The organism is Stenotrophomonas sp. NPDC077420 (genome assembly GCF_044543385.1).
Classification (GTDB): Bacteria; Pseudomonadota; Gammaproteobacteria; order Xanthomonadales; family Xanthomonadaceae; genus Stenotrophomonas.
In genome coordinates, this window is record NZ_JBITVZ010000001.1 from 400160 (window position 1) to 454952 (window position 54793).

General features: G+C 68.4%; 58 protein-coding genes and 1 tRNA gene (2 of these 59 cut by a window edge). 27 read left to right on the forward strand and 32 right to left on the reverse strand.

The window, feature by feature from the left end:
- Both ACIGII_RS01710 and ACIGII_RS01715 read left to right on the forward strand, forming a co-directional pair.
- Nucleotides 1-240: the end of a thymidylate synthase gene (locus ACIGII_RS01710; protein ID WP_399635336.1), read on the forward strand. The gene continues 555 nt to the left of window position 1, outside the view; the window shows 240 of its 795 coding nt (coding positions 556-795); the start codon falls outside the window, past its left edge; its stop codon occupies nt 238-240.
- Nucleotides 237-731: a dihydrofolate reductase gene (locus tag ACIGII_RS01715; protein ID WP_399635335.1), complete on the forward strand. Its 495-nt coding sequence runs from the start codon at nt 237-239 to the stop codon at nt 729-731. The genes ACIGII_RS01710 and ACIGII_RS01715 overlap by 4 nt, the downstream gene beginning before the upstream one ends.
- Before the next feature lie 94 nt (nt 732-825).
- Here ACIGII_RS01715 and ACIGII_RS01720 read toward each other — a convergent pair whose 3' ends face one another.
- The 9 genes from ACIGII_RS01720 to ACIGII_RS01760 all read right to left on the reverse strand — a co-directional run bounded on the left by ACIGII_RS01720 (nt 826) and on the right by ACIGII_RS01760 (nt 10023).
- Entirely contained in the window at nt 826-1815 is a 990-nt protein-coding gene (locus tag ACIGII_RS01720; protein ID WP_399635332.1) for a symmetrical bis(5'-nucleosyl)-tetraphosphatase, read from the reverse strand.
- Nucleotides 1816-1828: 13 nt separating this feature from the next.
- On the reverse strand, nt 1829-2212 hold the full coding sequence (gene apaG / locus ACIGII_RS01725) for a Co2+/Mg2+ efflux protein ApaG (protein WP_399635330.1): 384 nt from the start codon (nt 2210-2212) through the stop codon (nt 1829-1831).
- A gap of 21 nt (nt 2213-2233) precedes the next feature.
- Nucleotides 2234-3049, reverse strand: coding sequence for a 16S rRNA (adenine(1518)-N(6)/adenine(1519)-N(6))-dimethyltransferase RsmA (rsmA, locus tag ACIGII_RS01730; protein WP_399635328.1), 816 nt, complete (start codon nt 3047-3049; stop codon nt 2234-2236).
- Nucleotides 3046-4026, reverse strand: coding sequence for a 4-hydroxythreonine-4-phosphate dehydrogenase PdxA (gene pdxA / locus ACIGII_RS01735; protein ID WP_399635325.1), 981 nt, complete (start codon nt 4024-4026; stop codon nt 3046-3048). Before pdxA ends, rsmA begins: the two co-directional genes overlap by 4 nt.
- Before the next feature lie 10 nt (nt 4027-4036).
- Nucleotides 4037-5386 carry a peptidylprolyl isomerase gene (locus tag ACIGII_RS01740; protein ID WP_399635323.1) on the reverse strand — a complete coding sequence of 450 codons (1350 nt, stop codon included), beginning with the start codon at nt 5384-5386 and terminating at the stop codon, nt 4037-4039.
- A complete protein-coding gene (gene lptD, locus ACIGII_RS01745; protein ID WP_399635321.1) occupies nt 5383-7839 on the reverse strand; it encodes an LPS-assembly protein LptD in 2457 nt (818 codons plus the stop codon). The genes ACIGII_RS01740 and lptD overlap by 4 nt, the downstream gene beginning before the upstream one ends.
- A gap of 91 nt (nt 7840-7930) precedes the next feature.
- Nucleotides 7931-8848 (reverse strand): histone deacetylase family protein, encoded by a 918-nt coding sequence (locus ACIGII_RS01750; RefSeq protein ID WP_399635318.1) that lies wholly within the window; start codon nt 8846-8848, stop codon nt 7931-7933.
- A 27-nt stretch (nt 8849-8875) separates the two neighbouring features.
- Nucleotides 8876-9430, reverse strand: coding sequence for a cob(I)yrinic acid a,c-diamide adenosyltransferase (locus tag ACIGII_RS01755; protein WP_399635316.1), 555 nt, complete (start codon nt 9428-9430; stop codon nt 8876-8878).
- Between the two features lie 11 nt (nt 9431-9441).
- Nucleotides 9442-10023: a hypothetical protein gene (locus tag ACIGII_RS01760; RefSeq protein WP_399635314.1), complete on the reverse strand. Its 582-nt coding sequence runs from the start codon at nt 10021-10023 to the stop codon at nt 9442-9444.
- An 85-nt stretch (nt 10024-10108) separates the two neighbouring features.
- Between ACIGII_RS01760 and ubiH the strand changes: the two genes are divergently transcribed.
- The 4 genes from ubiH to ACIGII_RS01780 all read left to right on the forward strand — a co-directional run bounded on the left by ubiH (nt 10109) and on the right by ACIGII_RS01780 (nt 13633).
- Entirely contained in the window at nt 10109-11314 is a 1206-nt protein-coding gene (ubiH, locus tag ACIGII_RS01765; RefSeq protein WP_399635312.1) for a 2-octaprenyl-6-methoxyphenyl hydroxylase, read from the forward strand.
- Nucleotides 11311-12486, forward strand: coding sequence for a UbiH/UbiF family hydroxylase (locus tag ACIGII_RS01770; protein WP_399635309.1), 1176 nt, complete (start codon nt 11311-11313; stop codon nt 12484-12486). The genes ubiH and ACIGII_RS01770 overlap by 4 nt, the downstream gene beginning before the upstream one ends.
- 120 nt (nt 12487-12606) lie before the next feature.
- Nucleotides 12607-12993 (forward strand): hypothetical protein, encoded by a 387-nt coding sequence (locus ACIGII_RS01775; RefSeq protein ID WP_399635306.1) that lies wholly within the window; start codon nt 12607-12609, stop codon nt 12991-12993.
- A 178-nt stretch (nt 12994-13171) separates the two neighbouring features.
- Entirely contained in the window at nt 13172-13633 is a 462-nt protein-coding gene (locus ACIGII_RS01780; RefSeq protein WP_399635303.1) for a hypothetical protein, read from the forward strand.
- A gap of 18 nt (nt 13634-13651) precedes the next feature.
- On the opposite strand, the gene rlmM is transcribed toward ACIGII_RS01780, so the two are convergent.
- From rlmM to ACIGII_RS01795, 3 genes are read right to left on the reverse strand one after another with little or no spacing between them, the layout of a single operon-like run.
- On the reverse strand, nt 13652-14689 hold the full coding sequence (gene rlmM / locus ACIGII_RS01785; RefSeq protein ID WP_399635302.1) for a 23S rRNA (cytidine(2498)-2'-O)-methyltransferase RlmM: 1038 nt from the start codon (nt 14687-14689) through the stop codon (nt 13652-13654).
- 24 nt (nt 14690-14713) lie between these two features.
- Nucleotides 14714-15274 carry a nucleoside deaminase gene (locus ACIGII_RS01790; protein WP_399635299.1) on the reverse strand — a complete coding sequence of 187 codons (561 nt, stop codon included), beginning with the start codon at nt 15272-15274 and terminating at the stop codon, nt 14714-14716.
- A 29-nt stretch (nt 15275-15303) separates the two neighbouring features.
- Nucleotides 15304-17052: a glutamine--tRNA ligase/YqeY domain fusion protein gene (locus ACIGII_RS01795; protein WP_399635297.1), complete on the reverse strand. Its 1749-nt coding sequence runs from the start codon at nt 17050-17052 to the stop codon at nt 15304-15306.
- A 137-nt stretch (nt 17053-17189) separates the two neighbouring features.
- Between ACIGII_RS01795 and ACIGII_RS01800 the strand changes: the two genes are divergently transcribed.
- Both ACIGII_RS01800 and msrA read left to right on the forward strand, forming a co-directional pair.
- Nucleotides 17190-17456: a DUF2007 domain-containing protein gene (locus tag ACIGII_RS01800; RefSeq protein WP_399635294.1), complete on the forward strand. Its 267-nt coding sequence runs from the start codon at nt 17190-17192 to the stop codon at nt 17454-17456.
- A 30-nt stretch (nt 17457-17486) separates the two neighbouring features.
- Nucleotides 17487-18137 (forward strand): peptide-methionine (S)-S-oxide reductase MsrA, encoded by a 651-nt coding sequence (msrA, locus tag ACIGII_RS01805; protein ID WP_399635764.1) that lies wholly within the window; start codon nt 17487-17489, stop codon nt 18135-18137.
- 261 nt (nt 18138-18398) lie between these two features.
- Here the strand turns inward: msrA and ACIGII_RS01810 are convergent, their stop codons facing one another.
- The 5 genes from ACIGII_RS01810 to ahpC all read right to left on the reverse strand — a co-directional run bounded on the left by ACIGII_RS01810 (nt 18399) and on the right by ahpC (nt 23315).
- The gene (locus ACIGII_RS01810) at nt 18399-19361 is read right to left on the reverse strand and encodes a transaldolase (RefSeq protein ID WP_399635292.1); all 963 of its coding nucleotides are present in this window, start codon (nt 19359-19361) and stop codon (nt 18399-18401) included.
- A gap of 51 nt (nt 19362-19412) precedes the next feature.
- On the reverse strand, nt 19413-19820 hold the full coding sequence (gene rnk, locus ACIGII_RS01815; RefSeq protein ID WP_399635290.1) for a nucleoside diphosphate kinase regulator: 408 nt from the start codon (nt 19818-19820) through the stop codon (nt 19413-19415).
- A gap of 114 nt (nt 19821-19934) precedes the next feature.
- Nucleotides 19935-20903, reverse strand: coding sequence for a DNA-binding transcriptional regulator OxyR (oxyR, locus tag ACIGII_RS01820; RefSeq protein WP_399635289.1), 969 nt, complete (start codon nt 20901-20903; stop codon nt 19935-19937).
- A gap of 91 nt (nt 20904-20994) precedes the next feature.
- On the reverse strand, nt 20995-22587 hold the full coding sequence (gene ahpF / locus ACIGII_RS01825) for an alkyl hydroperoxide reductase subunit F (RefSeq protein ID WP_399635286.1): 1593 nt from the start codon (nt 22585-22587) through the stop codon (nt 20995-20997).
- A 164-nt stretch (nt 22588-22751) separates the two neighbouring features.
- Nucleotides 22752-23315, reverse strand: coding sequence for an alkyl hydroperoxide reductase subunit C (ahpC, locus tag ACIGII_RS01830; protein WP_068849365.1), 564 nt, complete (start codon nt 23313-23315; stop codon nt 22752-22754).
- A gap of 342 nt (nt 23316-23657) precedes the next feature.
- Here ahpC and prmC point away from each other — a divergent pair, with 342 nt between their 5' ends.
- Both prmC and pip read left to right on the forward strand, forming a co-directional pair.
- Complete coding sequence (gene prmC / locus ACIGII_RS01835) at nt 23658-24515, forward strand: peptide chain release factor N(5)-glutamine methyltransferase (protein ID WP_399635284.1); 858 nt, start codon at nt 23658-23660, stop codon at nt 24513-24515.
- A 55-nt stretch (nt 24516-24570) separates the two neighbouring features.
- Entirely contained in the window at nt 24571-25515 is a 945-nt protein-coding gene (pip, locus tag ACIGII_RS01840; RefSeq protein ID WP_399635281.1) for a prolyl aminopeptidase, read from the forward strand.
- A gap of 28 nt (nt 25516-25543) precedes the next feature.
- Here pip and ACIGII_RS01845 read toward each other — a convergent pair whose 3' ends face one another.
- The 4 genes from ACIGII_RS01845 to ACIGII_RS01860 are packed head-to-tail and all read right to left on the reverse strand — an operon-like array spanning nt 25544 to nt 28396.
- Nucleotides 25544-26350 (reverse strand): N-formylglutamate amidohydrolase, encoded by an 807-nt coding sequence (locus ACIGII_RS01845; RefSeq protein ID WP_399635278.1) that lies wholly within the window; start codon nt 26348-26350, stop codon nt 25544-25546.
- Entirely contained in the window at nt 26331-26882 is a 552-nt protein-coding gene (locus ACIGII_RS01850) for an NUDIX hydrolase (protein ID WP_399635275.1), read from the reverse strand. Before ACIGII_RS01850 ends, ACIGII_RS01845 begins: the two co-directional genes overlap by 20 nt.
- Nucleotides 26879-27820 carry a 5'-3' exonuclease H3TH domain-containing protein gene (locus tag ACIGII_RS01855; RefSeq protein WP_399635273.1) on the reverse strand — a complete coding sequence of 314 codons (942 nt, stop codon included), beginning with the start codon at nt 27818-27820 and terminating at the stop codon, nt 26879-26881. Before ACIGII_RS01855 ends, ACIGII_RS01850 begins: the two co-directional genes overlap by 4 nt.
- The gene (locus ACIGII_RS01860; RefSeq protein WP_399635271.1) at nt 27821-28396 is read right to left on the reverse strand and encodes a nitroreductase; all 576 of its coding nucleotides are present in this window, start codon (nt 28394-28396) and stop codon (nt 27821-27823) included.
- Nucleotides 28397-28725: 329 nt separating this feature from the next.
- On the opposite strand from ACIGII_RS01860, the gene ACIGII_RS01865 reads away from it, so the two are divergent.
- Both ACIGII_RS01865 and ACIGII_RS01870 read left to right on the forward strand, forming a co-directional pair.
- Complete coding sequence (locus tag ACIGII_RS01865) at nt 28726-31035, forward strand: DUF1631 domain-containing protein (RefSeq protein WP_399635270.1); 2310 nt, start codon at nt 28726-28728, stop codon at nt 31033-31035.
- Between the two features lie 230 nt (nt 31036-31265).
- Entirely contained in the window at nt 31266-32348 is a 1083-nt protein-coding gene (locus ACIGII_RS01870; protein WP_399635268.1) for an NAD(P) transhydrogenase subunit alpha, read from the forward strand.
- 52 nt (nt 32349-32400) lie between these two features.
- Here ACIGII_RS01870 and ACIGII_RS01875 read toward each other — a convergent pair whose 3' ends face one another.
- Genes ACIGII_RS01875 through ACIGII_RS01885 form a run of 3 tightly spaced genes read right to left on the reverse strand, consistent with a single transcriptional unit; the run spans nt 32401 to nt 33718 of the window.
- Nucleotides 32401-32829, reverse strand: coding sequence for a DUF3106 domain-containing protein (locus tag ACIGII_RS01875; RefSeq protein ID WP_399635266.1), 429 nt, complete (start codon nt 32827-32829; stop codon nt 32401-32403).
- A 2-nt stretch (nt 32830-32831) separates the two neighbouring features.
- Nucleotides 32832-33158 (reverse strand): hypothetical protein, encoded by a 327-nt coding sequence (locus ACIGII_RS01880; RefSeq protein ID WP_399635263.1) that lies wholly within the window; start codon nt 33156-33158, stop codon nt 32832-32834.
- Nucleotides 33155-33718, reverse strand: a complete 564-nt coding sequence (locus tag ACIGII_RS01885) for an RNA polymerase sigma factor (protein WP_399635762.1) — start codon at nt 33716-33718, stop codon at nt 33155-33157. Before ACIGII_RS01885 ends, ACIGII_RS01880 begins: the two co-directional genes overlap by 4 nt.
- A 130-nt stretch (nt 33719-33848) precedes the next feature.
- Between ACIGII_RS01885 and ACIGII_RS01890 the strand changes: the two genes are divergently transcribed.
- Both ACIGII_RS01890 and ACIGII_RS01895 read left to right on the forward strand, forming a co-directional pair.
- Nucleotides 33849-34157, forward strand: a complete 309-nt coding sequence (locus ACIGII_RS01890) for an NAD(P) transhydrogenase subunit alpha (RefSeq protein ID WP_399635261.1) — start codon at nt 33849-33851, stop codon at nt 34155-34157.
- Complete coding sequence (locus ACIGII_RS01895; RefSeq protein WP_399635258.1) at nt 34154-35608, forward strand: NAD(P)(+) transhydrogenase (Re/Si-specific) subunit beta; 1455 nt, start codon at nt 34154-34156, stop codon at nt 35606-35608. The genes ACIGII_RS01890 and ACIGII_RS01895 overlap by 4 nt, the downstream gene beginning before the upstream one ends.
- A 241-nt stretch (nt 35609-35849) precedes the next feature.
- Here the strand turns inward: ACIGII_RS01895 and ACIGII_RS01900 are convergent, their stop codons facing one another.
- On the reverse strand, nt 35850-36269 hold the full coding sequence (locus tag ACIGII_RS01900) for a hypothetical protein (RefSeq protein WP_399635255.1): 420 nt from the start codon (nt 36267-36269) through the stop codon (nt 35850-35852).
- Between the two features lie 117 nt (nt 36270-36386).
- Here ACIGII_RS01900 and sufT point away from each other — a divergent pair, with 117 nt between their 5' ends.
- From sufT to ACIGII_RS01915, 3 genes are all read left to right on the forward strand, one after another.
- The gene (gene sufT / locus ACIGII_RS01905) at nt 36387-36938 is read left to right on the forward strand and encodes a putative Fe-S cluster assembly protein SufT (RefSeq protein WP_399635252.1); all 552 of its coding nucleotides are present in this window, start codon (nt 36387-36389) and stop codon (nt 36936-36938) included.
- A gap of 37 nt (nt 36939-36975) precedes the next feature.
- Entirely contained in the window at nt 36976-38073 is a 1098-nt protein-coding gene (locus ACIGII_RS01910; protein ID WP_399635248.1) for a branched-chain amino acid aminotransferase, read from the forward strand.
- A 451-nt stretch (nt 38074-38524) separates the two neighbouring features.
- On the forward strand, nt 38525-40264 hold the full coding sequence (locus ACIGII_RS01915) for a S8 family peptidase (protein ID WP_399635247.1): 1740 nt from the start codon (nt 38525-38527) through the stop codon (nt 40262-40264).
- A gap of 91 nt (nt 40265-40355) precedes the next feature.
- Here the strand turns inward: ACIGII_RS01915 and ACIGII_RS01920 are convergent, their stop codons facing one another.
- From ACIGII_RS01920 to wrbA, 3 genes are all read right to left on the reverse strand, one after another.
- Complete coding sequence (locus ACIGII_RS01920; protein ID WP_399635245.1) at nt 40356-40841, reverse strand: asparaginase domain-containing protein; 486 nt, start codon at nt 40839-40841, stop codon at nt 40356-40358.
- 131 nt (nt 40842-40972) lie between these two features.
- Nucleotides 40973-41311 carry a DUF2069 domain-containing protein gene (locus ACIGII_RS01925; RefSeq protein ID WP_399635244.1) on the reverse strand — a complete coding sequence of 113 codons (339 nt, stop codon included), beginning with the start codon at nt 41309-41311 and terminating at the stop codon, nt 40973-40975.
- Nucleotides 41308-41898 (reverse strand): NAD(P)H:quinone oxidoreductase, encoded by a 591-nt coding sequence (gene wrbA, locus ACIGII_RS01930; RefSeq protein ID WP_399635241.1) that lies wholly within the window; start codon nt 41896-41898, stop codon nt 41308-41310. Before wrbA ends, ACIGII_RS01925 begins: the two co-directional genes overlap by 4 nt.
- A 73-nt stretch (nt 41899-41971) precedes the next feature.
- Between wrbA and ACIGII_RS01935 the strand changes: the two genes are divergently transcribed.
- Together ACIGII_RS01935 and ACIGII_RS01940 are read left to right on the forward strand one after the other, a co-directional pair.
- A complete protein-coding gene (locus ACIGII_RS01935; RefSeq protein WP_399635239.1) occupies nt 41972-43246 on the forward strand; it encodes a YihY family inner membrane protein in 1275 nt (424 codons plus the stop codon).
- Nucleotides 43243-43806 (forward strand): TlpA family protein disulfide reductase, encoded by a 564-nt coding sequence (locus ACIGII_RS01940; RefSeq protein ID WP_399635236.1) that lies wholly within the window; start codon nt 43243-43245, stop codon nt 43804-43806. Before ACIGII_RS01935 ends, ACIGII_RS01940 begins: the two co-directional genes overlap by 4 nt.
- A 50-nt stretch (nt 43807-43856) precedes the next feature.
- Here ACIGII_RS01940 and ppk2 read toward each other — a convergent pair whose 3' ends face one another.
- The 4 genes from ppk2 to hemA are packed head-to-tail and all read right to left on the reverse strand — an operon-like array spanning nt 43857 to nt 48688.
- Nucleotides 43857-44624, reverse strand: coding sequence for a polyphosphate kinase 2 (ppk2, locus tag ACIGII_RS01945; protein WP_399635234.1), 768 nt, complete (start codon nt 44622-44624; stop codon nt 43857-43859).
- Nucleotides 44625-44644: 20 nt separating this feature from the next.
- On the reverse strand, nt 44645-46339 hold the full coding sequence (locus tag ACIGII_RS01950; protein WP_399635231.1) for a tetratricopeptide repeat protein: 1695 nt from the start codon (nt 46337-46339) through the stop codon (nt 44645-44647).
- 2 nt (nt 46340-46341) lie between these two features.
- Nucleotides 46342-47427: a peptide chain release factor 1 gene (gene prfA, locus ACIGII_RS01955; protein ID WP_399635229.1), complete on the reverse strand. Its 1086-nt coding sequence runs from the start codon at nt 47425-47427 to the stop codon at nt 46342-46344.
- Entirely contained in the window at nt 47405-48688 is a 1284-nt protein-coding gene (hemA, locus tag ACIGII_RS01960; protein WP_399635226.1) for a glutamyl-tRNA reductase, read from the reverse strand. Before hemA ends, prfA begins: the two co-directional genes overlap by 23 nt.
- A 64-nt stretch (nt 48689-48752) precedes the next feature.
- On the opposite strand from hemA, the gene ACIGII_RS01965 reads away from it, so the two are divergent.
- The 8 genes from ACIGII_RS01965 to ychF form a co-directional block, all read left to right on the forward strand.
- Nucleotides 48753-50438, forward strand: coding sequence for a tetratricopeptide repeat protein (locus ACIGII_RS01965; protein ID WP_399635224.1), 1686 nt, complete (start codon nt 48753-48755; stop codon nt 50436-50438).
- A 5-nt stretch (nt 50439-50443) separates the two neighbouring features.
- Nucleotides 50444-51097, forward strand: coding sequence for a lipoprotein insertase outer membrane protein LolB (gene lolB, locus ACIGII_RS01970; RefSeq protein ID WP_399635759.1), 654 nt, complete (start codon nt 50444-50446; stop codon nt 51095-51097).
- Entirely contained in the window at nt 51094-51963 is an 870-nt protein-coding gene (gene ispE / locus ACIGII_RS01975; protein ID WP_399635222.1) for a 4-(cytidine 5'-diphospho)-2-C-methyl-D-erythritol kinase, read from the forward strand. Before lolB ends, ispE begins: the two co-directional genes overlap by 4 nt.
- A gap of 9 nt (nt 51964-51972) precedes the next feature.
- Nucleotides 51973-52049: transfer RNA gene (locus ACIGII_RS01980), tRNA-Gln, on the forward strand.
- Nucleotides 52050-52183: 134 nt separating this feature from the next.
- Entirely contained in the window at nt 52184-53143 is a 960-nt protein-coding gene (locus ACIGII_RS01985; protein ID WP_026070235.1) for a ribose-phosphate diphosphokinase, read from the forward strand.
- Nucleotides 53144-53249: 106 nt separating this feature from the next.
- Nucleotides 53250-53867, forward strand: coding sequence for a 50S ribosomal protein L25/general stress protein Ctc (locus tag ACIGII_RS01990; RefSeq protein WP_399635219.1), 618 nt, complete (start codon nt 53250-53252; stop codon nt 53865-53867).
- Nucleotides 53868-53947: 80 nt separating this feature from the next.
- Complete coding sequence (gene pth, locus ACIGII_RS01995) at nt 53948-54526, forward strand: aminoacyl-tRNA hydrolase (RefSeq protein WP_399635216.1); 579 nt, start codon at nt 53948-53950, stop codon at nt 54524-54526.
- 156 nt (nt 54527-54682) lie between these two features.
- A protein-coding gene (gene ychF, locus ACIGII_RS02000) for a redox-regulated ATPase YchF (RefSeq protein WP_399635213.1) crosses the window boundary here: on the forward strand, nt 54683-54793 show its 5' end (the start). It continues 981 nt past the right edge of the window; the window shows 111 of its 1092 coding nt (coding positions 1-111); it begins with the start codon at nt 54683-54685; its stop codon lies off the right edge, out of view.

Consider the following 54793-nt stretch of genomic DNA (forward strand, 5'->3'; position numbering starts at 1 on the left):
CACATGGTGGCGCAGGCCACCGGGCTGGGCGTGGGCGATTTCGTGCACACGCTGGGCGACGCGCACCTGTATTCCAATCATTACGAACAGGCCCGCGAGCAACTCGCGCGCGAACCGCGCGCGCTGCCCACGCTGTGGCTGAATCCGGACGTGACCGATCTGTTCGGCTTCCAGTTCGAGGACATCCGTATAGACGGCTATGACCCGCACCCTGCCATCAAGGCGCCGGTAGCGGTATGAAGCTTTCCCTGATCGTCGCCCTCGACCGCGACCACGGTATCGGCCAGAACAACCAGCTGCCCTGGCAGCTGCCGGATGACCTGAAGCGCTTCAAGGCGCTGACACTGGGCAAGCCGATCCTGATGGGGCGCAAGACCGCGCAGTCGCTCGGCCGCGCGCTGCCGGGGCGACCCAACCTGGTGTTGACCCGTTCGGGCCAGGTGCCGTTTGACGGCATGCAGGCCGTGGCGTCAATCGAAGAAGCAAAGCAGTTCGCGGAGGCCGCCGGCGCCGAAGAGCTGTGCGTGATCGGCGGCGGCGAGATTTTTCGCCTGGTGATGGCGCAGGCCACCGACATGCACCTGACCTGGGTGGATGCGCAGGTAAACGCGGATACCCATTTCCCGGCGTTCGATTCAGCGAAGTGGGTGGAAGTCGCGCGCGAGCATCACCCGGCCGATGCGAAACACGCGTATGCGTTCGACTTCGTGGATTACGTGCCTGACAGGTAGTTCCGCGCGCTGACGGAACAGACATGCATGGCGTGTCACTACGCGTCACCCAGCGTCCAGAAGATGCGGTCGCTTATTCACACCGATATGCGCGTCAGGCCGTGGTCGGTGTGCCGTTGCCTTCGTTGCCGCTTGGTTCGACCGTGCGGCGTGGCTGTTGTTGGCGGGGGCCGCGGTTGTTATTGCGCGGGCCACGCGGCGGGCGGCCGTTGCCTTCGCCTTCGTTGCGGCGCGCTGGCGGGCGCGGCGGGGTGACCGGCTTGGGCACGTCGCGGCCCGGCACCTGCACCACGCGCAGTTCTTCGGTGTCCAGCTGCAGTGCCGTGAGCTTGCCGCCCCACACGGCGCCGGTATCGATGGCATGCACGCCCTGGGTGATGGTCAGGCCCAGCGCCGACCAGTGGCCGCACACGATCTTCAGATCGCGCTCGACCCGCCCCGGTACCTCGAACCAGGGGTACAGCCCCTGTTCCTGCGTGCCGGGCGTGCCCTTGTCCTCGATCCCGATCCGCCCGCGCGGCGTGCAGTAGCGCATGCGCGTGAGCAGGTTGATGATCGCGCGCGAACGGTCATACCCCGACAACCCCGGCGACCACACCGGCTTGTCGCCGTACATGTTGCGGAACAGCTTGCGGTAGCCGCTGCCATGCAGCTGCTGCTCGACCTCACGCGCATGCTTCTCGGCCAGCTGCGTGGTCCACTTCGGGGCCAGCCCGGCGTGCACCATCATCCAGCCCAGCTCGCGGTCCACGTGCACCAGCTTCTGCATGCGCAGCCAGTCCAGCAGCGTGTCGCGGTCCTCGGCCTGCACGATCCGCAGCAGGTCCGGATTGACCTTGCGCTGCTCCTCTTCCGAACGCGCGCCGACGGCCAGCAACGACAGATCGTGGTTACCCAGCACCACCACGCTGGACGCGCGCAGCGAATGCACCAGCCGCAGCGTCTCCAGCGACTGTCCGCCGCGGTTGACCAGATCGCCACAGAACCACAGCGTATCCACCGCCGGGTCGAAGCGGATCTTCTCCAGCAGGCGCTGGGTCACTTCGTAACAGCCCTGCAGGTCGCCGATGGCCCAGACACTCATGCGTGCGCCTCCATCAGTGCAGCGTGCGCGGAACGGTCAACACGAACGGTGCGATCGGGGCGGCGAACTCGGTGCCATCATCGGCCACCATGTCGTAATGCCCCTGCATCGTGCCGTGTTCGGTTTCCAGCATGACACCGGAGGTGTAACGGAAGTCTTCACCCGGGCGCAGGCGCGGCTGTTCGCCGATCACCCCATCGCCGTCCACATGCTCGACCCGTCCATTGCCGTCGGTGATCCGCCAGTGCCGCGCCACCAGCCGGGCGGCCACGCGTCCGGCATTGTGGATGCGGATCGTATAGGCGAACGCATAGCGGCCGTCCTCCGGCATGGACTGGTCATCCAGGAAACGCGGGGCGACCTCGACCGAGATCGCATAGTGTGCAGCGTCGTTCATGCAGACAGTTTAGAGGGAGTTTCAATCTTCCGCGCGCGGCACGTTGGCCAACGCGATGAACTGGGCCACTTCCAGCTGCTCGGCGCGCGCATCGCTGCGCACGCCGGCCGCGTCGAACTGGTCCGGCGTGACCACCCCGTTCAGCGCATTGCGCAACGTCTTGCGGCGCTGGCCGAAGGCAGCCCGGACCACTTCGGCAAAACGCCTGCGATCGAGGATGCCGACCGTGGCCGGATCCCGTGGTACCAGGCGGACCACCGCCGAATCCACCTTCGGCGGCGGCCGGAACGCGCCCGGCGGCACCACGAACAGCGACGTCACCCTGCACCAGGCCTGCAGCATCACGCTCAGGCGGCCATAGACCTTGCTGCCCGGCTCGGCGGCCATGCGGTCCACCACTTCCTTCTGCAGCATGAAGTGCATGTCGCGGATCACCGCCGCATGCTCCATGGCATGGAACAGGATCGGCGAGGAAATGTTGTAGGGCAGGTTGCCGACCAGGCGGATCTGGCCGTCACCGGCCAGTTCGGTGAAGTCCACCTGCAGCACGTCGCGGTGCACGATGGTCAGCTCGCCCAGCGGCGCGGCGGCGGCGGTCAGCGGTGCGATCAGGTCGCGGTCGAACTCGATCACGGTCAGGCGCGGGTGGCGGCGCAGCAGCGGCAGGGTGATCGCACCCTGGCCCGGGCCGATCTCGACCAGGCGGTCGTCGTCCTTCGGGTTGACCGCCAGCACGATCTTGTCGATGTAGCTGCGGTCGGCCAGGAAATGCTGGCCCAGCTGCTTCTTGGCCGGGGCGGTGAAGCCGGGCGCGGAGGGGGAATGCGAAGAGGTCATGCGCTCATTTTACGTTGCCGCGCCAGCCGGGCGCACAAGGCGGTGGCGGCGAGCAGGCTGGAGGGATCGGCAATGCCGCGACCGGCCAGCTCCAGCGCCGTGCCGTGGTCCACCGCCACGCGCGGGTAGGGCAGGCCGAGGGTGATGTTCACCGCCTGCTCGAAGCCGCTGTATTTCAGGACCGGCAGGCCCTGGTCGTGGTACATGGCCAGCACCGTATCGAACCCGGCCAGCTTCTGCGGCAGGAACGCGGTATCGGCCGGCAACGGCCCGACCAGGTCCATGCCGTCGGCGCGCAGCCGCTCCAGCAGGGGGATCACCACGTCCAGTTCTTCACGGCCCAGGTGACCGTCTTCGCCGGCGTGGGGATTCAGGCCCAGCACCGCGATCCGCGGCGCGGCGATGCCGAACTGGTCGCGCAGGGCGCCGTGCACGGTGTGCAGGGTGGCCGCCAGGCCGTCGGCGGTGATCGCGTCGGCCACCGCGCGCAGCGGCAGGTGGGTGGTGGCCAGGGCCACCCGGACGATGTCGTTGGCCAGCATCATCACCACCTGCACGCCGGCCTGGTCGGCCAGCAGTTCGGTGGTGCCGCTGTAGGCGATCCCGCCCTGGTTGATCACCGCCTTGTGCACCGGGCCGGTCACCACGCCGTCCACGCGCCCGTCCAGGCAGGCCTGGCCGGCCTGGAGCAGCGCGCCGATCACCGCGCCGGCGTTGGCCGGGTCGGTCTGGCCAAAGCGCGACGGCCGCGCATTGGGGACGTCGCACAACGGCAGATCGCCCGGCTGGCGGGCGATGGCATCCTCAGGCAGGAGGGTCAGGGGCAGCGACAGCGCCGTGGCCGCCGCGCGCAGCGTATCGGGGTCGGCGAACGCCAGCAGCCGGCAATCGGTGCGCGGCTGCTGGATCAGGCGAAGGCAGAGTTCCGGGCCGATCCCGGCGGGCTCGCCCGGTACCAGAGCGAGCTGCGGGAGCATCGGCGCCGGCTCAGGGCTTGGCCGGCGCGGGTGCCGGGGTGGCCTGGGCGCGGTCGCCCGTGCGCAGGTCCACGTAGGCTTCGCCACGCAGTTCCTGCAGGTAGCGGTTGTATTCTTCTTCCAGCTTGCGGCGGCCGATGGTCTCGCGGATCTGGGCACGCTTGTTGTCGGTGCCGGCATCGGTCTGGCGGCTGCCCACGCGTTCGACGATGTGCCAGCCCGCGTCGGTGCGGAACGGCTGGCTGACGCCGGCGTCGCTCAGCGCGGTGACCTGCTTGCCGAAGTCCGGGCCGAACGCGTCGGCCGGGAACCAGCCCAGGTCGCCGCCCTGGCCCTTGCTGTTGCTGTCTTCCGACGATTCGCGGGCCACCGCCTGGAAATCCGCGCCGCCGGCGATGCGCGCACGCAGGGTGTCGATCTTGGCCTTGGCGGTGGCGTTGTCCTGCTGGTCGTTGACCCGCACCAGGATGTGCCGGGCATGGTATTCGGTGATGGTCTGGCCACTGGCGGTGGCGCTGGCATCACGCACTTCCACCAGCTTGAGCAGCTGGAAACCGCTGGGGCCGCGCAGCGGGCCGACCACGTCGCCGGCCTTCATGCCGTTCATCATCTGGGCGAAGGCGCCCGGAATCTCATCCAGCGAACGCCAGCCCAGGTCGCCGCCTTCCAGCGCGTTGGGGCTGTCGGAGTAGCGCACGGCCGCCGCGTTGAAGTCCAGCTCGCCCTTGTCCAGCAGGGCCTTCACGCCGTCGACCTTCTTCTGGCCGGTGGCGATCTGCTCGGCGGTCGCCCCTTCCGGCAGCGCGATCAGGATGTGCGCCAGGTGGTACTGGGTACCGGCGGTGGCTTCCTGCTTGAGCGCGGCGTCCACTTCGCCCTCGCTGACGCTGATGCGGCTCTGCGCGAAGCTCTGGCGCAGCCGCTGCACGGTGATTTCGTCGCGGACCGAGTTGCGGAAGTCGTTGAAGTCCAGGCCGTCGGCGGCCAGGCGCTGGCGCAGGGCGTCCAGGTTGGAGCCGTTCTGCTGGGCGATCGAATTCAGCGCCTGGTTGAGTTCCTGGTCGCTCACCTTGATGCCGCTGCCCTGGGCCCGGGCCACCTGCAGCTTGACCAGCACCAGGCGCTCCAGCACCTGCCGGTTCAGCACGTCGTCGGGCGGCAGCTGGCCTTCACGACCGGCGTACTGGGCCTTGATGTTCTGCACGGCGCGGTCCAGCTCGCTCTGCAGCACGACATCCTCGTCGACGATCGCGGCGATGCGGTCCAGCGACTGGGTCTGCTGGGCCAGCACCTGCAGCGGCGCGGAAACGGTGGTGACGGCGAGGACGGAGGCGAGAAGGACGGGAAGGGTCTTGGTCATGGGATCAGGTTCGGATCGTAGTCATCGCGCGTGGGCGCACCGGTAGTGCTGGGCGGCACGAGATAGAGGTCGTCCCGGTAATAGCCGAGAATAGCACGGCGCAAAGTGCGGTCCGTGTTCTGGCCGATCGAGCTCAGGCCCTTGAGCACGAATTCGATCTGGAACGAATTGTTCAGCTCGCCCTCGCGGTTGCGCACGTAGCGGCGGGCCAGCGCCCGGACGGCCAGGCAGCAGCTGTCCCACTGCACGCCGCCGATGATTTCCAGCGGTGCCTTGTCTTCGATCGAGTAGTAATAGCGGCCGACCACGCTCCAGGTGGCATTGATCGGGTACAGGAAGGACAGGTCGACCTGTTCCAGCAGGGTCCGCTCTTCCTTGGTCGCCGTTGCCGGGGCGCCCGAATTGAGGCGGTGGCGGTAGGTCAGGTTGACGATGCCGTCGTTGGACATCAGGTAGCGCGCGCGCACGCTGGCCAGGTCCTCACGCTTGTACTTGGGGTCCCACTGGTAGGTGGCGCCCAGGTTCCAGCGGTCGTTGATGGCGTAGTTGGCGTCGGCGATCCAGGCCGACTTGCCCTGTTCGATCTGGGCCTGCTGGCCCGGCAGGGTGACCCGCGAATCGTCGAAGTACAGGATCTGGCCGATGCTGCCGGAGAACCGCTCGCGCCCGGTGGTCTGGTCGATGAAGCGGGTGCTCAGCGCCATGGTCAGCTGGTTGGCGTCGTTCTGGCGGTCGGCGCCGGTGTAGCGCGAATCGCGGAACAGCTGGCCCCAGCTGAAGGTGAAGTCGCGGGTATCGAAGATCGGCAGGTCGCTCTGGTCGCGATACGGCGTGCGCAGGTAGAACAGGCGCGGTTCCAGCGTGTGCAGGTAGCCCTTGCCGTTGATCGTGGTTTCGCGGTCGAAGAACATGCCCGCGTCCAGGCTGGCGATCGGCACGCCGCGGTGCGGCGAGGTGTTGCCGCGCAGCTGGTCCGGGGTCGCCGTGGCCGGATCGATACCGGCGTCGCGCAGCGCCTGCGCCCGGGTCTGGTCAGCCAGCCCGCGGTCCAGCTCGTAGCCGGTGTAGCGGTAGGCCACGGCCGGGGTGACGTACCAGGACGCACCGGCGAACGGCAGCGACACGTACGGCTTCACGTCCAGGCGCGAGCCGTTGTAATACGGGGTCACGATGCCATTGCGCTCGTAATCGCCATCGGCGCCGAACTTCTGGTTGACGTCGTCATGGGTAAACCGCACCGCTTCGGCGTACACGCCCACTTCAAGCCACGGCAGCAGCGGCTTGTCCCAGGTACCGAACAGGCGCGGCTGGCGCGAATAGGGCAGCGAGGCCTCGGTGAGGGTGTAGTCGGTCAACTGCCAGTAGTCGGCCATCAGGCCGCCACTCCAGTTCTCGCCGGTGCCGTAGATGCCGATCTGGCTCTGCAGGCTGGAGGTGGTCACCCCCAGCAGCTTGCTGGAAAAGTCTTCGGTGTAACGCTCGTCGCTGACCCAGGCAATGTTGGCGCGTGCCTGCCAGGTCGAATTGACGTTGTGGTAGCCCTCGAACTCGACCTGGCCGCGATCCTTGTCGCGCAGCTTGTCGTTGGGCAGGTACGCGGTCTGCAGCTCGCCGCGGCCGCCGTCGTACAGATAGCGGAACTCGTTGTCGAGCATCAGGCCGCGCTTGCTCATGTAGCGCGGGGTCAGGGTGTCGTCGTAGTTCGGCGCCAGGTTGAAGTAGATCGGCTGGGCGTAATCGAAGCCGTTGCGCCCGGACATGCCCAGCTGCGGGTACAGCAGGCCGGTCTGGCGGCGGTCGTCGATCGGGAACTTGAAGTACGGTGCCCACAGCACCGGCACCTTGCCGATCCGGAGCACGGCGTTGCGGGCGGTGCCGAAGCCTTCGTCGTTGTCCACTTCGATCTGCGGGGCGGACAGTTTCCACACCGGCTGCGAGGGATCGCAGGTGGTGTAGGTGGAGCGGTGCATCTGGCCGACCGAACCCTGCAGGTCGATCGAGTCGGCGCCGCCATGGCCACGGCGCGACACCAGCTGGTACTGGATGTCGCTGATCTTGTGGGTGTCCGCTTCCTGGTTGCCTTCGGCCCGCTTGGCGGTCATCCGGATCGACGCGTCCTGGTAACGGACGTTGCCTTCGGCAACATAGTTGCCGCTCTCGGTATCGAAGCTCAGGTGGTCGGTGCCCAGGAACTGGTCGCCGCGCTTGAGCGCTACGTTGCCCTGGTATTGCGGCACGGTGCTGGTGCCGAACAGGGTGTCGCCTTCGATGTCGGTGGGCTGCTGGTCGCGGGTTTCGGCTGCGGCCTTGTCCGCCACCGGGGCGTCCTGGAAGGCGGGCAGCACGTCTGCGACCGGGCACAGGCCCCAGTTCACCGGTTTCTCGTCGGCCATGGCCGGCAGGCAGATGGCGATGCTCAGGGGGAGGGGCAGCAGGCGGAGGGCTCGGCGCACGCGGGATTCGGATTCAGGCGAAAACGGATCGTAGCTTGCCCCATCCCTTGCATAGGGGCAATGAAGGTGTCCGGCGCGGAGGGGGCCGGGTTCATGGTTCCAGCAGGGCACCCGCGTGCGCAACGCTGCACTCGGCCAGCGCCTGCAGGTCGTAACCGCCCTCCAGCATGGAGACCAGGCGTCCGGCCGCATGGCGCCGGGCCAGCGTGCGCAGCTCGGTGGTGATCCAGGCGAAATCGTCGGTCTCCAGCATCAGGTCGGCCTGTGGATCGCGCAGGTGGGCGTCGAACCCGGCCGAGACCAGCACCAGCTGCGGCCGGAAGTCGTCGATTGCCGGCAGCATTTCATCGGCCCATGTGTTGCGGAAGCGGAAGCTGCCGCTGCCGGGCGGCAACAGGATGTTGAGCAGGTTGCCGGCGCCCCGGTCGCGGCGCAGCCCCGAGTTCGGGAACAGGCCGGCCTGGTGGGTGCTGTAGTACGCCACCCGCGGATCGGCGGCAAAGATGTCCTGGGTGCCGTTGCCATGGTGCACGTCGAAATCGACGATGGCGATGCGCTCAAGCCCATACCGGTCGCGCGCATAGGCGGCGGCGATGGCGATGTTGTTGAACAGGCAGAAGCCCATCGCGGTACCGGCGGTGGCATGGTGGCCCGGGGGACGCACCGCGCAGAACGCCAGCGGGTCGTCGCCCAGCATCACCGCATCGACGGCCGCGACGCCGGCGCCGGCGGCATGCAGCGCGGCACTGGCCGAGCCCGGCGAGGTCATCGTGTCCATGTCGATCAGGCGCAGGGGCTCGGTCTGCGGGGCCAGCACCTGGTCGATCAGGGCACTGTCGTGGACCCGCGCCAGCTCGCCGAACTTGGCCGGCGGTGCCTGGCGCCAGTCCAGCGTGCCCGGGTAGGCCGCGTGCAGCGCATCGAGCACGACCTGCAGGCGCCGCGGGCATTCGGGGTGGCCCGGGCCGGGATCGTGGTGCAGACAGGCGGGATGGGTGAAAACCAGCATGCGGGCAGGGTTCCGGGCGGGGGCGGCTCAGCCGTGGCGGCGCGAGTGCTGCCAGAGCACCTCGCCATGGCCATCGGCGCGGGCCAGCACCCGCGCCAGCACGAACAGCAGGTCGGACAGCCGGTTGAGGTAATGCAGCGCTTCGGACCGGACCGCCTCCAGGCGTGCCAGCGTCACCGTCTCGCGCTCGGCACGGCGGACGATGGTGCGCGCCAGATGGCAGCGCGCGGCCGCTTCGCCACCGCCGGGCAGGATGAATTCCTTCAGCGCCGGCAGCGTGGCGTTGTAGTGGTCCAGCTGCTGTTCCAGCGCGGCCACATCGGTGGCCTGGATGGCGGCATGGCCGGGGATGCACAGTTCGCCGCCGAGGTCGAACAACTGGTGCTGCACCGTCGTCAGCAGTGCGCGCACGTCATCGGGCAGGGCCACGGCCAGCAGCACGCCCAGCGCCGAGTTGGCCTCGTCCACGCTGCCGAAGGCGTTGACCCGGGCCGCGTCCTTGGCCACGCGGCTGCCGTCGCCCAGGCCGGTGCTGCCGTCGTCGCCGGTGCGGGTGTAGATGCGCGAGAGTCGGTTGCCCATGTGCGCCGTTCTCAGCGCAGCAGGTCGCGGCGGGCCTGGTTCAGCTTGATCACCTGTTCGGTGGCCAGCTGCAGTGCGGCGGCCAGGCCGACGTAGATCGCGGCCGTGCGCAGGTAGGGCAGGAACCAGTCCGCGTAGTTCTTCGCCCAGCCGCCCAGGGTGGGCGCTGCGACCACATCGCTGGTCCAGTAGAAGCCGCTCTGCGCAAACAGGTGGCAGACCGCCACGGCGGCCACCAGCAGGACGGCGGCCTTGGCCAGCGCGGTCCAGTCGGCGCTGACATAGCCCTGGCGCAGCAGGGCCCCGCCAGCCCACATCGCGAAGTAGGCCGGCACCAGCAGGGCCGTGCCCGGCGATACGCAATAGTGCTGCCAGTAGCCGATGCCACTGGCGCGGATCACCAGCACGTCGATCACGATCGCCAGCACCATCAGCAGCGGGAAGGCCCAGCGTGTCCAGCGGCGCAGCTGGAAGCCGCCGATGAAGAACACGGCCCACGAGGCATCGGGAATCGCGGCGAAATGATTGACCCGGGTCGCGGCCATCAGCAGCACGAGCACGAACAGGATGAAGGCGCGTTGGGCAGTGGTCATGGGCAGGGGCGTTGGAGGTCCGGCGTTCATTCTAGCGCCTGCCACCGCAGGGCGTAGCGGGGCCGCACGCACTATCATGGGCGGCATGAGTGAACGTCATGACGTAGTGATCGTGGGCGGCGGGCTGGTCGGCGCCAGCCTGGCCATCGCGCTGGACCGGGCCGGCCGCAACGTCGGCCTGGTGGACGCCGCTGCGGCCGGTACGCTGCCGCCGGTGTTCGACCAGCGCAACCTCAGCTTCGCCGCAGCCACGGTCAATGCATTGACTGCGCTGGGGGTGATGCAGCTGCTGGGCTCGGCACCCGGCCCGATCACCCGTATCCAGGTCAGCCGCGCCGGCGATTTCGGCCGCGTGCAGATGGACGCCGCGCAGTACCAGCGGCCGTTCTTCGGGCAGGTGGTGGTCGCCCGCGATTTCGGCCAGGCGTTGGAAACGCGCCTGCTGGGCCTGCAGCACCTGACCCGCTACCGCCCGGCACGCTTCCTCCGCCTGGGCGACACGGTGGACGGCCATCGCCAGGTTTTCATCGCCGATGACACGGGCGAGCGCTGCCTGCTCGCGCGGCTGGTGGTGGGCACCGACGGCACCCGCAGCGGCGTGCGCGACGCCCTGGGCATCGGGGTGGACGAGCACGACTTCCAGCAGACCCTGTTCGTCGCGCGGGTGCGCGCGGCGCGCGCGCCCGACGGGACCGCCTATGAGCGCTTCACCGATTCCGGCCCGACCGCGCTGCTGCCGCGCGGCGACCGTCACTACGGCGCGGTCCACGGCGTGCCCCGCGACCAGGCCGATGCGGTGCTGGCGCTGGACGATGCCGCCTGGCTGGAACGGCTGCAGCAGGCCATCGGCTGGCGCGCCGGGCGCCTGCTGGACAGTGGGCCACGCAGTGCCTATCCGCTGGTCCAGGTCCTGGCCCGGGCAACGGCAGGCGAACGCGCCGTGCTGCTGGGCAATGCCGCACAGACCCTGCATCCGCTTGGCGCGCAGGGGTTCAACCTGGGGTTGCGCGACGCGTTGACCCTGGCCGAGCTGCTGGAAACGGCGTCCGACCCGGGCAGCGATGCCCTGCTGCAGGCGCACGTGGCGCGCCGCGAGGACGACCGCGCGCAGACCATCGCCTTCTCCGGCGGGCTGGCGCGCGTGACCAGCAACCCGGCGCCGCTGCTGCGCCCGCTGCGCAGCCTGGGCCTGCTGGCGGCACAGGCGACGTCGATGCAGTCGCTGCTGGTCGGCGGTGCCATGGGCTTCCGTGGCGATGTGCCGGCGTTGTGCCGGGGAGCGGGCGCATGAGCCGCCGCGCACGCGATGTGATCGTGGTCGGCGGTGGCGTGGTCGGGGCGGCGTGCGCGCTGGCCCTGGCCGATGCCGGGCTGGAAGTGACCCTGGTGGAAGGCCGTGAGCCGACCGCCTGGCAACCGCAGCAGCCGGACCTGCGCGTGTATGCCTTCGCCCCGGACAATGCGCAGCTGCTGGGCACGCTGGGCGTATGGCCGTCGATCGTGGCCGCGCGCGCATGTGCCTACCGGCGCATGCGGGTCTGGGATGCCGCCGGTGGCGACGAACTGCAGTTCGATGCCGATCGGCTTGGCCGCGAACAGCTGGGCTGGATCGTCGAGAACGACCTGCTGGTCGACCGGCTCTGGGCCGCCCTGCCGGGCGCCGGCGTGCAGCTGTGCTGCCCGGCGCGGGTCGAGGCGCTGGAGCAGGACGGCGACGGCGTTCGCCTGCGGCTGGACGATGGGCGCAGGCTGGAGGCGACGCTGGCGATTGCCGCCGACGGCGCCGATTCGACCCTGCGCCGCCTGGCCGGGCTACAGGTCAGCCGCCAGGAGTACGGGCAGCGCGGCGTGGTGGCCTACATCGACACCGAACAGGACAACCAGGCCACCGCCTGGCAACGCTTCCTGCCGAGCGGCCCGCTGGCGGTGCTGCCGGCCGGGGCGCGCCGCAGTTCGATCGTCTGGACCCTGCCCGATGCCGAGGCCGAGCGCGTGCTGGCCCTGGACGAGGCGGCATTCAATGCCGCGCTGACCCGTGCTTTCGGCGGGCGGCTGGGGGCGATGTCCCTGGCCTCGCGCCGCGTCGCCTTCCCGCTGCGACGCCAGCTCGCCAGCGCCTACGTGGCAGGTCGCGTGCTGACCCTGGGCGATGCGGCCCATGTCGTGCACCCGTTGGCCGGGCAGGGGGTGAACCTGGGCCTGCGCGACGTGGCCGCGCTGCATGCGCTGGTGCAGCGCGCGCACCAGCGGCGCCAGGACTGGGCGTCGACGGAGCGGCTGCAGCGCTGGGCCCGCGAACGACGCAGCGACAACACGGTGTCCGCGTACGGATTTGACGCAATCAACACTGTTTTCTCCAATGACGAGATGCACCTGACCTTGGCACGGGGCCGCGTACTGGGCTGCGCTGGCAAGCTGCCGCCGCTGGTGTCGGCCTTGTGGAAGCGTGCGGCCGGGCTGTAATGCGACGTTGATCGAAATCTGGAAGCGCCTCGCCGTGGCGTTGTGGAGAATGCCGCGCGGCTGGCGCTGTCCGGGGAGTCCCGCAGCATGCCGCGTCGTCCTTTTTCCGGAAACGCTGCCATGACCTTCTCTACCATCGTCCGCCACCTGCTGCCCCCGTCCACGTCCAGCCGGATGTCCGCCAAGCCGGACAAGGCGATGGAAGGATTCAGCGCACTGCTCACTTCCATGCGCAATGTGCCGCGCAGTGCCAGTGCGGTGGGCAACGCGGGCTACCGGGCCGAAACCCGGCTGCGCAGTTTCGTCGCCCAGGCGCGGGACCAGCCGCCGACGAAGGCGGATTTCAAGCAGGCGCTTCCCGATGTCGACACGCTCATCAAGGAACTGGATGCGCAGCAGCGGCAGCTTTGTCTTGACCAGGGCAAGCCGGGCAGCAAAAGCCATGGCGATTACATGAACGCCTTGTTGGCCAGGGAAAAGTGCATCTCGGTGAAGCACTTCCGCTGAGCGCCGCGCGGCGCGATAGGAGTGCATTCAATCGGGCGTGGTCGTGTCGCTCCGCACGCGAAGTGATCGATATCTGCAAGTGATGCGGCCGGATACCCGGGCAGACTGAACGGGCGTGGCCATGGTGGACGGGCGGTAGGGCGACGCGTACCTGTTTCCCCGGACCCTTCGGAGCTTCATGGCCTCCCCCATTCCTCCCATTCCGCCCATCAGTGCCCTGTGGCGAAAACTGCGGCCACAGGAAGAGCGGGCCCGCACCGCCGAAGCCATCGCCAAGGCGCCGGACGCGGCCAAGGCGCAGGTGCGCGACCTGCTCATCCAGATCAACAACGTGGGGCATCCGCATGGGATGGGGCACGCAAGCGAACCGGCCGTGGACGCCGGGGCCCGTCTGCAGGAGCTGCTGGACCGGGACCTGCCGCTGTCCCTGGAATACTGCCGCAGTGCGCCAGGCGATACGCGGCAGCCTCCGGTGACCGGACCGGGTGTCGACGGACTCATCGAAGACCTGTGGGTCATTGAAAAGGACCTGCGTCGCCAACTCGGCGCAACCACCGATGACAGCCGACGCAGGGAACTGCAGGAAACGCTCACCCGGGTCGTCCGCCTGCAGCGGTTCCGCGGTCCGGCCACGGAATGACCGTGGCGGACGGGCGGCTCACCACGCCAGTACGGTGATCTCTTCGCGGTCGTGGTACAGCTGCTTGGCGCGCACGTTCAACGGGCGCCCGGCCTGGTCCTGGAACAGGTCCAGGCACAGCCGGGTTTCGTCCCAGCGCTTCTTCATCGGCAGCTTGAGGTTGAAGATCGCATGCCGGCACCAGCCTTCGCGGAACCAGGTGGCCATGCGCTCGGCCACGCGCCGTGGCTGTTCGACCATGTCGCAGACCATCCAGTCCAGCGGCGCTTCGGGTTGCCAGTGGAAGCCGTCGGCACGCAGGTGTTCGACCAGGCCGGTGTCCAGGACATGCTCGCGCAGCGGGCCGTTGTCCACGCTGATCACCTGCATGTGCTGGCGGGTCAGCACCCAGGTCCAACCGCCGGGCGCGGCGCCCAGGTCGGCCGCGCGCATGCCAGGCCGGACCAGCTGTTCGCGTTCTTCCGGGCTCATCAGGGTCAGCAGCGCCTCGTCCAGCTTCAAGGCCGAGCGCGACGGCGCTTCCGGCAGCAGCTTCAGGCGCGGAATGCCCAGCGCCCAGGGCGCACTGTCGCGGGTGTCGGCCACGCAGACGAAGGCGTGGCGTCCGTCGACGAATACCACGTGCAGGCGCGGCAGGGCGGTGTTGGGTTTGTCGGTGAGCAGGCCGGCCTTGCGCAGCGCCGGGCGCAGCGCGTTGCCGAAGGCGCGGGCCAGCCCGGCCAGCGGCTTGCCTTCATCCGAATCGGGATGTTCCACCCACATGTCGCCGAAACGCTGCTGGCCGGCAAGCGCGGCCAGGATCGGGGTGATCCGGTCGCTGGGATCCAACTCGCGCAGTTCGGCCAGCACCACCAGCTTCTGCCGGGCGAAGATCAGCGACCGCCAGGGCAGGGCCCTGGACAGCGCCGCGCCATCGTCGGTGGCGAACAGCACATAACCGTCATTGCGCTGCGTGCGCGCATAGCCGGCGATGTTGGCGTAGGCGGCGCGCTCGGAGAGCTCACCGGCCAGTTCCGGCTCGAAGCCCTGCCGGCACAGGCACAGCAGGCCGCTCATCGACGCGCGCCGGTGGCGCGGGAGTCAGTAATGCGCACCGTTGGTTTCCCCGTACTGACGCAGGACCGCGCGGGCGGCGTCGCGTTCGATGTCGCGCACCACCTCGATGCCGCGCGTGTTGAGTTCACCGATCCAGTCGGCCGGCAGCGGGCCTTCGTCGAACGGCGTGAGTTCTTCGACATCCTGCGCGCTCGCACCGATCAGCAGACGGTCGATGCCGGCCCAGATGGTGGCGCCATAGCACTGGCAGCACGGCTGCGAGGAGGTGGCCAGGGTGATCGGCGCCAGCACGTCACTCAGCCGCGGCGTCTGCAGGCGCTGCTGGGCCAGCATGTAGGCCATGTTTTCGGCGTGGGCCAGCGAGGTGCTGTGCGGCACCACGCGGTTCACGCCGGCGGCGATGATGCGGTCGTCCGGGCCGAACACCACCGCGCCGAACGGGCCGCCGGTCTGCGCCTCGACGTTCAGCCGCGACAGTTCGATCGCCAGGGCGACCTTGGCGGCATCGCCGGGATAGGCGCGGCCGAGGTCGATCTGGTCGTGGATCCAGGCGGGCAGGGTGAGGTGGACTTGCGCGTACAGCATGTGAACAGGCCTTTCGAATTCGGTGGGGCTTACGCCGACCAGGTGTCGCGCAGGGTCACGCTGCGGTTGAACACCGGTGCGGTGGGGGCATGGTCGCGGCGGTCGGCGACGAAGTAGCCGGTACGCTCGAACTGGAACGACTGCTCGGGCGCCGCAGCGGCTGCGGCCGGTTCGACATAGCCGGTGACGGTGCGCCGCGACTCCGGGTTGAGGTAGTCGCGGTAGGTCCTGCCGTCGGACTCGTCGTCGGGGTTGGGCACCGAGAACAGGCGGTCGTACAGGCGGATCTCGGCCGGCACGCCGTGCACGGCGCTCACCCAGTGGATGGTGCCCTTGACCTTGCGGTTGGCGCCTTCCATGCCCGGGCGCGATTCCGGGTCGAGCCAGCCGCGCAGTTCGGTGATGGTGCCGTCGGCGTCCTTGACCACCTCGTCGCAGCGGATGATGCCGGCACCGCGCAGGCGGACTTCGCCGCCGGGCACCAGGCGCTTCCAGCCCTTGGGCGGGACCTCGGCGAAGTCGTCGCGTTCGATCCACAGTTCGCGGGCGAACGGCACCTCGCGGCTGCCGAACGCCTCGTCCTTGGGGTGGTTGGCGAAGGTCAGGGTTTCGACATGGCCGTCGGGCAGGTTGGTCAGGACCAGCTTGAGCGGGTCGATCACGGCCATGCGGCGTGCGGCGGCGGCGTCGAGGTCTTCACGCAGGGCGCCTTCCAGCACGCTGAAGTCGATCAGCGAATTCTGCTTGCTGATGCCCACCCGTTCGGCGAACAGGCGCATGGCCGCCGGCGTATAGCCACGGCGGCGCAGGCCCTGCAGGGTCGGCATGCGCGGATCTTCCCAGCCGTCCACCAGCTGCTCGGTGACCAGCGCCATCAGCTTGCGCTTGCTCATCACGGTGTAGTTGATGTTCAGGCGTGAAAATTCGATCTGGCGGGGCTTGGCGGCTTCGCGCGGCAGGCCGCGTTCGACCAGCGGGGCGGTCAGCGCGTCGTCGTGGGCGAAGTCCACGTTGTCCACGCACCAGTCGTACAGCGGGCGGTGGTCTTCGAATTCCAGGGTGCACAGCGAGTGGGTGATGCCTTCGATCGAATCGCCCAAGGCATGGGCGAAGTCGTACATCGGGTAGATCGGCCAGGCATTGCCGGTGTTCTGGTGCTCGACGTGCTTGATTCGGTACAGCGCGGGGTCGCGCAGGTTGATGTTGCCGCTGGCCATGTCGATCTTCGCGCGCACGGTGCGGGCGCCGTCCGGGAACTCGCCGGCGCGCATGCGCCGGAACAGGTCCAGGTTCTCGTCGACGCTGCGGTCGCGCCAGGGCGAGGGTCGGCCGGGTTCGGTCAGGGTGCCGCGGTAGGCGCGCACTTCCTCGGCCGAGAGATCGCAGACATAGGCCTTGCCGTCGCGGATCAGCTTCTCGGCAGCCAGGTAGTAGGCGTCGAAGTAGTCCGAGGCATGCCGCAGTTCGTTCCATTCAAAGCCCAGCCAGCGCACGTCGTCCTGGATGGCGGCCACGTATTCGGGGTCTTCCTTCGCCGGGTTGGTATCGTCGAAGCGCAGGTTGCACACGCCGGCGAACTCACCGGCGATGCCGAAGTTCAGGCAGATCGACTTGGCGTGGCCGATATGCAGGTAGCCGTTGGGCTCGGGCGGGAAGCGGGTCTTGATGGCCTGGTGCTTGCCGGCGGCCAGGTCCTCGCGCACGATCTGACGGATGAAATCCCGCTTTTCAGGGGCTTCCGGAAGGGCGTCGGTGGGGGCGGCAGTAGGCTCGGACATGATGCGCAGGAAGAAGGCAGAAAGATCGTCAGTCTAACGCGTCCCCCCGGGACGCGTCAGACGGTAGGTGCCGACCGTTGGTCGGCACTCATTCGAGCGCCAGCGTATGCTGCCCCAGAACCCCACGGGAGCCTCCCATGCATGTGATCTACCAGGCCGACAACCTGTTCGACGCCCATCTGGTCAAGCACGCGCTGGAGGCGGCCGGGATTCCCGCATTCGTGTTCGGCGAGCAGCTGCTGGGCGGGATGGGCGAGCTGCCGCTGTTCGGGGTGCTGCGGGTCTGCGTTCCGGACCTGGCCCGCCCGGAGGCGGAACAGATCGTGGCCCGGCTGGACTTGGGCGGGGCGCCGGACGACCCCATATTCGACGGTGACGAAAGCGCCGGCCTCTCGCCGGCCTAGGAGACCGCCATGTTGGGAATTGCCAAAGGCCTGTTGGGCATTGGAGCATTCAAGCAGCGCCTGCCGCGCGCCGACGAGGCGCTGCCGGGCCGTGAGCACCCGCTGCCGCTGCACAACCAGCACTACGTGAACAGCCACCCACTCAAGGACGGCTTCGCCGGGCTGGAGCGCATCCGCTTCGCGATGGGCTGCTTCTGGGGTGCCGAGCGCATGTTCTGGACGCTGCCGGGGGTGTATTCGACCTCGGTGGGCTATGCGGGCGGGGTCACTCCCAACCCGACGTACGAAGAAGTCTGCTCGGGCCTGACCGGGCACACGGAGATCGTGGAGGTGGTGTACGACCCGGCGATCATCAGCGTGGAGCAGCTGCTGCAGGTGTTCTGGGAGAACCACGACCCCACCCAGGGCATGCGCCAGGGCAACGACACCGGCACCCAGTACCGGTCGGCGATCCATGCCACGACCCCGGCGCAGCACGCGGCAGCCCTGGCCAGCCGCGATGCCTACCAGCAGCGTCTGTCCGACAAGGGCTACGGTCCGATCACCACCGAAATCGACTTCCCGGCGCCGGCGTACTACTACGCCGAGGACTACCACCAGCAGTACCTGGCCAAAAACCCGAATGGTTATTGCGGGATTGGTGGGACTGGGGTGAGTTGTCCGATCGGGGTTGGGGCGTAACAGCTCCTGGTTGCATTTGATGCTGGGGGTGCCGGGCTTTGCCCGGCACCTTCATGCGTTTTGGCGAACAGCCGGTAGCCTGCGCATGGCCTGAGCTGGGCCGGCGGGTGCGGGTTTACGGCGTGTCCCGGAGCGGGGCTGGCCGACGGCCGCCCTGCTCGGATGAACTGAAACGCCAGCCGTTCGCGGAAATCTCAAATGAAAACGGGACGAATGCAATCGCAGCATCCGTCCCGCTTTTACATCGGTAACAACTACGGCTTACAGCCGTTCGCGAATCGTCTGCCGCAGCGCTTCCAGATCCTTGGCGAATGCGTCGATGCCGGCGGCCAGCTTCTCGGTGGCCATCGGGTCGGCGGCCAGGTCGGCGGCAAACGTCGCGGCGTCGATCGGCGTCACCTCCACCGATTCGGCGGCACCCGCCACCAGCTTGCGCGGCAGCTCGCCGTGGTCGGCGTCCAGCTTCTCCAGCAGGTCCGGCGAAATGGTCAGGCGGTCGCAACCGGCCAGCGCTTCGATCTGCGCGGTGGAGCGGAACGACGCCCCCATCACCACCGTCGGCGAACCACGGCGCTTGAACTCGGCGTACACCCCGCGTACGAACACCACGCCCGGGTCGGCGTCGATGCTGGCCGGCGCCTGCCCGTTGGCGACGTACCAGTCCAGGATCCGGCCCACGAACGGGGAGATCAGGAATGCGCCGGCCTCACTGCAGGCCAGGGCCTGGGTCGGGTTGAAGATCAGGGTCAGGTTGCAGTCGATGCCCTCGGCCTGCAGCTGGCGCGCGGCCTCGATGCCTTCCCAGGTCGCCGCGATCTTGATCAGCACCTTGCTGCGCGGCACGCCGGCCGCTTCGTACATCGCGATGAACTGGCGCGCCTTGGTCACCGTGGCGGCCGTGTCGTGCGCCAGGTCGGCATCGACCTCGGTCGACACGCGGCCCGGCACCAGCGTGCTCAGCAGCGTGCCCACGCCCACGGTCAGGCGGTCGGCCACGGCGTGCACGATGGTTTCGCGGTCGCCCGCCTGGGTGCGGCCCCAGGCCAGTTCGCGCTCGATGAGCTCCGCATAGACCGGCAGGTCCAGGGCCTTCTTCACCAGCGTGGGGTTGGTGGTGCAGTCGACCGGCTTCAGGCGCTTGATCGCCTCGTAATCGCCGGTGTCGGCGACCACCACGGACAGATCGCGCAGCTGCGACAGTTTGGACGGGGTTGCGGTACTCATTGCGGCTCCTGGAGTGTTACCTGGGCCCTGCGCGGCGCGCGGCAGGGACGATCAATTCTTCTGAGGGTTGTGCACGGCGGTCACCCGCAGGCGCAGCTTGCGGCCGCCGGGCGCGTCCCAGTCCATGCTCTGGCCGACGGCCAGGCCGAGCAGGGCAGTGCCCACCGGCGCAAGGATCGACACCTTGCCCTGGTCCACGTCCGCCTCGCGCGGATAGACCAGGGTCAGCTCATGCCGGTCGCCGTGCAGCTCATCTTCGCATTCCACCCGCGAATGCATCATGACGACGCCGTCGGGCATGTCGTCCCCGTCGACCACCGTCGCGCGGTTCAGCTCGCGCGCCAGGGCCTGGCCGGCCGGGGTGTGTTCTACAGCGGGTGAATCAAGCAGTGCGTCCAGCCGGTCCATGTCGGCGCTGGAAACAGTGATGGAGGGCGGCAGGCCGCTGGCGGTGGACATCTGATACTCCTGTGGATGATGGATGACCCATGCAAAAGGCGGTGCCTGCTGGCACCGCCCTCTCGTATTGTGCTGCGTATCCGCGGCGGATGCGACCGTACCGCCGTTGCCGGTTCAGCGGGGCGCCTGCACCCGGGGCTGGAGCGCCCGCGGCGGGGTCCGGTCGCTGTCGCCGATGTCCAGCTCGAACAGCTTCTCGGGCAGGCGCTTGAACTGTTCGGCCAGCTGCTCCAGGAAGCCGGTCATCGCTGAACTGCGGCGCCAGACCATGGCGATGCGGCGGCTTGGCCGGTCCTCGCCTTCGAAGTCGAGCAGGCGGATGTTGTCCGAACGCGGCACCGGCGGTTTCACCGACAGCGTGGGCAACAGGGTGATGCCCACGTCGGCCGCGACCATCTGCCGCAACGTTTCCAGGCTGGTGGCGCGGAACTCGGATTTTTCATTGGCGCCGAACAACCGGCACACCGCCAGCGCCTGGTCGCGCAGGCAGTGCCCGTCTTCCAGCAGCAGCAGTTTCTGCGAGGACAGTTCCTGCACATCCAGGTGATGGCGACGCGCCAGCGGATGCTGCCCCGACACGGCCAGCAGGAACGGCTCCTCGAACAGGAATTCGGCATGCAGCTGGTCGTCGTCCAGCGGCAGTGCAAGCAGCGCTGCGTCCAGCCGTCCATCGCGCAGGCGATGCAGCAGTTCGTCGCTCTTCTCCTCCACCAGCAGCAGCTCCAGCTGCGGGAAGCGTCCGCGGATGTTGGGAATCACGTGCGGCAGCAGGTACGGGCCCAGCGTGGGAAAAATGCCCAGCCGCACCGCGCCGGCTTCCGGGTCGCGGCTGCGCCGTGCGGCCTCCTTCATCTGTTCGATCTCGGCCACGATGACGCGCGCACGCGCGGCCGCCTCCACCCCGGCCGGGGTCAACATGACTTTGCGGGGGGCGCGCTCCACCAGCGGCAGGCCCAGCTCATCCTCGAGCTTCTTGATCTGGGTCGACAACGTCGGCTGGCTGACGAAGCAGGACGCCGCCGCGCGACCAAAGTGGCGATGGTCGGCCAGCGCCACCAGATATTTCAGATCACGTAGGTTCATTTCCTTGTACCTCTAAACGGTAATGGACCGGGTGATGGCGTGGTTTACCCAGCAGGCAAAAGGGTCCCCGGCGAACCGGGGACCCGACGTTTCAGGCAGCTTCGGCGACAGCGCCGCTGCTCTTGGGAACGGTAGTACGTATCAGGTGATCGAAGGCGCCCAGCGCCGCGGTCGAGCCGGCACCCATGGCGATGATGATCTGCTTGTAGGGCACGGTTGTGCAATCACCTGCGGCGAATACGCCCGCAACACTGGTCTGTCCACGGTCGTCAATGACCACTTCTCCGCGCGGCGACAGCGCCACGCTGTCTTTCAGCCACTCGGTGTTGGGCAGCAGGCCGATCTGCACGAAGATGCCTTCCAGCGCCACCCGGTGCGCGTCGCCGCCCACGCGGTCCAGGTAGACCAGGCCGGTGACCTTCTGGCCATCGCCCAGCACTTCCTGGGTGAGCGCGCTGGTGATGATGGTCACGTTGCCGAGGCTGCGCAGTTTCTTCTGCAGCACTTCGTCGGCGCGGAGCGTGTTGTCGAACTCCAGCAGGGTCACATGCGTCACGATCCCGGCCAGGTCGATCGCCGCTTCAACCCCGGAATTGCCGCCGCCGATCACCGCCACGCGCTTGCCCTTGAACAGCGGACCGTCGCAATGCGGGCAGTAGGCCACGCCCTTGTTGCGGTACTGGTCTTCGCCCGGCACGTTCATCTGGCGCCAGCGCGCCCCGGTGGACAGGATCACCGAACGCGACTTCAGCGACGCGCCGTTTTCCAGCTTGATCTCGACCAGGCCATCGTCGCCAGCGGGCACCAGCGCGCTCGCGCGCTGCAGATTCATGATGTCCACGTCGTATTCGCGCACATGCTGTTCCAGCGCCGTCGCCAGCTTCGGGCCTTCGGTTTCCTTCACCGACACGAAGTTCTCGATGGCCATGGTGTCCAGCACCTGGCCACCGAAGCGCTCGGCCGCCACGCCGGTACGGATGCCCTTGCGCGCGGCATAGATCGCCGCGGCAGCGCCGGCCGGACCGCCGCCGATCACCAGCACATCGTACGGCGCCTTGGCCGCGATCTTCGCCGCGTCGCGCTTGGCCGACCCGGTGTCCAGCTTGGCCACGATCTGTTCCAGGCTCATCCGGCCCTGGTCGAACACGTCACCGTTGAGGTAGACGGTGGGTACCGACATGATCTGGCGCGCCTCGACCTCGGCGGGGAACAACCCGCCGTCGATCGCCACGTGCTGGATGCGCGGGTTCAGCACCGCCGCCAGGTTCAACGCCTGGACCACGTCCGGGCAGTTCTGGCAGGACAGCGAAAAATAGGTCTCGAACCGGTACTCGCCTTCCAGCGACTGCACCTGCTCGATCACCTCGGCGGTGGCCTTGGACGGGTGCCCACCGACCTGCAGCAGCGCCAGCACCAGCGAGGTGAACTCGTGGCCCATCGGCAACCCGGCGAAGGCCAGGTGGATGTCCTGGCCCGGGGTGGTCAGCGCGAACGAGGGGGTGCGCTCGGCGCCGTCGCGGCGCACGTCCAGCGTGATCTGGTTGGACAGCCCCACCAGGGTTTCAAGCAGCTCCAGCATTTCCTGCGACTTGGCGCCGTCGTCGGCATGCGCGGTGATCTGGATCGGCCGGGTGACGCGTTCCAGGTAGGTCTTCAGCTGGGACTGGAGGTTGGCATCCAACATCGAAAAACTCCTTGATTCAGGCAAAGGAACTGCGTCGACGTACCGCTACGGTACATCTGGGCGGCATGGGGGTGAACCCAAGCCGGCGCGGGTGGCAGCGGCTTGGGTTCACCCCCACTCCCGTCGCAACGGGAATGGGGATGGGACCTGCGTGGAACGGGGGCTTAGATCTTGCCGACCAGGTCCAGCGACGGGGTCAGGGTCTTTTCGCCTTCCTTCCACTTGGCCGGGCACACCTGGTTCGGGTTGGCGGCGGTGAACTGGGCAGCCTTCAGCTTGCGCAGGGTTTCGGAGACGTCACGGGCGATCTCGTTGGAATGGATCTCCAGGGTCTTGATCACGCCTTCCGGGTTGATGATGAAGGTGCCGCGCAGGGCCAGGCCCTCTTCAGCGATATGCACGCCGAAGGCGTTGGTCAGCTGGTGGGTCGGGTCGCCGACCAGCGGGAACTGGGCCTTGCCGACGGCCGGCGAGGTTTCGTGCCACACCTTGTGCGAGAAGTGGGTGTCGGTGGTGACGATGTACACCTCGGCACCGGCCTTCTGGAACTCGGCGTAATGGTCGGCGGCGTCTTCGATTTCGGTCGGGCAGTTGAAGGTGAAGGCGGCCGGCATGAAGATCAGGACCGACCACTGGCCCTTCAGTGTGCTGTCGGAGACCTTGATGAATTCGCCATTCTGGTAGGCGTTGGCTTCAAACGGCTTGATCTGGGTATTGATGAGCGACATCGAATTTCCTCGTGGTGAAGGGGGATGGGTGAAGCGACCAACACAGGTTAGCGGCTTGGTTCCGATAAGGACAATGCATTGATTCCATCTATGCAATAGACACAGTCTATCGAAATGGGCTGATCGTCCAGTGAATGATCGGCCGCTTTCATCACAGAACCGTTGCTGCACAAGGGATTCAGCCAGAAGCGCGGCCGTGGCTGTGATAGCCGTTGCTTATCCGGGTGACGGCCAGGCTGAACAGACGTCCGGCAACGAGCGGAGCCCTCACCCTCGTGGCGCGGTGACCGGCCCATGCCGTGATTGACCTACACTGCGCCCCCACCTCGCCCAGGCCCCGCCATGACCGCTGCTCCGCAGGAGATCCGAACGCTGCTTGCCGCCGCCGCGCGCGTGCTGCCCGGGCCGGACGGGCGGCATGAAGCCGAGCTGTTGTTGCTGCATGTGCTGGGGCGGGACCGCAGCTGGCTGTTCGCGCATGCCACCGACCCGGTCGACCCCGTCAGCGGCCAGGCCTTCGCGGACCTGCTGCAGCGTCGGCTGGCCGGTGAGCCGGTGGCCTATCTGCTCGGTCGGCGGGGTTTCTGGACCCTGGACCTGGCTGTCACCCCGGACACCCTGATCCCGCGCCCGGAAACCGAGCGGCTGGTGGAGCTGGCACTGGAACGCCTGCCCGAGGGCATTCCCCTGCAGGTCGCCGACCTCGGCACCGGCACCGGCGCGATCGCACTGGCGCTGGCCAGCGAGCGCCCCCGGGCCCGGGTCGTGGCCACCGACATGAGTCCGGGCGCGCTGGCGGTGGCGCTGGGCAATGCCCGCCACCATGGCCTGGACAACGTCCAGTTCCGCCACGGCAGCTGGCATGCGCCGCTGGCGGGGGAACGCTTCGACCTGATCGCCAGCAACCCGCCGTACATCGCCAGCAGCGACCCGCACCTGGCGCGGGGCGACCTGCGGTTCGAACCGGCCACGGCGCTGGCCTCGGGCCGCGATGGCCTGGACGACATCCGCCAGATCATCGCGGGGGCGGCAGCGCATCTGGTGCCCGGCGGCTGGCTGCTGCTCGAGCACGGCTGGGACCAGGGCGCCGCGATCCGCGCGCTGCTGGCAACCGCCGGCTTCGACCAGGTCGATACCGCGGTGGACCTGGAGCAGCGCGATCGGGTCAGCCTGGGACGACGGCCGGCAACGCTAGAATGAAGGACCGCTGCGGCCGAGCGCCGGGCGGGCTGTCATTCCACCTGGAGCTTCGCCCATGCGTACGCTGTACCCCGCCATTACCCCCTACGACGTTGGCACCCTGAAGGTCGACGACCGCCACACGTTGTATTTCGAGCAGTGCGGCAACCCGCAGGGCAAGCCGGTGGTGATGCTGCACGGCGGTCCCGGCGGCGGCTGCAGCGACAAGATGCGCCAGTTCCACGACCCGGCAAAGTACCGGATCATCCTGTTCGACCAGCGCGGTGCCGGCCGTTCCACGCCGCATGCGGACCTGGTAGACAACACCACCTGGGACCTGGTGGCCGACATCGAGACGCTGCGCGAGCACCTCAAGGTGGAGCGCTGGCAGGTGTTTGGTGGCAGCTGGGGTTCGACCCTGGCGCTGGCCTACGCCCAGTCCCATCCGCAGCGGGTCACCGAGCTGGTGCTGCGCGGCATCTTCATGCTGCGCCGCTGGGAACTGGAGTGGTTCTACCAGGAAGGCGCCAACCGCCTGTTCCCGGACGCGTGGGAACACTATCTGGCACCGATTCCGGAGGTGGAGCGGCATGACCTGATCTCCGCGTTCCACCGCCGCCTGACCAGCGACGATGAAGCCACCCGGCTGGCTGCGGCCAAGGCATGGAGCGTGTGGGAAGGGGCGACCAGCTTCCTGCATGTGGATGCGGACTTCGTCAACAGCCATGAAGACCCGCGTTTCGCGCTGGCCTTCGCGCGCATCGAGAACCACTACTTCGTCAACGGCGGCTTCTTCGAGGTCGAGGAGCAGCTGCTGCGCGACGCGCACAGGATCGCCGACATCCCCGGCGTGATCGTGCACGGTCGCTACGATGTGGTGTGCCCGCTGCAGAACGCGTGGGAACTGCACAAGGCGTGGCCGAAGTCCACGCTGGAAATCTGCCCGGCCTCGGGCCATTCGGCGTTCGAGGCGGAAAACATCGACGCGCTGGTGCGCGCGACGGATCGGTTTGCCGGTTGATCGCGTGCAGCCCGGGCCAAGCCCGGCGCTACGTGGGCTGCAGCTGCGCCTGGAGGGTCGCGAAGATCCGCGCCAGGCGCTCTGCCCAGGCCTGCTGGCCGGCGGTATCGGCGATCAGGTCCTGCCGGATCTCCAGTTCCACATGCACCAGTCCACGGCCTTCGCCGTGCACCGGTACCGCGTAATCGCTGGTGCTGCTGACCGAATAGGGTTCGTTGTCGCCGACCACCAGGTCGCCTTCGTCGCGCAACGCCTGCAGCAGCGCGTTCGCGAAGCGCGTGTCGCGGTGGTACAGCACGCCGGCGTGCCACGGGCGCGCCACGCCGTTCATGGTCGGGGTGAAGCTGTGCATCATCACCAGCAGTGTCGGGCGCGCCGCGTTCACGCGTGCATCCAGCTCTGCCGCGATGCGCGCGTGGTAGGGCGCATGGATGGCATCGATACGCTGCTGTCGCTGCGCGTCGGTCAGCCCCGCATTGCCCGGCACTACAGTACCGTCGCTCACCGCGGGGATCAGCGTCGGCGACGCCAGCGGCCGGTTGCAGTCGATCAGCAGGCGCGAATAGGTCTGTTCGATCGCCCAGGCATCCAGTCGCCCGGCCAGGGCCCGGGTGACCCCGGCGATGCCGATGTCCCAGCCGATATGCCGGTCCAGCTCGCCCTGCGGCAGGCCCAGGCCCTGCAGCGCACGCGGCACCTGCTGACCGGCATGGTCGGCCAGCAGCACGTACGGCGAGGCACCGTGTGCCCGGTGTATGGAGTAGATGGCCGGATCATCGCCGCCGAGCAGCGGCGCCGGCGCCGTCGTGCCTGCATCAGCCACGCGGGGTGCCATCCAGATGGTGTTCGATCATCCACAGCCCGGCCCACAGTTTGGCGTCCAGCTGGTAGCCCTGGCCCATCTTCTCCACCAGCCAGGCCGCCGCGCCGGCGCGCGGCACCGCATGCACGGTGATGTCCTCGCTGCTGTCGCCGCCGCCCTCACCGACGCGGCGCAGTCCAGTGGCCCGTACGAACGCGATCTTTTCGCTGCTGGCACCGGACGAGGTGGGGCCGATCATCAGCACCTCGGCGTGGTCGGCGGTCCAGCCGGTCTCTTCTTCCAGTTCGCGCACCGCCGAGGCTTCGATCGACTCACCCGCGTCGATGTCGCCGACCAGGCCGGCGGGCATTTCGATGGTCCTGGCCTGCAGCGGTACCCGGAACTGTTCGACGAACAGGACGTGGTCGTCGGGGGTGACCGCGATGATGATCGCCGCCAGCCCACCGGCGTGGGTGCGCTCGCTGTATTCCCAGCTGCCGCGGACCACCATGCGCTGGTACTTGCCTTCGTAGACGACTTTCGGGGCTTGCGTGTCGGGGCTCATGCGAACTCGCTGGCAGGTGAGGAATGGTCGGACAGGCCGGCGGCGTTGAACAGGCGGCGCCGGGTCAGCGGGCCGAACCGCAGCGCGTCGCACAGGCCCTGCAGCATCTGTGCATCGGCGCTGGAACGGCTGAAATCGGCCTGCGCCGCATCCAGCGGGGCATCCAGCGCGATGGTGGTCAGCTGCCGCCACAGCAGCGCGTGCTCGCGCTGTTCGCGCAGGCGCACCGCCATCTGTGCGGCGCCACGCAGGCGCAGGAACGGCACTTCGTCCAGGCGTTCGTACAGGCTGTCCAGGCTGCCGAAATGGGCCAGCAGGACCGCCGCCGACTTGGCGCCGACCCCGGTCACGCCGGGGATGTTGTCGACCGCATCGCCGCACAGGGCAAGATAGTCGGCAATCTGGTGGGCATGCACGCCGTGGCGCGCCTTGACCCCGGCCATGCCCCAGCGCTGGTTGCGTGCGTAGTCCCACTGTTCGTCATGCTCGAACAGCAGCTGCGACAGGTCCTTGTCGGCCGAGACGATGACCCCGCGCATGCCGGCCGGGCGGCGCGCATGCAGGGCGCTGCCGATCAGGTCGTCTGCCTCGTAGTCGTGGTGGGCCAGCACGGTCAGGCCCAGCGCCACGCACAGGGCCTTGCAGTGGGCGAACTGGCGGCGCAGGGCGTCGGGCGCCGGCTCGCGGTTGGCCTTGTAGGCGGTGTACAGACCGTGCCGGAAGCAGCTGTCCAGCGCTTCGTCGAAGGCGATGGCAATGTGGCGGGGGCGTTCGCGCTCGAGCAGGTCGAGCAGGAACCGGGCGAAGCCGTGCACCGCATTGGTCGGCCAGCCCTGCTGGTCCTGGAATTCGTCCGGCATCGAATGCCAGGCGCGGAACACGTACAGGCTGGCATCGACCAGGTACAGCGGGGCGCGCACGGGAGCGGGGTCGGACACTCAGCCCACCCAGTCCTGCAGCAGCGCGGCCGGATCCGGACGTTCGCGTTCGGGGGCCTCGACCTTCGGCGTACCGATATGGATGAAGCCGGCGATGCGTTCATGCGCGGCCAGGCCCAGGCGGGCGTGCACCGCCGGGTCGAAGGCCATCCACGCGGTCAGCCACTGCGCGCCGAAGCCCAGCGCCTGCGCCGCCTGCAACAGGGCGAAACAGACGCAGCCGGCGGTCATCAGCTGTTCCTGCTCGGGCACTTTCGGGCTCGGCGTGGGGCTGGCGATGACGGTGATGATCAGCGGGGCATGGGCGAAACGCTGGCGATCCTTCTCCACCTGCGCCTCGGACGCGGTGGGGTCGCGCTCGCGGCTGCGCTGTGCCAGGAACTCGCCCAGCTGCAGGCGGGCATCGCCGGCAATGCGCAGGAACCGGTAGGGCACCTTCTTGCCGTGGTCGGGCACGCGCACCGCCGAGGCCAGCATCCGCAGCAGGGTGGCCGGGTCCGGCCCGGGAGCCCCGAGTTGCAGGGCGGGGACCGAACGGCGGGCGTCCAGGGCTTGCAGCGCGGGGGTGTCGAGCATGGGGTCTCAATCAGGCATTTCGGTGCCTTGATTATAGTCGCGGCGGTTTGTGACACGGGATCCGGTCATCTCCAGGCCGTTTGCGACAAAGCGTGATGAACCTCACTTAATTAATGGCATTCCTTCACGTCGCTGTACTCGCTTCCCACCCGCGCTGGCCTTACGATACAAGGCCTGCCGTCCCCGGCCATGAGGTTGAAAGTGAGGACTGATTCACTGTCCCGGACCGGCGGGCCGTCCTACCATTCGTGTGCTGGCGTCTTGGGGACGCCCGCGTCCGTCGTATCCATGCTGCATCCTGTACCAGCGAGGGTGGGGAGCCTTTTCGCATGATCGCCACGCCCACCATTCCGGGGCAACCGGGTCGCGACCCGGCGCTGTTGAAGCTCGCGCGCGAGGCGGCCCTTCCGGGCCTGGCCGAGTCGTTCGCGACCGTGCTGGCACGCTTCGACGACGTGCTGTTCGACCGCGCCGGCACCGCCGGCGCGTCGCAGCTGCTGTTCCTGGACGGCATGCGTGAACTGCGGCGCCGTCGCGAGGACATCGTGGGCGGCTTCCGCGGCCACCTGGCGCAGGCCTGGGACGCGCTGGAGCGCGGCACGCCGCTGTCGGCCGAAGCGACCCTTGCCGGGCAGGTGGAGGAAGGGTTGAGCCTGGTCCCCGAGCATGTGCTGGAGTCGCGGCTGGCGGTGCGCAACTTCGCCACCGTGCTGCTGCGCGACTGGAAGCCGGTGCTGGGTCGGCTCGACCGCCGCTTGGGCTGGATCGCCGGCGGGCTGGAGCTGGACGCGGACAGCAATCCGATCAGCCCCGAACACATCGGCGTGGCCATCCATGAGGCGTTCGCGGGCTGCGAGTTGGCCCCGGAGGTCCGCTTGGTGCTGATCAAGCTGTGCGAGCGCGACCTGCATGCGCCGATCGGCAAGCGCTACGAGAAACTGGACGAACAACTGGCGGCCGCCGGGGTCATGCCGCAGATGGCCGCGCCGCGTCGCACCGCGCCGCGCCCGCCGTCGCCGCGGCAGGAGCTGGACGAGCTGGTCGAGGCGCTGGAAAGCGAACAGGGCGGGGCCGACGATGGCGCGGCGCCGGCCTGGGCACGACGCTTCGCCGACCGCTGGGCGGCCAGCCGGGGCCGCATGCAGTCCGCGCAGGCCGCGCAGGACCGCGCCGGTGACGGCGCCGATGGCATGAGCGGCAACCAGGGCATGCTGCTGGATGCGCTGCACGAACTGCTGCAGCAGACCCGGCATGTGCGCGAAGACGCGACCTCCGCTGCCAGTGTGGCGGTGGGCCAGCAGCGGCCGCTCAGCCAGCGCGAGATGATGTCGGTGCTGTCGTTGCTGCAGGCCACGCCCAGCGCGACGCTGCGCGCGGCGATCGGCGAGGACGGGGAATCGTTGGCGCAGCGGTTGAAGAGTGAGGTGTTGTCGGGGGCGACCCGTCTGGGCGTGGACCCGTCGCAGGCGCGGCTGGACCCACAGGACGAGGACGCCATCGACCTGGTCGGCATGCTGTTCGATGTGATGCTGGACGAGCGGGACCTGGAAGGGCGTTCGCGCGAGTTGATCGGCCGCCTGGTGGTGCCGTTCGTGAAGGTGGCGATGCTGGACCGCCGCATGTTCGTGCAGAAGACCCATCCGGCGCGCAAGCTGCTCAATTCGCTGGCCGAAGCCTGCGAAGGCAACACCGGCGAGAGCCAGGCCGAGCGGGTGCTGATGGGCAAGGTCGAGGAGATCATTGAGCGGCTGGTCGCCGAATTCAACGAGAACCTGGCGATCTTCCTGACCCTGGAGGAAGAATTCCGCGATTTCCTGACCCAGCACCGGCGGCGTATCGAGATTGCCGAGCGCCGCGCGGCCGAAACCCAGCGCGGGCAGGAAAAACTGGAGGTGGCGCGCAGCCGTGCGGCCTCCGAACTGGATTGGCGCATTGCCGATACGACCCTGCCGCAGGCGATCGGCGAGTTCCTGCGCCAGCCCTGGCAGCACCACCTGACCCTGGCGGTGCTGCGCGAAGGCGATGATGGCGCGTCGGTGAGCGAGGCCCTGGCGTTGGCCGACGGGGTGCTGGAGGAAGTTTCCGAAGCGCGCCGGCACGTGGTCGGCAAGCCGTGGCTGCAGGCGTGGCACCCGGTGCTGCGCAAGGTGTTTGCCAGCGTGGGCGTGCATGCCGATGGCGCCGCCGCGGCGATCGATTCGCTGCACGACACGCTGCAGTCGATCGCCGAGTCGCGGCCGGAGCTGGAGCGCGCGCTGCCGGAGCTGCCGCAGGTGGTGCTGCCCGCACCGCCCGCCTCGGAGAGCGCGGCGGTGGAGCTGGGCGGCAAGGTCGACGTGACCGATTTCGACAATGCCGATGCGGACCGCTTCCGCGGTCTGGAGATCGGCAGCTGGCTGGACTTCGTGGACAAGGACGGCAAGGTGCAGGCCGGCAAGCTGTCCTGGGTCAGTCCGATTTCGCAGCGCCTGCTGTTCGTGAACCGCCGCGGCGTGCGCTTCTGCGTGGCCTCGCCGGAAGAGCTGGCGGTGATGGTGCGGCTGGGCCGCCTGCGCGCGCATATCGACGACGGCGCGTTCGACAGCGCCATGCAGGGCGTGATCGACCGCCTGGACACCAAGGGCGCCACGGTTCACTGAGCCGGTTCAATGTGCCAGCAGAGAGCAGCGCCTCCCTGCTGCGTGCCGGGGCGGCCGCCGGGCAGCCCCGCTCCGGGACACGCCGCAAGTACGTCCTTGTAGGCTGCTAGAAAACATCCATGTTTTCTAGCGTCCCTCCGGGGGCTACCCGGCGGCCGCCCCCCATGCATGGTCGAGCTGCGGCTGGATCGGGTTACGATCACCCCACCTACCGCTGCTCGGGGACATGCATGGCTGTCGAGGTGTTGGTACTGAGGGAACGTGCGCCGGGCGAACGGCGCGTGGCGATGACCCCGGAAACGGCGCGCAAGCTGATCGCGCTCGGCGCGACGGCCTGGTTCGAACCCGGCGCCGGACGCCTTGCCGGTTTCCCCGATGCGGCCTATCTGGAGGTCGGCGCGCAGCTGGCCGACGATGCGCGTTTGGCGCTGGCCGATATCGTGCTGTGCGTGCAGGCGCCGGAAGCGGCGCGGCTGGGCCAGCTCAGGAATGGCGCCGTGCTGGTCGGCATGCTGCACCCGCAGGCCGACGCCGAGCGCGCGGGGATGATCCAGTCACGCGGGCTGCAGGCGTTTCCGCTGGAACGGCTGCCGCGCACCACGCGCGCGCAGTCGATGGATGTGCTGAGTTCGCAGGCCGGGATGGCCGGCTACAAGGCGACGCTGATCGCCGCGCAGCGTGCGCCGCGGTTCTTCCCGATGCTGACCACCGCCGCCGGCACGATCCGTCCGTCGCGGGTGCTGGTGGTGGGGGCCGGTGTGGCGGGACTGCAGGCGATTGCCACCGCGCGCCGGTTGGGCGCGCAGGTGGAGGGCTTCGATGTGCGTCCGGAAACGCGCGAGCAGATCGAGTCGCTGGGCGGCAAATTCCTCGATCTGGGGGTCAGTGCGGTGGGCGACGGCGGCTATGCACGGCCGTTGACCGATGACGAGCGGGCCGAGCAGCAGCGCCGGCTGGGTGAGCACCTGCGGCTGGTCGATGTGGTGATCTGTACGGCGGCGGTGCCGGGGCGGCCGGCGCCGAAGATCGTCAGCAGCGCGATGGTGGAGGGCATGCGCCCGGGCAGCGTGATCGTGGACCTGGCTGCGGAAACGGGGGGCAACTGCGAGGCCACCCGGCCCGGTGAAACGGTCGACGTGGGGGGCGTGACCGTGGACGGCCCGCTCGACCTGGCCAGCCAGGGCGCGGTGCACGCCAGCGAGATGTATGCGCGCAACCTGTACAACTTCGTGGCGCTGTTCCTGAAGGACGGCGCGCTGGCGTTCGACTGGGACGACGAGCTGCTGGCGAAGACGCGTTGGGTGGCGGGCTGATCTACCGTCGTTACCGCACCCCGTCGTAGCGCCACGCCCTGCGTGGCAACGATCAACGCCCGGGCGCGGGCGGCAGGTCCTTCACCGGATTGGCCTTCAACCATTCCTGGCGCTGTGCGGGGCTCATCTTTTCCCAGCGCTCGCGCAATGCGTCGCGCTGGGCCGGGGTCATCTGGCGCATCTGCGCGAACAGCACGCGGGCCTGCTCACGCTGTTCCGGGGTCATGTTCTCGAAACGGTGTCGACCGCGCCGGGCCAGTTCGCGCTGTTCCGGGGTCATGCCCTGCCAGCGCTGGCCATGCTGCAGCATCCGTTCCCGCTGCGGCGGCGGCGCGTCGTTCCAGCGGTCGCGCACCGGCGCGACCAGCGCCTCGCGTTGCTGCGGGGTGAGCTTGTCCCATTCCGGCAGTGCCGATGTCTGCGCGCCGCTGGCCGCGCTCAGCGACAGCAGCACCAGGGCCAGGATCAGTCGCGGTTTCATGTTCACTCCATTGCCAGGTCGGTGGCGCCCAGCCACAGGTACAGGTCCGGATTCTCGTCGAGCAGCTCGCTGCTGTCATCCGGGGCGAGGGCCGCCATCTGTGCCGGCGGGGCGGCCGGCGGACGGGCGGTAAAGCTGATGCCCACACCCAGCGCCACCAGCAGCGAACAGGCGGTGGCCAGCCACCAGCCGTGCGCGCGTGCGCGCTGCGGAGCCTGCCGCGCAGCGCGCAGCCGGGCCAGCGTGGCCGGGGAAAGCTGGTCCACCGCGTGCGCATGCAGCTGCTGCAGGACGGCGTCAGCGGGAAGTGGGGTGTCGGGGCGGCTCACAATGCGATCTCCAGGTGCTGCTGCAGCGCCTGCCGGGCGCGCGATAGATGGGTTTTGACCGCGCCTTCGCTGCAGCCCATGGCCGCGGCGGTGGTGGCGCCGTCGAGCTGCTGCAGCACGCGCAGGGTGAAGGCCTCGCGCTGGCGTGCCGGCAACGCACGCAATGCCTTGACCAGCGCCGCGTACTGATCGCGCTGCTCGTGCGCCTGGGCCGGGCCCGGCCCGGGGTCGGCCCAGTCGATGTCATGGTCGCCGGCCAGGTCGTCGCTGCTGCGCCAGAAGCGCAGGCGGAAGCCGCGGCGGCGCTGCAGGTCGACCACGCGGCGACGCAGGATGCTCCAGAACAGCGGCGACCACTCCGCGGCCGGCTTGTCGCGGTAGGCCAGCATGCGCAGCATGGCGTCCTGCACCGCATCCAGCGCGTCGTCGCGCTGGCGCAGGCCGGCTTCGGCGAAGCGGAACGCGCGCGGGCCGATCCCGGCCAGGAACGCATCCAGCGACACCGGCAGGGCGGCCTCCAGTTCGTCGGGCAGGGTCGGCAGGGAAGGGCTCACCAGCACAGGGTAGCGCTCGCGCAGGGGGGACACAGTGACAACGCCCGGGCGCGGCGGCGGTTGACCGCTCCTGCAGAACGGTTCAGCGCATGGTTATGATGCAGGGACGGGAAGACCGCCTGGGAGAGAGACTGCAATGAGCGACGGGTTCGTGGCGTTGTACATCTTCATGCTGGCCGCGATCGCCGGCCACGTGATCATTTCGCGGGTGCCGGTGATCCTGCACACCCCCCTGATGTCCGGATCCAATTTCATCCACGGCATCGTGCTGATCGGGGCCATGGTGGTGCTGGGCCACGCGCAGACCCCGCTGGAGAAGATCATCGGCTTCATCGCGGTGGTGCTGGGCGCGGGCAATGCGGCCGGCGGCTACGTGGTGACCGAACGCATGCTGGACATGTTCAAGCCCAGCCAGAAGCGCGATGGCGGGGAGAAGGCGCCTTGAACGTGACCACCGCGCAACTGCTGCAGTGGCTGGTGCAGGTGAGCTACCTGGTCGCCGCCACGCTGTTCCTGCTCGGCCTGCAGCGCATGGCCTCGCCGATGACCGCACGCAGCGGCATCCGCTGGGCCGGTCTGGGCATGCTGATCGCCACCGTGGCAACCTTCTTCCTTCCCGACCTGCATAACGTGCCGCTGATCCTGGCGGCGGTGGCCATCGGTACCGGCGTGGCCTGGGGGTCGGCCAGGCGCGTGGCGATCACCGACATGCCGCAGATGGTGGCGCTGTACAACGGCATGGGCGGCGGCTCGGCGGCCGCGATCGGTGCGGTCGAACTGCTGCGCTTCTCGTTCCTGGTCAACCGCGATACCACCCACTGGAGCGGGCAGGCCATCGCCGAACTGGCCGCCCGGCAGCCGTCGACCACGGTGCTGGCGCTGGCCATCATCGGCTCGGCGATCGGTGCGGTGTCGCTGTCCGGTTCGATCATTGCCTGGGCCAAGCTCGACGGCCGCCTGGACCGGCGCGTCACCTTCCCGGGCCAGCAGGCCTTCAACCTGCTGGTGGCGGTGGCGATGGTCGTGCTGGGGATCTGGGCAGCGGTGAGCCTGAGCCCGGTGGCGATCATCAGCTTCTTCGTGGTCGCGCTGGCGCTGGGCGTGCTGATGACCCTGCCGATCGGTGGCGCGGACATGCCGGTGGTGATTTCGCTGTACAACGCGTTCACCGGCCTGGCGGTGGCCTTCGAAGGCTATGTGCTGGGCAACGAGGCGCTGATCATCGCCGGCATGATGGTCGGTGCGGCCGGCATCCTGCTGACCCGGTTGATGGCCAAGGCGATGAACCGGCCGATCAGCGGCGTGCTGTTCTCCAACTTCGGCGGCGGAGGCGCCGCGCAGGAAATCACCGGTGCGCAGAAGCCGATCGAGGCCAGCGACGTGGCCGCGCTGATGGCGTTCGCCGAGCGCGTGGTGATCGTGCCCGGCTATGGCATGGCGGTGGCCCAGGCCCAGCACAAGGTATGGGAACTGGCGCAGCGTCTGATCGAGCGTGGGATCAAGGTCAAGTTCGCGATCCACCCGGTGGCCGGGCGCATGCCGGGCCACATGAACGTGCTGCTGGCCGAAGCGGGTGTGCCTTACGACCTGATCGCCGACATGGACGACATCAACCCCGAGTTCCCCAACACCGACGTGGCCCTGGTGATCGGCGCCAACGACGTGGTCAATCCGGTGGCGCGCACCGACCCGGCCAGCCCGATTTACGGCATGCCGATCCTGGACGTGGTCAACGCGCGCAACGTGGTGGTGATCAAGCGCGGCAAGGGCACCGGATTTGCCGGCATCGAAAACGCGCTGTTCTACGCCGACAACGCGCGGATGCTCTACGGCGACGGAGCCGGGGCGGCGAGCGCGTTGGTCAGTGAATTGAAAGCCCTGGACGGCGGGCATTGAGTTTCCAGGTCACGACCAACGGTCGTGACCTACCCGGGCACACCGACCTGCCGGTAGGTCACGACCGTTGGTCGTGACGCACCCGGGATTGCACACCGACCTGCCGGTAGGTCACGACCGTTGGTCGTGACGCACCCGGGATTGCACACCGACCTGCCGGTAGGTCACGACCGTTGGTCGTGACGCACCCGGGATTGCACACCGACCTGCCGGTAGGTCACGACCGTTGGTCGTGACGCTCTCACCGCGCGATCCACCACCCAACCACCAGGCCCACCCCCAACCACAACCACTCGGCAACCCCGTTGGCCAGCTGAATCAAGGTGGCCGCCATGAACGGCCCCATGCGCAACGCTGAATTCCACGGGTCCAGCCCCAGCGACCCGCCCAGGTAGGCCGAGGCAATGGCCCAGTTGGCCGCCAGCGCCACCAGCACGGTGAAGCCCACGGTCAATCCCACCCGAAGCGGCCCGGCCTGCAGCTTCCCCAGCCGCAGCATGAAACCCAGCTCCAGTGCGGCCAGTACGGCCATCCAGCCCGCCTGGCGACCGCTCAGCAGTGCAATGACCAACCAGGCCAGCGTGGCCGTGACGACACCAAGCAGAAACAGCGGGGGCCAGAGCCAGGCGTAGGACCGGGCGGGCGCAGAGGTGGGCGGCATGCATTCTTCCTTTGGACGCCCACAGGATACCGGCTTGCGGGGTGACCGGCGCGTGGGCGGCCACTGGGCTAAAATGACCACCTTGCGGGAATTGGCCGCGACCCCATATCGATCCACATGTACTCCCGTAGCAGCGAACCCGTCCACTTCGAACGCGACTGCGAGGCCGTCATGGTCCCGCAGGGCGAAACGGTCACCTTGCCGGCCGGCAGCTATGGGTACATCACCCAGGCGCTGGGCGGCAGCTATACCGTGTTCGTCGAAGGCAATCTGTTCCGCATCGCCGGCAAGAACGGCGATGCCATTGGCAAGGACCCGGTGCCTGCGCTGGAACTGCCCGCCGATGCGTCCGACGAGGAGGTCGAAAAGCTGGTCTGGCAGCAGCTGCGCACCTGCTTCGACCCGGAAATACCGTTCAACATCGTCGACCTCGGCCTGGTCTACGAAGTGGAACTCAAGCACCTGGACGATGGCCAGCGCGAGGTCGACGTCAAGATGACCCTCACCGCGCCCGGCTGTGGCATGGGCGACATCCTGGTCGATGACGTCCGCAGCAAGCTGGAAATGATCCCGACCGTGGCCGAGGCCGATGTCGAGCTGGTGTTCGACCCGCCGTGGAACCAGCAGATGATGTCCGAGGCCGCCCGGCTCGAAACCGGCATGCTGTAATCCATGCGTACCCCGTAACCAGAACAGGAATCATCCGGTGTCCCAGACTTCCGTGAGCTTCACCACCACCCGTTCCGCCCAGCCGCGCAGCAGCGAGGAGCGTGATCGCATCCTGGCCGCCCCGGGGTTTGGTCTGCATTTCACCGACCACATGGTGGAAGTACGCTGGGACAAGGACACCGGCTGGCACAGCGCCAACGTGCGCCCGTATGGCCCGCTGCAGCTGGATCCGGCCGCTGCCGTGCTGCACTACGGCCAGGAAATCTTCGAAGGCATCAAGGCTTACCGCCACGCCGATGGCTCGATCTGGACCTTCCGCCCGGATGCCAATGGCCGCCGCCTGCAGCGCTCGGCGCAGCGCCTGGCGCTGCCGGAGCTGCCGGTGGAGATTTTCGTCGAATCGCTGAAGCAGCTGATCGCCGTGGATGCCAGCTGGGTGCCGTCGGCCGACGAATCCAGCCTGTATTTCCGTCCGTTCATGATCGGCGATGAGGCCTTCCTTGGCGTGCGTGGCGCGCAGAAGGCCGGCTACTACGTGATCGCCAGCCCGGCCGGTCCGTACTTCGCCAAGGGCGTGGCCCCGGTGGCGATCTGGCTGTCCACCGAATACGCGCGTGCGGCCAAGGGCGGCACCGGTGCGGCCAAGTGCGGTGGCAACTACGCCGCCTCGCTGCTGCCGCAGCAGAAGGCGCAGGCCCAGGGCTGCTCGCAGGTCCTGTTCCTGGATCCGGTGGAAGGCAAGTACCTGGAAGAACTGGGTGGCATGAACGTGTTCCTGGTCTACAGGGACGGCACGTTGGTGACGCCCGAGCTGTCGGGCAGCATCCTGGAAGGCATCACCCGTGAAAGCATCCTGCAGCTGGCCCGCGACCGTGGCATGAAGGTCGAAGAGCGCAAGGTCAGCATCGATGAGTGGAAGCAGGGCGTGGCCTCCGGCGAGATCGCCGAAGTGTTCGCCTGCGGTACCGCCGCCGTGGTGACCCCGATCGGCCAGCTCAAGGGGGAGGGTTTCTCCGTGGGCGACCTCGGCGCCCCGGCCGGCGAAGTGACCATGTCGCTGCGCAAGGAGCTGACCGACATCCAGTATGGCCGCCTGCCTGACCGCCACGGCTGGCTGGTGCGCCTGGACGGCTGAGCCGACCCGATCTGCCTGCATCCAAGGCCCGCCTGGCAACAGGCGGGCCTTTTTCATGGGCGGCGGACGGGTCAAGCCACGCCCCCGACCCCCTCGCTGAAACGATCCAAACCCCGCTAACCCGTTGTTGCGCAAGCAATGTCTCGTCATTGACGCGCAAGACAGTGACGCAGGACACGGATTGCGTCCGTCGTGACCATCCCGTTGCCGCCACATTCCTTCACATTCACAAACCCTTGACCCGGAAAGTCTCAGATCGAACTTTTCACAACCCTGAAAGCGGGCTGAAACATTGTTGGGCCACGCCCGAACCACTAGCGTCCGGGATCGGGCGGTTTGACAGGGGAAACCGATCCGTCTTCCAGGTTCGATTCAAGCCTTCTGTCTCCCGCGACGGATCGAACCGACTCTCGCCGCATCGACGGCTCCTCTCGACTTAAAGGGAATACCGATGTCTAACGATTCGCAGCGTCTGCGTCCGCGTGCATGGGTGGTACTCGGTGGTTCGGTTCTTTCGACCCTGTTGCTGGCCGCCCCGGCGTTCGCCGGCGACGTGCAGCTGAGTGGCCTGGCCTCCGCGCCCACCCACCAGCGCTTCATCGTGAAGTACAAGGACGGCGCCACCGACGTGGCCACGCCGACCGTATTGGCCAGTTCGCTGAAGGCCGCGGCAGCGGCGGTGCCGGCAGCGCAGGGGCGCGCGCTGGGCCTGCAGAAGCTGCGCACGCTGGCGATCGGTCCCACCGTGGTCAAGGCCGACCGCCCGCTGGACGTTGCCGAGTCGGAACTGCTGATGCGCCGCCTGGCGGCCGACCCGAACGTGGAATACGTGGAAGTCGACCAGCTGATGCGGGCCACCCTGACCCCGAACGACGCACGCCTGTCCGAGCAGTGGGGCTTCGGCACCAGCAATGCCTCCATCAACGTGCGCCCGGCCTGGGACAAGGCCACCGGCACCGGCGTGGTGGTGGCCGTGATCGACACCGGCATCACCAACCATGCCGACCTCAATGCCAACATCCTGCCCGGCTACGACTTCATCAGCGACGCGGCGATGGCGCGTGACGGCGGTGGCCGCGACAACAATGCCAACGACGAAGGCGACTGGTACGGCGCCAACGAGTGCGGCGCAGGCTATCCGGCCGCCAACTCCAGCTGGCACGGTACCCACGTGGCCGGCACCATCGCCGCCGTGACCAACAACAGCACCGGTGTGGCGGGTACCGCCTACAACGCCAAGGTGGTGCCGGTACGCGTGCTGGGCAAGTGCGGCGGCTACACCTCCGACATCGCCGATGCCATCGTGTGGGCGTCGGGTGGCACCGTCAGCGGCGTCCCGGCCAACGCCAATCCGGCCGAAGTGATCAACATGTCGCTGGGTGGCAGCGGCAGCTGCTCGGCCACCTACCAGAATGCGATCAACGGCGCGGTGTCGCGTGGCACCACCGTGGTGGTCGCCGCCGGCAACAGCAATACCAACGTGTCCTCGGCGGTGCCGGCCAACTGCGCCAACGTGATCGCGGTGGCGGCCACCACCTCCGCCGGCGCGCGCGCCAGCTTCTCCAACTACGGCACCGGCATCGACGTCTCGGCGCCGGGCCAGGCGATCCTGTCCACGCTCAACAGCGGCACCACGGTGCCCGGCAGCGCGTCCTACGCCTCGTACAACGGTACCTCGATGGCGGCGCCGCACGTGGCCGGCGTGGTTGCGCTGGTGCAGTCGGTGGCGCCGACCGCGTTGTCGCCAGCCGCGGTCGAAACCCTGCTCAAGAACACCGCGCGGGCATTGCCGGGTGCGTGCAGTGGCGGCTGCGGTGCGGGCATCGTCGACGCCGATGCCGCGGTTACCGCAGCACTGGGCGGCACCAACCCGAACCCGGGCACCGGCACCCTGCAGAACAACGTGCCGGTGACCGGCCTGGGCGCATCCAGCGGCGCGTCACTGTCCTACACCGTGGCCGTGCCGTCGGGTCGTTCGCAGCTGAAGGTGACCATCGCCGGCGGCAGTGGCGACGCCGACCTGTACGTGCGTTCGGGCAGTGCCCCGACCGACACCGTGTACACCTGCCGTCCGTACCTGAGCGGCAACAACGAGACCTGCACGATCACTGCGCCGGCGGCGGGTACCTGGCATGTGCGGGTGAAGGCGTACAGTACGTTCTCGGGGGTTACGCTCACCGCGCAGTACTGATGTCATCGGTCACCCGACCAACGGTCGGGTGCAACCGGGGGTAGGTGCCGACCGTTGGTCGGCACGCCCCACGCGTGGCGCGGTTACCGCGTCACGCGTCTTCAAATCTGTTCGCGGCCACGTTCTTGCGGACGTGTTCGGGGTTCCAGATGCGGCCGTTCATGGCGATGTACACGCCCGGCTGCAGCGACTGCACCGCGCCGATCGCACAGCCGATGTTGAATTCGGCATCCGAACCACGGAAACGGGCCGGGCTGAGTGCGCCGGTCATCACGATGGTCTTGTCCGCAATGCTCTTGAGCACGCGGCCGGTCTGCACCATCGAGTCGGTGCCGTGGGTCACCAGCACATGGCGGGTCGGCTGTGCGGCGATGGTGGCGCGGATCAGCTCGCGGTCTTCATCGCTGATGTGCAGCGAGTCCTTGCGCAGGATCGGGATCACGTTGAAGCGGAAGGTCACGCCCAGCTCGCGCAGGATCATCCCGATCTGCGGATCGCCGATCTGGTAGTCCGACTTATCGTCGAAGTAGATCTTGTCGATCGTGCCGCCGGTGGTGATGATCAGTAGTTCGTCCATTGCAGCAATCCTGGTTTGACGGTTGAGCGGCGCGACCATGGCCGCGCAAGGTGCACATGATACGGCGACGAGATCGGTAGCGCCGGCCGTTGGCCGGCCCACGTACCGCCTGGGCCAGCCAACGGCCGGCGCTACCGGGCCTTCGTAAACCGCCTGCGCAGCCCCGGCGCGCTCGACACGCCGATCACCGCCAGCGCCAGCAGCAGCTCCAGCCACGCCCACACCGCCGTCTCCGGATGGCTCCAGGCACTCATCACCCCGTGGCTGAACCAGAACAGCGACAGCACCCCGGCCCAGAACGTGGCCTGGCCACGGCCGCCGAGCACGCCGGCGGCCAGCAGCAGCGGGGGCAGGGTGAAGACCAGCTGGCTGGCCAGCCAGTGCCGGTCCTGCGCGAACCAGATCGCATACACCGCCGCCAAGGCCAGCAGCAATCCGGCCAGCGTCCATTTCTGCAGCCGCGGGCTCATCCCAGCCGCCCTGCGATGTCGGCCACCCGTCGGCCCAGCGCACGCGCCAGCACCGCTTCGTCCTCGCTGGGCACCGGGTTGTCGTCCGCACCGGCCACGTGGCTGGCGCCGTAAGGCGTGCCGCCGCTGGTGGTGTGGCTGAGCGCCGGTTCGGTGAACGGAATGCCCACGATCAGGCAGCCGTGGTGCAGCAGCGGCACCTGCATCGACAGCAGCGTCGATTCCTGCCCGCCATGCAGCGACGCGGTCGAGGTGAACACGCCCGCCGGCTTGCCGGCCAGCGTGCCGTTGACCCATTCGGCGCCGAGTCCGTCCAGGAAATGCTTGACCGGCGCGGCCATGTTGCCGAAGCGGGTCGGGCTGCCCAGCAGCAGGCCACTGCACTCGGCCAGGTCCTCCACGCACACGTACGGGGCACCGTCCTCGGGCACCGGCGGCCGCGCGGTCTGGGTCACCGCCGCCACCGGCGGCACCGTGCGCAGGCGCGCGCTCATGCCCGGCACTTCGCCGATGCCGCGCGCGATCTGGCGCGCAAGCCGCGCCACCGAACCGCCACGGCTGTAGTACAGCACCAGAATCTCCGCCATCTCGCTTCCGTTGTGACCCTTCCGGTCCGCAGTATGGCATTGCCTCCACCCGGCTTCAGGTAGGCTTGCCCTGATGGAACCCCTGGATACTCTCAATCTATGGTTGGAACGCGGGCGCGACCGCGCCCGCACCGCCAGCTTCGGTCGCTTCCTGTGGCGCCGCTTCCTGGACGACCGCCTGTTCCAGGCGGCGGCCTCGCTGGCCTACACCACCGTGTTCGCGCTGGTGCCGCTGGCGATCGTGGTGTTTGGCGTGCTCTCGGCGTTCCCGGTCTTCGACCGCTGGAGCGACACGCTCAGCGACTACGTGTTTTCCAACTTCGTGCCCAATGCCGCGCGTGCCGCCGAGGGCTACCTGCGCCAGTTCTCGGCCAGTGCCGGCCAGCTCACCGCGGCGGGTTTCATCGCGCTGGTGGTGTCGCTGCTGATCACCCTCAACAGCGTCGAGGAAACCTTCAACCAGATCTGGCGGGTCAGCTCGACCCGGCCCAAGCTGACCCGCTTCCTGGTCTACTGGACCGTGCTGACCCTGGGCGCGATGCTGGCTGCCGCATCGCTGGCGGTGTCGGCAAGGGTCTTCGCGCTGCCGTTGTTCGGGACCAGCGAAGGCCGCCTGCTGGCCGACGCCTCGCTGACCCTGGCGCCGATCCTGATCGAATTCGTCTGCATCACGCTGGTCTACCGGGTGGTGCCGCACCACACGGTGAAATGGCGGCATGCCATCCCCGGCGCGATCCTGGCCGCGGTGATGCTGGAACTGGTGAAGTGGGGCATGGGGGCCTACCTGGGCAGCTTCCAGTCCTATCAGAAGCTGTATGGCACGGTGGCGTTCGTGCCGATCCTGCTGCTGTGGATCTACCTGTGCTGGGTGTCGGTGCTGCTGGGCGCGTCGCTGGCCTCCTCGATTGCCGCGTTCCGCTACCAGCCCGCCGACCTGCGCCTGCCCACCGGCTACGAGCTGTATGGCCTGCTGCGCCTGATCGGGCGTTTCCACCAGGCGCGCCTGGACGGGCGTGGACTGGACGAGGACGAGGTGCTGCGGCTGGAGCCGATGCTCACCGATTCGCTGCTGCAGAGCATGCTCTGCGACCTGGAGGCGATCCGTGTGGTGCACCGTGACGAGCAGGGCGAATGGCTGCTGGCCCGCGACCTGGACCGGGTGACCCTGGCCGACCTGTACGAATCCACGCAGCTGCGCATTCCGGTCAAGGAAGCCTACCTGCCCTACCGCGACGACAGCCTGGGCATCGCCTCGGTGGCGGCGCTGGATGCACTGCGCCTGCCCCTGCGCGAGCTGCTCAAGCGCCGCGTCAGCGACATCTATACCCCGCACGGAGAAACCCCATGACCCCCAAGTCCCTGCTGCTGGCGCTGGGCGTGCTGGCCCTGGCCGGCTGCAACAAGCCTACCCCGCAACCCGACGCCAGCCCCGCGCCGCCCGCGCCGGTGGCCACGCCCGCCGACCCGGCCACGCCGTCGGAGGCGGCCAGCCCGAACCTGGAACGCAAGACCGCAGCCCGGCCGCGCCTGGTCCTGCCGGCGCTGGATGGCAGCACCTACGACCTGGCCGCGCACCGCGGCAAATGGGTGGTGGTGAACTTCTGGGCCACCTGGTGCGCGCCGTGCCGCAAGGAGATGCCGGAACTGGCGGCGCTGCACGCCATGCGCGAAGACATCGAAGTGGTGGGACTGGCCTATGAGGACATCGAGGCCGCGGAGATGAAGGCCTTCCTGGAAAAGCTGCCGGTGACCTATCCGATCGTGATCGTGGACACCTACAACCCGCCCGAAGACTTCGCCGTGCCGCGCGGCCTGCCCATGACCTACCTGATCGCGCCCGATGGCACCGTGGCCAAGGAGTTCCTCGGCCCGGTCACGGCAGCGGACATCGAAAAGATCGTCCGATGAGCGGGCCGGTCCGGAGGATCGGGATCAATCCCCCCAGCGGCCGCGAATGATCACAGGTTGATCGGCTTCAACACCCCGTACTGCTCCTGCTGCAGTTTTCCCTTCAGCGGCGGCAGCTCGGGGATCGGGTCGTCCACCCGCGTGTCGGGCAGGCGGTCGAGCAGGTTGCGGACCAGGTCCAGCCGACCGCGCTTCTGGTCATTGAAGTCCACCAGCGTCCACGGCGCGTGCTCGCGGTGGGTGGCGCGCAGCATCGTTTCGCGCGCCTCGGTGTAGGCGCTGTACCGGCTGCGCGACTTCAGGTCCACCGGCGACAGCTTCCAGCCCTTGAGCGGGTCGACGTGGCGTTCGGCGAAGCGCTTTTCCTGCTGCGCCTGGTCCACGCCCAGCCAGTACTTGAACAGCAGGATGCCGTCGTCGACCAGCAGCTGTTCGAACACCGGTGCCTGCGCCAGGAAGGCGCGGTACTCGGCTTCGCTGCAGTAGCCCATCACGTGTTCCACCCCCGCGCGGTTGTACCAGCTGCGGTCCATCAGCACGATCTCGCCGGCGGCGGGCAGGTTCGATACATAGCGCTGGAAGTACCACTGGGTGCTTTCCCGGTCGGTCGGCTTGGGCAGCGCGACGACCCGGCACTGGCGCGGGTTGAGGTGTTCGGCGATGGCCTGGATGGCACCGCCCTTGCCGGCGGTGTCGCGCCCTTCGAACAGCACCAGGATGCGCTGCCCGGTGTGCTGGGCCCAGCGTGCCATGGTGGCCAGTTCCAGCTGCATCGGTTCGAGCAGTGCCTGGTATTCCTTGCGCTTGAGCTTGCCCATGCATCCCTCGTTGTCGGTTGCTACCGGATCGGCCCGCCCTGCGGTTTCGCCATGGCCTCCACCGCGGCGGTGAAATCACGCGCGAATCCTGCCATGTCGAACACGCCACTCCGGTCTCGCGCCCTCGCCACTTTGGAGCGCAGGGCGGCCAGCGTCAGCGGATCGTTGCCCAACGCTACGGCGGTGTCGATGAAGGCGCGGTCATCGGCGGCATTCAGTTCCTCCAGGCCCAGGTGGTGGTTGAGCGAGCCGGCCACGCGCGCGGCGAAGGTGGTCCCGGGGCAGGTCAACACCGGGCAACCGGCCCACAGCGCATCCGATGCGGTGGTGTGCGCGTTGTACGGATGGGTGTCCAGGAACAGATCGGCGTGCGCGTAGCGCGCCAGGTAGGTCGGGTGCGGCAGCTTCGGCATGAACACTAGCCGCGCCGGGTCCAGCCCCGCCTCGCGCGCGGCCGAGCGCAGGCGCGCATCGGCGTGGCCCGGGCCCGACAGCAGCCACAGCACGCTGCCGGGCACGCCCTGCAGCACGGCGAAGGCGCGGCGCATGCTGCGCGGGTTGAGTTTGTAGCTGTTGTTGAAGCAGCAGAACACCACACCCTGCGCGGGCAGCCCGCAGGCCACGCGGTCGGGCGCCGGTTCCAGCACGCGGGTCGGGTCGGAGGGCTGGAACGCGCGGGGCAGGTAGTGCACCCGCTCGCTGAACGCCGGCGCCAGTGCGGTGGGGAGTACGAAGGCGTCGGCCAGCACGTAGTCCATCCAGTCGGCACCGGAGGTGCCCGGGTAGGCCAGCCAGGTCACCTGCACCGGCGCAGGGCGCATCGCCAGCACCGCCGGGGTGCCGCCGCCGCCCCAGCCGCGCAGGTCGAACAGCACGTCGATGCCGGCGCCGCGGATCGCGGCGGCGATCGCTGCGTGCGGCAGCCCGGCGACCTCGTGCAGGGTGTCGGCGGCGGCCCGCAGGCGTGCGCGGATGCCACTGCCATCGTCGCCATTGAGCGCGAACAGGTGCAGCTCCAGCGCACCCAGCGCGCGCAGCTGTTCGAACAGCGCCACGGTCAGCAGGCCGGTCGGGTGCGCGCCGAAACCATTGGAAAGGAAGCCCACCCGCAACCGCCCGTGCGCGCGGACCGTGGCGCGGGGCAGCGCACGCACGCCTTCGGCGATCGCGGCGGCCCGCTGCCGCGCGCAGGCCAGCTGCTCGGCGGCGCTGCTGTCTTCGCTGAGGAACGCAAACGGCTCGACCACCGCCGCGCCCTGCGCGACCGCCTGCCGCACCTGCCGGGACAGGGTGTCGAGCCCGCGCCAATCGCACAGCCGGCGTTGCCAGTTGAGCAGCTGCGCGCTGATGTAGGGCTCGCCCGGCAGCAGCTGGTGCGCGTGCCGGTAGGCATCGGCGGCGGCTTCGGGCTGGTTGGCGTCTTCCAGCGCGTGGCCCAGCCACAGCGCGATGCCCGGATGCTGGGGAACGAGATCGGACGCCTGCCGCAACAGCGCGGCCGCCTCGTCGTGGCGGCCCTGCATCCAGCGCGTACGGCCCAGCCGCGCCAGCGCCTCGGGGTGCCCGGGGCGCAGCTGCAGCGCGCGCTGGGCCGCCTGCTCGCCGGCCACGGTATCGCCGGCTTCCAGCTCGGCGTCGGCCAGCATCACCCAGGCGATGAAGTCCTGCGGCTGGCGCTGCACCGCGCCGCGCAGCTGCTCGCGCTGCGGGTCCATGCTCACGCGCCGGCGGACAGCTGGGCCAGCTCGTCGGCCTGGTGTTCGTGGATCAGCCGCTCGACCAGGGTGTCCATCTCGCCGGCGATGATGTTGGGCAGGTCGTACAGGGTCAGCCCTTCCACGCGATGATCGGTAATCCGGCCCTGCGGGAAACTGTAGGTGCGGATGCGCTGGCTGCGGTCGCCACTGCCGACCTGCAGCCGCCGGCTTTCGGCGGTGGCGGCGGCCTGCCTGCTGCGTTCGCTGTCGAGCAGCTGCGCCTTGAGGCGCTTCATCGCCTTGTCGCGGTTGGCGTGCTGGCTGCGTTCGGTCTGGCACTCCACCACCACGCCGCTGGGCAGGTGGGTGATGCGGATCGCCGACTCGGTCTTGTTGACGTGCTGCCCGCCGGCGCCCGAGGAGCGGAATGTATCCACCTTCAGGTCGGCCGGGTTGATCACGATGTCGTCGACCTCGTCGGCCTCGGGAATGATCGCCACGGTGGCCGCCGAGGTGTGGATCCGCCCCTGCGATTCGGTGGCGGGCACGCGCTGCACCCGGTGGGTGCCGGATTCGAACTTCAGCTTGGAATACGCGCCGCGGCCGACCACGCGGGCCACGATTTCCTTGTAACCGCCGTGCTCGCCCGGATTGTCCGATTCGATCTCGACCTTCCAGCCCTGGCGTTCGGCGTAGCGCGCGTACATGCGGAACAGGTCGCCGGCGAAGATCGCCGCTTCATCGCCGCCGGTGCCGGCGCGCACTTCCAGGAACAGGTTGCCGTCATCGCGCGGGTCGCGCGGCACCAGCAGCAGGGCCAGGTCATGGTCGAGCTGCTGCAGGCGTTGCTGTGCCGCCGTGATCTCCTCATCGGCCAGCTCGCGCAGGTCCGGGTCGGCGCGCATGGCCTCGGCCGCAGCGAGGTCGGCCAGCGCGCGCGCTTCGTCGGCCAGCGCACTGGCGATCGGCTGCAGCTGCGCGAACTCGCGCGACAGGTTGCGGAAGCGCTCGTTGTCGCCGACCACGTCCGGGTCGGCCAGCAGGCGTTCAAGTTCTTCGCGGCGCTCGGCCAGCGCTTCCAGCTTACGGCGCAGGGTCGGCGTCATCGGTCCTCTCAGCAGCGTGGTGGTAACCCGGCTTGGCCGGGAACAGGCGCTCGGCGGCGCGGGTGAGTTCAGTATCGCCGCTGAGCGCGGCGGCGCGCAGGGCGGCAGTAGGCGGGTGCAGCAGGCGGTTGGTCAGGCCATGCGCGAGCAGTTCCAGCACTTCTTCCGGCGATTTGCCGTGGGCCAGCTGCTGGCGGGCCTTGTCCAGCATTTCCACCCGGGTCGCTTCGCCATACGCGCGCAGCTGCCGCAGCGGCGCCTGGTGTGCGCTGGCCTGCTGGGTTTCAACAAAGCGCGACACCTGCAGGTCGATGATCGCCTCGGCTTCGGCGGCCGCTTCCCGGCGGCTGCGGCGATTGTCTTCCACCGCGCGCTCCAGGTCGTCCACGGTGTAGAGGAAGGCATCCTTCAGCTCGCCCACGCCGGATTCGATGTCGCGCGGGACCGCCAGGTCGAACAGCAGCATCGGCTTGTGCTTGCGCCCGCGCAGTGCGCTGGCCACCTGCGCCTGGGTGATCACCGGCTCGCGGGCGGCGGTCGCCGAGAACACCACGTCGGCCTCGCCCAGGTGGCGCTCCAGCTCGGTCAGGGGCAGGGCCACGCCGCCATGGCGGCTGGCCAGCTCCTGGGCATGGGCCAGGGTGCGGTTGGCGATCAACAGGCGGCGCACGCGGCCTTCGCTGAGGTGGCGGGCGGCCAGTTCGATGGTTTCGCCGGCGCCCACCAGCAGCACGGTGGAATCCTCCAGCCGCGCGAACGAGTTCTGTGCCAGGCGTACCGCGGTGGAGGCCACCGAGATCGGATTGGCGCCGACCCGGGTATCGGTCCGCGCCCGCTTGGCCACCGAGAAGGTCTGCTGGAACAGGCGGTCAAGGCGCTGCCCGAGCAGGCCATGGTCGCGCGCCATGGCCCAGGCGTCCTTGACCTGGCCCAGGATCTGCGGCTCGCCCAGCACCATCGAGTCCAGCCCGGTGGCGACCCGGAACAGATGGCGCACCGCATCGGCGTCGGCATGCTGGTACAGGTAGCCGTGCAACTGCCCCGCGTGGCGTTCCAGCCACTGCGCCAGGGCCTCGCCGGAATCGGCCACCGCATACAGTTCGGTGCGGTTGCAGGTGGACAGAAGCACCGCCTCGGCCACCTGCGGCGTATCGCGCAGCGACGCCAGTGCCTGGGGCAGGGCGTCGCCGCCGAAGGACGCGCGTTCGCGCAGTTCCACCGGCGCGGTCTGGTGATTCAGTCCGAGCACCCACAGGGTCATTGTTCAGTTGCTTGCGATAAGCTGCTGGCCATTCAAGTCGTCATTTTAAGGCCAGAAGCCCCCGATGCCCGCATTGATTCGCATCCCCAGCGTTCTGCTGCTGTCCCTGCTTGCCGCCGGCCCGCTGTTGGCGGCCCCCAAAGCGCCTGCCGGCAAGGCGGTGCCCGCCGAGCCCGCCTCGTTGACCCCGGTGATGGCCGGCGAGTTCGCGTTGCAGGCCGGCAAGCTGGCCGAGGCCGCGCGCTGGTATCTGGAGGCGGCCGAAGCCGGCGAGGACGACGCCGGCCTGGCCGAGCGGGCGACCCGGATCGCCATGCTGGCCGACGATGACACGCGCGCCAGCCGCGCCCTGGCCTTGTGGGAGAAGCGCGCACCGCGCTCGCTGGGCATGCGCAGCAGCGCCGCCGCCCTGGACCTGCGCAAGGGGGACGTGAAGGGGGCGCGTACCGAACTGGCCGCGCTGCTGCGCGACCCGGACCCGCGTGGCTGGAAGTTCGCGCTCGCCGCGCTGGTCGGGGGCAGCCGCGAGCCGGCCACCGCGGCCGACGTGCTGGGCCGGCTGGTCGACGACAACGCCATTCCCAACCAGCTCGAGCCGTGGCAGGAGTTCGGTCGGCTGGCCATGCGCCTGGACCGGCCCGAACTGGCGCGGCGCATGGTCGATGAAGTGGTGCGGCGCTTCCCGGGCGAGCCGCGGGTGGCGCTGTTGAATGCCAGCCTGATGTACCAGGCCGGCAGGACCGATGAGGCACTGGCGGCCCTGCGTGCGGTGGAGCCGCGCACGGCCAGCGACCCGGAACTGCGCAACGCGGTGGCCATCGCCTACGACGCGATGGGCGAGGCCAAGGCGGCCGAGCGGGTGCTGTCGGTGGGTCCGCAGGACGTGCAGACCTGGGGCATGCGCGCCTCGCTGCTGGCCAAGCAGAAGGACGACCCGGCCCTGCTGGCGCTGTATACCGACCTGTCAAAGCAGGCCACCAAGCCGGATCCGGCCCAGCGCCTGCTGCTGGGCAAGATCGCCGAATACCTCAAGCGCCATGCCGAAGCCGTGGACTGGTACCTGAGCGTGCCCGGTGGCGAGGAGCGCGCCGAAGCGCGCCTGCGCGCGGCCAGTGCCCAGTACGCGTTGGGCCAGCCGGACAAGGCCTTCGCCGGGGTGCACGCGATCCAGTCCGATGCCAGCATCGACGACGAGGCCCGACGCGACGCCTACCTGCTGGAAGCCGAGCTGCGCCAGCGCGGCAACGACCTGCCCGGCGAACTGGATGCGCTGGCCCGCGGCCTGGCTGCGTACCCGGACGAGAATGCCTTGCTGTATGCGCGCGCCCTGGCCTGGGAGCGCCGTGACGATGTTCCGCGTGCCGAGGCCGACCTGCGCAAGATCCTGGTCACCGAACCGGAAAACGTGGCCGCGCTCAACGCGCTGGGGTACACCCTGGCCGACCGCACCACCCGTTACCAGGAGGCGCTTGAGCTGATCGACCGCGCCCGCGTGGCCGAACCGGACAACGCGGCCATCGTCGACAGCTATGGCTGGGTGCTGTATCGCCTCGGCCGCAAAGAGGAGGCACTGGTGCAGCTGCGCCGCGCCTGGACCCTGGCCAAGGACCCGGAGATCGCCGCGCATGTCGGCGAAGTCCTGTGGGTGCTTGGCCGCAAGGACGAGGCCCGCCGCTTCTTCGACGAAGCGCGCCGGCTGGACCCGGAAAACCGTGCGCTGCAGCGCGTGATCGAGAAATACGGCGTATGAAGTGGATGTCGATGAGGGCCGCCTGCGTGGCGGCCATGGCACTGGGGTTGTCGGCCTGTGTGTCGCTGGATACGCGCAAGGCGCCGGCCGCGCCGGACGTGGCGACCCGCATCAGCGCCGAGGCCCGTCAGGCCGAGGATCTGCGGGTGCAGACGCTGCGCGACCGGCCGGACTGGTCGTTCGAAGGCCGCGTCGCGGTCAGCAAAGGCCGCAACGGTGGCAGCGGCCGGATCGACTGGCGGCAGCAGTCGCGCGGCTACGTGGTTGCGCTGAGTGCGCCGGTGACCCGGCAGAGCTGGACCCTCAGTGGTGACAGCGCGCAGGGCGGTGGTCGCCTGGACGGCGTCGACGGCGGGCCACGCCAGGGGCCTGACGCGCAGCAGGTGCTGCTCGAAGCCACGGGCTGGGATATCCCGGTCAACCAGCTGCCCGACTGGGTGCGTGGGCTGGTCGCCGAAGACGTGGCCGCCGCCGGACAGGTAGATCGCGACAGCGACGGCCGTCCGCGCCGGTTCCAGCAGATGGGCTGGGATATCCAATACCTGGACTGGTACCCGGCCGAAGGCGGGCGACCCGTGCTGCCGCGCCGGATCGAGGCGGTCAGGGGCGATGCCAAGGTGCGCCTGCTGGTCGACGGCTGGGTGCTGGACGCGCCATGAGCGCGCCGGACCTGAACGGCGACGGGGACTGGTGGCCGGCCCCGGCCAAGCTGAACCTGTTCCTGCACATCACCGGCCGCCGTGCCGACGGGTACCACGAACTGCAGAGCGTCTTCCGCCTGCTCGACTGGGGTGACCGGCTGCGGCTGAACCTGCGCGCGGACGGCCAGGTCCGTCGCCAGGGACCGTCGGTGGCTGGCGTTGCCGAGGCCGATGATCTCGCTGTGCGTGCCGCGTTGTTGCTTAAAAAATCGGCAAACATCGATGAAGGTGCGGACATTTTCATCGAAAAGAACATTCCTGCCGGCGGTGGCTTCGGCGGTGGCTCGTCGGATGCGGCCACGGTTCTGGTAGCGCTCAACCACCTCTGGCGGGCCGGGCTGACGGTCGATGCGCTGGCCGACCTGGGCCTGCAGCTGGGCGCCGACGTCCCGGTCTTCGTACGTGGCCACAACGCCTGGGCCGAGGGGGTGGGGGAGCGGCTGACCCCGCTGGCGCTGCCGGCGGCCTGGTATGTGATCGCCGACCCGGGCGTGCATGTGCCTACCGCAGCACTTTTCGGCTCCCCGGATTTGACGCGCGACGCTCCAGTGGCGAAAATAGCGGACTTCGCTTCCGGGTCTTTGCTCGGGAATGCGTTCGAGCCGGTACTGCGCCGTCGCGAACCTGCCGTGGAGGCAGTGCTCATCGCGTTGGACAGCATTGGTCGGGCACGACTCACCGGGTCGGGAAGCGGTTGTTTCGTCGAGTTCGACACGCGCGCTGCTGCAGAGCAGGGCCTGGCGAAGTTGCCGGAAGGACTGCGGGCATGGGTGGCTGCGGGCGTGGAGCGCTCGCCACTGCTTGATGTACTCGAGCGTTATTGATTTTGATGCAGGGGCGTCGCCAAGAGGCCCAAGGCACCAGGTTTTGATCCTGGCATTCGGAGGTTCGAATCCTCCCGCCCCTGCCACTTGCGGACGTCAACCGCGTTCCATGCGCATGCTGCGCGGACACGGTTGACTGGCCGCGGTGTTGTCACCGCAGGCACCTTCGGGCGCCGGCGGCAGAGTTCTCCGCCCATCGCTCCCGCCCGAGACCGTCATGATGCAAGAACACCCGAACCTGCTGGTATTTTCCGGCAACGCCAACAAGCGCCTTGCGCAGAGCATCTGCAAGGAGCTGGGGGTGCGACCGGGCAAGGCGTTGGTGTCGCGCTTCTCCGACGGTGAAGTGCAGGTCGAGATCGAAGAAAACGTGCGCAAGCAGGACGTTTTCGTGATCCAGCCGACCTGCGCGCCCAGCGCCGAGAACCTGATGGAACTGCTGGTCCTGATCGACGCGCTGAAGCGCGCGTCGGTCAACAGTGTCACTGCCGTGGTGCCGTATTTCGGCTACTCGCGGCAGGATCGCCGCATGCGCTCCTCGCGCGTGCCGATCACCGCCAAGGTCGCCGCCAAGATGTTCAGCGCGGTTGGCGCCGACCGCGTCCTGACGGTGGACCTGCATGCCGACCAGATCCAGGGGTTCTTCGACATGCCGGTGGACAACGTGTATGCCTCGCCGCTGCTGCTCGCCGATATCTGGCGCGCCTACGGCACTGAAAACCTGATCGTGGTGTCCCCGGACGTGGGTGGCGTGGTGCGCGCGCGCGCCGTGGCCAAGCGCCTGGACGACGCCGACCTGGCGATCATCGACAAGCGCCGTCCGCGCGCCAACGTGTCCACCGTGATGAACATCATCGGTGACGTCGAAGGCAAGACCTGCGTGATGGTCGATGACATCGTCGATACCGCCGGCACCCTGTGTGCGGCCGCCGCAGCGCTGAAGGCGCGTGGCGCCCTGAAGGTGGCGGCGTACTGCACCCACGCCGTGCTCTCGGGCCCGGCGGTGGACAACATCAACAACTCCCAGCTCGATGAGCTGGTGGTGACCGACACCATCCCGCTGCGTGAAGAGGCGCGGGTGTGCAGCAAGATCCGCCAGCTCAGCGTGGCGGAAATGCTGGCCGAAACGATGCGCCGCATCGCCTTCGGCGAGTCGGTCAGCTCGCTGTACGTGGATTGATTTTTCCGGCCGCCGGCAACGGCGGACGGGTCCCGGGTACGTCTGGTCGCGGACGTGCCTTTCATCGCCAAGCCATTCCGGCAAGGCAACAACTGGTAGAAGAACAATGTCGAAGACCCATGAAATCAAGGTCACCAAGCGTGAACTGCAGCGTAAGGGTGCGAGCCGCCGCCTGCGTCACGCCGGTGTGATCCCGGCCATCGTGTACGGTGGCAGCGCCGAACCGGTCGCCATCAGCCTGGACCACAACGCCATCTGGCTGGCCCAGCAGAACGAGTGGTTCTACTCGTCGATCCTGGACCTGAACCTGGACGGCAAGATCACCAAGGTCCTGCTGCGTGACATGCAGCGCCACCCGCACAAGCAGCTGATCATGCACCTGGACTTCCTGCGCGTGGACGAGAACCAGTCCCTGACCGCGTCGGTGCCGCTGCACTTCATCAATGAAGACACCTCGCCGGCCGGCAAGGCTTCCGATGTCGTGGTTACCCACGAACTGAAGGAAGTGACCATCACCTGCCTGCCGAAGGACCTGCCGGAATCGATCGACGTCGATCTGGGCCAGCTGGCCTCGGGCGACGTGATCAAGCTGTCGGACATCAAGCTGCCGAAGGGCGTGACCATTCCGGCGCTGGCGCTGGGCAAGGACCACGATGATGCGATCGTGACCGCCAAGGCGGGCAAGATCGATGCCGCCGACGAAGAAGCACCGGCTGCAGAGTAAGCAATTGCGGCGCCTGTCCCCCGGGGCAGGCGCCGTTTCTGTATGTACCGGCATGACGCGGGTACCGACGAAGAAGAGCGATGACAGGATTGCGATTGATCGTTGGTCTGGGCAACCCCGGACCCGAGCACGCCCAGACCCGGCACAATGCCGGGTTTCGTTTCATTGACGCCCTGGTAGAACGGGCCGGCGCGCGCTGGAGCGTGGACAGCAAGCTGTTCGGCGAGACCGCCCGGGTCGACATCGCCGGGCAACCGGTGTGGCTGCTCAAGCCCGCCACCTACATGAATCTCAGCGGCAAGTCGGTCACCGCCGCACAGCGGTTCTGGAAGATCGAGCCGGAAGAAACCCTGCTGGCGCATGACGAACTGGACCTGCCACCCGGCGTGGCGCGGTTGAAGTTCGACGGCGGCCATGGGGGGCAGAATGGCCTGCGTGACACCATCCGCCTGCTCGGCCACGGCAAGTTCCACCGCCTGCGGATCGGCATCGGCCACCCGGGCCACAAGGACCGCGTGGTGCCCTGGGTGCTGGGTCGCGCCAGCAAGGACGACGATGTGCTGATCGGTCATGCCATCGACGATGCCATCGACGTGCTGCCGCTGGCGGTGCGTGGCGATTACAGTGAGGCGATGAAGCGCCTGCACACCCCGAAGTAACCGGAACGTCCGGAATCGGATGGGCCGGTCGGGTCCTGCAGTACGGCCCGGATCCGACGGTAGGTACCGACCGTTGGTCGGTACGGAGAATGATTGGAAAAGCAGCGCCCAACGTCGCCGCTTTCCCAATCACTTTCACCCCAGAGGTTGCAAAAGATGGGTATCAAATGCGGCATCGTCGGCCTGCCCAATGTCGGCAAGTCGACCCTGTTCAATGCGCTGACCAAGGCGGGCATCGCGGCGGCCAACTTCCCGTTCTGCACGATT

Coding starts and splice junctions, on each gene's coding strand:
- ACIGII_RS01715 (WP_399635335.1), top strand. CDS start 237: ATGAAGCTTTCCCTGATCGTCGCCCTCGACCGCGACCACGGTATCGGC.
- ACIGII_RS01720 (WP_399635332.1), bottom strand. CDS start 1,815: ATGAGTGTCTGGGCCATCGGCGACCTGCAGGGCTGTTACGAAGTGACC.
- apaG (WP_399635330.1), bottom strand. CDS start 2,212: ATGAACGACGCTGCACACTATGCGATCTCGGTCGAGGTCGCCCCGCGT.
- rsmA (WP_399635328.1), bottom strand. CDS start 3,049: ATGACCTCTTCGCATTCCCCCTCCGCGCCCGGCTTCACCGCCCCGGCC.
- pdxA (WP_399635325.1), bottom strand. CDS start 4,026: ATGCTCCCGCAGCTCGCTCTGGTACCGGGCGAGCCCGCCGGGATCGGC.
- ACIGII_RS01740 (WP_399635323.1), bottom strand. CDS start 5,386: ATGACCAAGACCCTTCCCGTCCTTCTCGCCTCCGTCCTCGCCGTCACC.
- ACIGII_RS01750 (WP_399635318.1), bottom strand. CDS start 8,848: ATGCTGGTTTTCACCCATCCCGCCTGTCTGCACCACGATCCCGGCCCG.
- ACIGII_RS01755 (WP_399635316.1), bottom strand. CDS start 9,430: ATGGGCAACCGACTCTCGCGCATCTACACCCGCACCGGCGACGACGGC.
- ACIGII_RS01760 (WP_399635314.1), bottom strand. CDS start 10,023: ATGACCACTGCCCAACGCGCCTTCATCCTGTTCGTGCTCGTGCTGCTG.
- ubiH (WP_399635312.1), top strand. CDS start 10,109: ATGAGTGAACGTCATGACGTAGTGATCGTGGGCGGCGGGCTGGTCGGC.
- ACIGII_RS01770 (WP_399635309.1), top strand. CDS start 11,311: ATGAGCCGCCGCGCACGCGATGTGATCGTGGTCGGCGGTGGCGTGGTC.
- ACIGII_RS01775 (WP_399635306.1), top strand. CDS start 12,607: ATGACCTTCTCTACCATCGTCCGCCACCTGCTGCCCCCGTCCACGTCC.
- ACIGII_RS01780 (WP_399635303.1), top strand. CDS start 13,172: ATGGCCTCCCCCATTCCTCCCATTCCGCCCATCAGTGCCCTGTGGCGA.
- rlmM (WP_399635302.1), bottom strand. CDS start 14,689: ATGAGCGGCCTGCTGTGCCTGTGCCGGCAGGGCTTCGAGCCGGAACTG.
- ACIGII_RS01790 (WP_399635299.1), bottom strand. CDS start 15,274: ATGCTGTACGCGCAAGTCCACCTCACCCTGCCCGCCTGGATCCACGAC.
- ACIGII_RS01795 (WP_399635297.1), bottom strand. CDS start 17,052: ATGTCCGAGCCTACTGCCGCCCCCACCGACGCCCTTCCGGAAGCCCCT.
- ACIGII_RS01800 (WP_399635294.1), top strand. CDS start 17,190: ATGCATGTGATCTACCAGGCCGACAACCTGTTCGACGCCCATCTGGTC.
- ACIGII_RS01810 (WP_399635292.1), bottom strand. CDS start 19,361: ATGAGTACCGCAACCCCGTCCAAACTGTCGCAGCTGCGCGATCTGTCC.
- rnk (WP_399635290.1), bottom strand. CDS start 19,820: ATGTCCACCGCCAGCGGCCTGCCGCCCTCCATCACTGTTTCCAGCGCC.
- oxyR (WP_399635289.1), bottom strand. CDS start 20,903: ATGAACCTACGTGATCTGAAATATCTGGTGGCGCTGGCCGACCATCGC.
- ahpF (WP_399635286.1), bottom strand. CDS start 22,587: ATGTTGGATGCCAACCTCCAGTCCCAGCTGAAGACCTACCTGGAACGC.
- ahpC (WP_068849365.1), bottom strand. CDS start 23,315: ATGTCGCTCATCAATACCCAGATCAAGCCGTTTGAAGCCAACGCCTAC.
- prmC (WP_399635284.1), top strand. CDS start 23,658: ATGACCGCTGCTCCGCAGGAGATCCGAACGCTGCTTGCCGCCGCCGCG.
- pip (WP_399635281.1), top strand. CDS start 24,571: ATGCGTACGCTGTACCCCGCCATTACCCCCTACGACGTTGGCACCCTG.
- ACIGII_RS01845 (WP_399635278.1), bottom strand. CDS start 26,350: ATGGCACCCCGCGTGGCTGATGCAGGCACGACGGCGCCGGCGCCGCTG.
- ACIGII_RS01850 (WP_399635275.1), bottom strand. CDS start 26,882: ATGAGCCCCGACACGCAAGCCCCGAAAGTCGTCTACGAAGGCAAGTAC.
- ACIGII_RS01860 (WP_399635271.1), bottom strand. CDS start 28,396: ATGCTCGACACCCCCGCGCTGCAAGCCCTGGACGCCCGCCGTTCGGTC.
- ACIGII_RS01865 (WP_399635270.1), top strand. CDS start 28,726: ATGATCGCCACGCCCACCATTCCGGGGCAACCGGGTCGCGACCCGGCG.
- ACIGII_RS01870 (WP_399635268.1), top strand. CDS start 31,266: ATGGCTGTCGAGGTGTTGGTACTGAGGGAACGTGCGCCGGGCGAACGG.
- ACIGII_RS01875 (WP_399635266.1), bottom strand. CDS start 32,829: ATGAAACCGCGACTGATCCTGGCCCTGGTGCTGCTGTCGCTGAGCGCG.
- ACIGII_RS01890 (WP_399635261.1), top strand. CDS start 33,849: ATGAGCGACGGGTTCGTGGCGTTGTACATCTTCATGCTGGCCGCGATC.
- ACIGII_RS01900 (WP_399635255.1), bottom strand. CDS start 36,269: ATGCCGCCCACCTCTGCGCCCGCCCGGTCCTACGCCTGGCTCTGGCCC.
- sufT (WP_399635252.1), top strand. CDS start 36,387: ATGTACTCCCGTAGCAGCGAACCCGTCCACTTCGAACGCGACTGCGAG.
- ACIGII_RS01915 (WP_399635247.1), top strand. CDS start 38,525: ATGTCTAACGATTCGCAGCGTCTGCGTCCGCGTGCATGGGTGGTACTC.
- ACIGII_RS01920 (WP_399635245.1), bottom strand. CDS start 40,841: ATGGACGAACTACTGATCATCACCACCGGCGGCACGATCGACAAGATC.
- ACIGII_RS01925 (WP_399635244.1), bottom strand. CDS start 41,311: ATGAGCCCGCGGCTGCAGAAATGGACGCTGGCCGGATTGCTGCTGGCC.
- wrbA (WP_399635241.1), bottom strand. CDS start 41,898: ATGGCGGAGATTCTGGTGCTGTACTACAGCCGTGGCGGTTCGGTGGCG.
- ACIGII_RS01935 (WP_399635239.1), top strand. CDS start 41,972: ATGGAACCCCTGGATACTCTCAATCTATGGTTGGAACGCGGGCGCGAC.
- ACIGII_RS01940 (WP_399635236.1), top strand. CDS start 43,243: ATGACCCCCAAGTCCCTGCTGCTGGCGCTGGGCGTGCTGGCCCTGGCC.
- ppk2 (WP_399635234.1), bottom strand. CDS start 44,624: ATGGGCAAGCTCAAGCGCAAGGAATACCAGGCACTGCTCGAACCGATG.
- ACIGII_RS01950 (WP_399635231.1), bottom strand. CDS start 46,339: ATGGACCCGCAGCGCGAGCAGCTGCGCGGCGCGGTGCAGCGCCAGCCG.
- prfA (WP_399635229.1), bottom strand. CDS start 47,427: ATGACGCCGACCCTGCGCCGTAAGCTGGAAGCGCTGGCCGAGCGCCGC.
- hemA (WP_399635226.1), bottom strand. CDS start 48,688: ATGACCCTGTGGGTGCTCGGACTGAATCACCAGACCGCGCCGGTGGAA.
- ACIGII_RS01965 (WP_399635224.1), top strand. CDS start 48,753: ATGCCCGCATTGATTCGCATCCCCAGCGTTCTGCTGCTGTCCCTGCTT.
- lolB (WP_399635759.1), top strand. CDS start 50,444: ATGTCGATGAGGGCCGCCTGCGTGGCGGCCATGGCACTGGGGTTGTCG.
- ispE (WP_399635222.1), top strand. CDS start 51,094: ATGAGCGCGCCGGACCTGAACGGCGACGGGGACTGGTGGCCGGCCCCG.
- ACIGII_RS01985 (WP_026070235.1), top strand. CDS start 52,184: ATGCAAGAACACCCGAACCTGCTGGTATTTTCCGGCAACGCCAACAAG.
- ACIGII_RS01990 (WP_399635219.1), top strand. CDS start 53,250: ATGTCGAAGACCCATGAAATCAAGGTCACCAAGCGTGAACTGCAGCGT.
- pth (WP_399635216.1), top strand. CDS start 53,948: ATGACAGGATTGCGATTGATCGTTGGTCTGGGCAACCCCGGACCCGAG.